Source organism: Vibrio sp. YT-17 (assembly GCF_033337375.1).
In the GTDB taxonomy this organism is placed as follows: Bacteria; Pseudomonadota; Gammaproteobacteria; order Enterobacterales; family Vibrionaceae; genus Vibrio; species Vibrio alginolyticus.
Window position 1 is genome coordinate 1 of record NZ_JAWOQP010000029.1, and the last position, 50,285, is coordinate 50,285.

Annotated in this window: 47 protein-coding genes and 3 tRNA genes; 19 read left to right on the forward strand and 31 right to left on the reverse strand. The window is 44.9% G+C overall.

The features are described 5' to 3' along the window. Window positions 1-507 precede the first annotated feature (507 nt). The 14 genes from R7F67_RS20950 to R7F67_RS21015 form a co-directional block, all read right to left on the reverse strand. On the reverse strand, window positions 508-1,662 hold the full coding sequence (locus R7F67_RS20950; protein WP_064369047.1) for a flagellin: 1,155 nt from the start codon (window positions 1,660-1,662) through the stop codon (window positions 508-510). A 427-nt stretch (window positions 1,663-2,089) separates the two neighbouring features. After that, window positions 2,090-3,283 carry a flagellar hook-associated protein FlgL gene (flgL, locus tag R7F67_RS20955; protein ID WP_005382037.1) on the reverse strand — a complete coding sequence of 398 codons (1,194 nt, stop codon included), beginning with the start codon at window positions 3,281-3,283 and terminating at the stop codon, window positions 2,090-2,092. A 13-nt stretch (window positions 3,284-3,296) separates the two neighbouring features. Further along, window positions 3,297-5,237 (reverse strand): flagellar hook-associated protein FlgK, encoded by a 1,941-nt coding sequence (gene flgK / locus R7F67_RS20960; protein WP_085570131.1) that lies wholly within the window; start codon window positions 5,235-5,237, stop codon window positions 3,297-3,299. A 160-nt stretch (window positions 5,238-5,397) separates the two neighbouring features. Beyond that, window positions 5,398-6,324, reverse strand: a complete 927-nt coding sequence (flgJ, locus tag R7F67_RS20965) for a flagellar assembly peptidoglycan hydrolase FlgJ (RefSeq protein WP_031779079.1) — start codon at window positions 6,322-6,324, stop codon at window positions 5,398-5,400. 16 nt (window positions 6,325-6,340) lie between these two features. After that, a complete protein-coding gene (locus R7F67_RS20970; RefSeq protein ID WP_005393118.1) occupies window positions 6,341-7,432 on the reverse strand; it encodes a flagellar basal body P-ring protein FlgI in 1,092 nt (363 codons plus the stop codon). 43 nt (window positions 7,433-7,475) lie between these two features. Then, a complete protein-coding gene (gene flgH / locus R7F67_RS20975; protein ID WP_005382033.1) occupies window positions 7,476-8,255 on the reverse strand; it encodes a flagellar basal body L-ring protein FlgH in 780 nt (259 codons plus the stop codon). Between the two features lie 30 nt (window positions 8,256-8,285). Then, window positions 8,286-9,074: a flagellar basal-body rod protein FlgG gene (gene flgG, locus R7F67_RS20980; RefSeq protein WP_005382032.1), complete on the reverse strand. Its 789-nt coding sequence runs from the start codon at window positions 9,072-9,074 to the stop codon at window positions 8,286-8,288. 18 nt (window positions 9,075-9,092) lie between these two features. Beyond that, window positions 9,093-9,842, reverse strand: a complete 750-nt coding sequence (gene flgF, locus R7F67_RS20985; protein WP_005382031.1) for a flagellar basal-body rod protein FlgF — start codon at window positions 9,840-9,842, stop codon at window positions 9,093-9,095. A gap of 330 nt (window positions 9,843-10,172) precedes the next feature. Further along, window positions 10,173-11,486: a flagellar hook protein FlgE gene (flgE, locus tag R7F67_RS20990; protein WP_005382030.1), complete on the reverse strand. Its 1,314-nt coding sequence runs from the start codon at window positions 11,484-11,486 to the stop codon at window positions 10,173-10,175. 30 nt (window positions 11,487-11,516) lie between these two features. Further along, entirely contained in the window at window positions 11,517-12,227 is a 711-nt protein-coding gene (gene flgD, locus R7F67_RS20995; RefSeq protein WP_005382029.1) for a flagellar hook assembly protein FlgD, read from the reverse strand. 17 nt (window positions 12,228-12,244) lie between these two features. Then, window positions 12,245-12,658, reverse strand: coding sequence for a flagellar basal body rod protein FlgC (flgC, locus tag R7F67_RS21000; RefSeq protein ID WP_005382028.1), 414 nt, complete (start codon window positions 12,656-12,658; stop codon window positions 12,245-12,247). A 5-nt stretch (window positions 12,659-12,663) separates the two neighbouring features. After that, entirely contained in the window at window positions 12,664-13,059 is a 396-nt protein-coding gene (gene flgB, locus R7F67_RS21005) for a flagellar basal body rod protein FlgB (protein WP_005382026.1), read from the reverse strand. Window positions 13,060-13,362: 303 nt separating this feature from the next. Further along, window positions 13,363-14,190, reverse strand: coding sequence for a CheR family methyltransferase (locus R7F67_RS21010; RefSeq protein ID WP_005382024.1), 828 nt, complete (start codon window positions 14,188-14,190; stop codon window positions 13,363-13,365). Window positions 14,191-14,201: 11 nt separating this feature from the next. Next, complete coding sequence (locus R7F67_RS21015; protein ID WP_005382022.1) at window positions 14,202-15,128, reverse strand: chemotaxis protein CheV; 927 nt, start codon at window positions 15,126-15,128, stop codon at window positions 14,202-14,204. Between the two features lie 76 nt (window positions 15,129-15,204). Here R7F67_RS21015 and flgA point away from each other — a divergent pair, with 76 nt between their 5' ends. From flgA to R7F67_RS21030, 3 genes are all read left to right on the forward strand, one after another. Then, window positions 15,205-15,951, forward strand: coding sequence for a flagellar basal body P-ring formation chaperone FlgA (gene flgA, locus R7F67_RS21020; protein ID WP_005382020.1), 747 nt, complete (start codon window positions 15,205-15,207; stop codon window positions 15,949-15,951). A gap of 116 nt (window positions 15,952-16,067) precedes the next feature. Then, window positions 16,068-16,382, forward strand: a complete 315-nt coding sequence (gene flgM, locus R7F67_RS21025; RefSeq protein WP_005382018.1) for a flagellar biosynthesis anti-sigma factor FlgM — start codon at window positions 16,068-16,070, stop codon at window positions 16,380-16,382. Window positions 16,383-16,409: 27 nt separating this feature from the next. After that, a complete protein-coding gene (locus R7F67_RS21030) occupies window positions 16,410-16,835 on the forward strand; it encodes a flagella synthesis protein FlgN (protein ID WP_005382015.1) in 426 nt (141 codons plus the stop codon). 102 nt (window positions 16,836-16,937) lie between these two features. Here R7F67_RS21030 and flgP read toward each other — a convergent pair whose 3' ends face one another. Together flgP and R7F67_RS21040 are read right to left on the reverse strand one after the other, a co-directional pair. Continuing rightward, on the reverse strand, window positions 16,938-17,369 hold the full coding sequence (flgP, locus tag R7F67_RS21035; protein WP_005382014.1) for a flagellar assembly lipoprotein FlgP: 432 nt from the start codon (window positions 17,367-17,369) through the stop codon (window positions 16,938-16,940). A 9-nt stretch (window positions 17,370-17,378) separates the two neighbouring features. Continuing rightward, a complete protein-coding gene (locus tag R7F67_RS21040) occupies window positions 17,379-18,017 on the reverse strand; it encodes a FlgO family outer membrane protein (protein ID WP_005382013.1) in 639 nt (212 codons plus the stop codon). Window positions 18,018-18,186: 169 nt separating this feature from the next. Between R7F67_RS21040 and R7F67_RS21045 the strand changes: the two genes are divergently transcribed. The 3 genes from R7F67_RS21045 (at window position 18,187) to R7F67_RS21055 (ending at window position 20,358) form a co-directional block, all read left to right on the forward strand. Next, the gene (locus tag R7F67_RS21045; protein ID WP_025768949.1) at window positions 18,187-19,320 is read left to right on the forward strand and encodes a flagellar assembly protein FlgT; all 1,134 of its coding nucleotides are present in this window, start codon (window positions 18,187-18,189) and stop codon (window positions 19,318-19,320) included. A 175-nt stretch (window positions 19,321-19,495) separates the two neighbouring features. After that, window positions 19,496-19,572, forward strand: a tRNA-Arg gene (locus R7F67_RS21050). A gap of 279 nt (window positions 19,573-19,851) precedes the next feature. After that, window positions 19,852-20,358, forward strand: coding sequence for a hypothetical protein (locus R7F67_RS21055; RefSeq protein ID WP_005382011.1), 507 nt, complete (start codon window positions 19,852-19,854; stop codon window positions 20,356-20,358). Between the two features lie 115 nt (window positions 20,359-20,473). On the opposite strand, the gene R7F67_RS21060 is transcribed toward R7F67_RS21055, so the two are convergent. From R7F67_RS21060 to chiP, 4 genes are all read right to left on the reverse strand, one after another. Next, window positions 20,474-21,436, reverse strand: a complete 963-nt coding sequence (locus tag R7F67_RS21060; RefSeq protein WP_005382010.1) for an OmpA family protein — start codon at window positions 21,434-21,436, stop codon at window positions 20,474-20,476. Window positions 21,437-22,077: 641 nt separating this feature from the next. Beyond that, entirely contained in the window at window positions 22,078-23,505 is a 1,428-nt protein-coding gene (gene gltX / locus R7F67_RS21065; RefSeq protein ID WP_005384075.1) for a glutamate--tRNA ligase, read from the reverse strand. Window positions 23,506-23,682: 177 nt separating this feature from the next. Further along, the gene (locus R7F67_RS21070) at window positions 23,683-24,279 is read right to left on the reverse strand and encodes a DUF2057 domain-containing protein (protein WP_005382008.1); all 597 of its coding nucleotides are present in this window, start codon (window positions 24,277-24,279) and stop codon (window positions 23,683-23,685) included. A gap of 123 nt (window positions 24,280-24,402) precedes the next feature. Beyond that, window positions 24,403-25,524 (reverse strand): chitoporin, encoded by a 1,122-nt coding sequence (gene chiP / locus R7F67_RS21075; protein WP_005382007.1) that lies wholly within the window; start codon window positions 25,522-25,524, stop codon window positions 24,403-24,405. A gap of 478 nt (window positions 25,525-26,002) precedes the next feature. Between chiP and R7F67_RS21080 the strand changes: the two genes are divergently transcribed. Together R7F67_RS21080 and R7F67_RS21085 are read left to right on the forward strand one after the other, a co-directional pair. Further along, window positions 26,003-28,699: a copper-translocating P-type ATPase gene (locus R7F67_RS21080; RefSeq protein WP_318057329.1), complete on the forward strand. Its 2,697-nt coding sequence runs from the start codon at window positions 26,003-26,005 to the stop codon at window positions 28,697-28,699. 21 nt (window positions 28,700-28,720) lie between these two features. Continuing rightward, window positions 28,721-29,170 carry a DUF411 domain-containing protein gene (locus R7F67_RS21085; protein ID WP_005382005.1) on the forward strand — a complete coding sequence of 150 codons (450 nt, stop codon included), beginning with the start codon at window positions 28,721-28,723 and terminating at the stop codon, window positions 29,168-29,170. 65 nt (window positions 29,171-29,235) lie between these two features. On the opposite strand, the gene R7F67_RS21090 is transcribed toward R7F67_RS21085, so the two are convergent. Together R7F67_RS21090 and R7F67_RS21095 are read right to left on the reverse strand one after the other, a co-directional pair. After that, window positions 29,236-29,928, reverse strand: a complete 693-nt coding sequence (locus R7F67_RS21090; RefSeq protein WP_005382004.1) for an oligogalacturonate-specific porin KdgM family protein — start codon at window positions 29,926-29,928, stop codon at window positions 29,236-29,238. Between the two features lie 439 nt (window positions 29,929-30,367). Beyond that, window positions 30,368-33,019: a beta-N-acetylhexosaminidase gene (locus R7F67_RS21095; protein ID WP_318057330.1), complete on the reverse strand. Its 2,652-nt coding sequence runs from the start codon at window positions 33,017-33,019 to the stop codon at window positions 30,368-30,370. Window positions 33,020-33,513: 494 nt separating this feature from the next. Between R7F67_RS21095 and R7F67_RS21100 the strand changes: the two genes are divergently transcribed. Together R7F67_RS21100 and R7F67_RS21105 are read left to right on the forward strand one after the other, a co-directional pair. Continuing rightward, entirely contained in the window at window positions 33,514-34,386 is an 873-nt protein-coding gene (locus R7F67_RS21100) for a TraB/GumN family protein (protein ID WP_005382001.1), read from the forward strand. Window positions 34,387-34,535: 149 nt separating this feature from the next. Beyond that, on the forward strand, window positions 34,536-34,919 hold the full coding sequence (locus tag R7F67_RS21105; protein WP_005384085.1) for a hypothetical protein: 384 nt from the start codon (window positions 34,536-34,538) through the stop codon (window positions 34,917-34,919). A 185-nt stretch (window positions 34,920-35,104) separates the two neighbouring features. Here R7F67_RS21105 and R7F67_RS21110 read toward each other — a convergent pair. Beyond that, window positions 35,105-35,181 (reverse strand) — tRNA-Pro (locus R7F67_RS21110). Window positions 35,182-35,440: 259 nt separating this feature from the next. Between R7F67_RS21110 and R7F67_RS21115 the strand changes: the two genes are divergently transcribed. From R7F67_RS21115 to rluF, 3 genes are all read left to right on the forward strand, one after another. Further along, on the forward strand, window positions 35,441-35,581 hold the full coding sequence (locus tag R7F67_RS21115) for a DUF3149 domain-containing protein (RefSeq protein WP_005382236.1): 141 nt from the start codon (window positions 35,441-35,443) through the stop codon (window positions 35,579-35,581). Window positions 35,582-35,713: 132 nt separating this feature from the next. Then, window positions 35,714-36,295, forward strand: a complete 582-nt coding sequence (gene smrA, locus R7F67_RS21120) for a DNA endonuclease SmrA (RefSeq protein WP_005382233.1) — start codon at window positions 35,714-35,716, stop codon at window positions 36,293-36,295. A gap of 94 nt (window positions 36,296-36,389) precedes the next feature. Further along, on the forward strand, window positions 36,390-37,547 hold the full coding sequence (rluF, locus tag R7F67_RS21125) for a 23S rRNA pseudouridine(2604) synthase RluF (protein ID WP_054575474.1): 1,158 nt from the start codon (window positions 36,390-36,392) through the stop codon (window positions 37,545-37,547). A gap of 64 nt (window positions 37,548-37,611) precedes the next feature. Here the strand turns inward: rluF and ybaK are convergent, their stop codons facing one another. The 8 genes from ybaK to hemA form a co-directional block, all read right to left on the reverse strand. Then, window positions 37,612-38,085: a Cys-tRNA(Pro) deacylase gene (gene ybaK / locus R7F67_RS21130; protein ID WP_318057331.1), complete on the reverse strand. Its 474-nt coding sequence runs from the start codon at window positions 38,083-38,085 to the stop codon at window positions 37,612-37,614. A 102-nt stretch (window positions 38,086-38,187) separates the two neighbouring features. Then, window positions 38,188-39,870 carry a bifunctional UDP-sugar hydrolase/5'-nucleotidase UshA gene (gene ushA, locus R7F67_RS21135; protein ID WP_318057332.1) on the reverse strand — a complete coding sequence of 561 codons (1,683 nt, stop codon included), beginning with the start codon at window positions 39,868-39,870 and terminating at the stop codon, window positions 38,188-38,190. A gap of 219 nt (window positions 39,871-40,089) precedes the next feature. Beyond that, window positions 40,090-40,941, reverse strand: coding sequence for a 3-deoxy-8-phosphooctulonate synthase (gene kdsA, locus R7F67_RS21140; protein WP_005384095.1), 852 nt, complete (start codon window positions 40,939-40,941; stop codon window positions 40,090-40,092). Between the two features lie 53 nt (window positions 40,942-40,994). Then, a complete protein-coding gene (locus tag R7F67_RS21145; RefSeq protein ID WP_005384098.1) occupies window positions 40,995-41,804 on the reverse strand; it encodes a SirB1 family protein in 810 nt (269 codons plus the stop codon). Between the two features lie 6 nt (window positions 41,805-41,810). Continuing rightward, window positions 41,811-42,194, reverse strand: a complete 384-nt coding sequence (locus R7F67_RS21150; protein WP_005382225.1) for a SirB2 family protein — start codon at window positions 42,192-42,194, stop codon at window positions 41,811-41,813. Between the two features lie 40 nt (window positions 42,195-42,234). After that, window positions 42,235-43,089, reverse strand: coding sequence for a peptide chain release factor N(5)-glutamine methyltransferase (gene prmC / locus R7F67_RS21155; RefSeq protein ID WP_017634841.1), 855 nt, complete (start codon window positions 43,087-43,089; stop codon window positions 42,235-42,237). Window positions 43,090-43,092: 3 nt separating this feature from the next. Beyond that, complete coding sequence (gene prfA, locus R7F67_RS21160; protein WP_005382222.1) at window positions 43,093-44,181, reverse strand: peptide chain release factor 1; 1,089 nt, start codon at window positions 44,179-44,181, stop codon at window positions 43,093-43,095. 29 nt (window positions 44,182-44,210) lie between these two features. Continuing rightward, window positions 44,211-45,467: a glutamyl-tRNA reductase gene (gene hemA, locus R7F67_RS21165; RefSeq protein ID WP_005384104.1), complete on the reverse strand. Its 1,257-nt coding sequence runs from the start codon at window positions 45,465-45,467 to the stop codon at window positions 44,211-44,213. A gap of 134 nt (window positions 45,468-45,601) precedes the next feature. On the opposite strand from hemA, the gene lolB reads away from it, so the two are divergent. From lolB to R7F67_RS21195, 6 genes are all read left to right on the forward strand, one after another. Next, window positions 45,602-46,240 carry a lipoprotein insertase outer membrane protein LolB gene (gene lolB, locus R7F67_RS21170; protein WP_226084100.1) on the forward strand — a complete coding sequence of 213 codons (639 nt, stop codon included), beginning with the start codon at window positions 45,602-45,604 and terminating at the stop codon, window positions 46,238-46,240. Next, window positions 46,237-47,109 (forward strand): 4-(cytidine 5'-diphospho)-2-C-methyl-D-erythritol kinase, encoded by an 873-nt coding sequence (gene ispE / locus R7F67_RS21175; protein WP_021034139.1) that lies wholly within the window; start codon window positions 46,237-46,239, stop codon window positions 47,107-47,109. The genes lolB and ispE overlap by 4 nt, the downstream gene beginning before the upstream one ends. 27 nt (window positions 47,110-47,136) lie before the next feature. Next, on the forward strand, window positions 47,137-48,081 hold the full coding sequence (locus R7F67_RS21180; protein WP_005393176.1) for a ribose-phosphate pyrophosphokinase: 945 nt from the start codon (window positions 47,137-47,139) through the stop codon (window positions 48,079-48,081). A 151-nt stretch (window positions 48,082-48,232) separates the two neighbouring features. Then, window positions 48,233-48,823 (forward strand): aminoacyl-tRNA hydrolase, encoded by a 591-nt coding sequence (pth, locus tag R7F67_RS21185; RefSeq protein WP_005384112.1) that lies wholly within the window; start codon window positions 48,233-48,235, stop codon window positions 48,821-48,823. Between the two features lie 10 nt (window positions 48,824-48,833). Continuing rightward, entirely contained in the window at window positions 48,834-49,925 is a 1,092-nt protein-coding gene (gene ychF, locus R7F67_RS21190) for a redox-regulated ATPase YchF (protein ID WP_005393178.1), read from the forward strand. A 284-nt stretch (window positions 49,926-50,209) separates the two neighbouring features. Continuing rightward, window positions 50,210-50,283: transfer RNA gene (locus R7F67_RS21195), tRNA-Met, on the forward strand. The last annotated feature ends 2 nt before the right edge of the window (window positions 50,284-50,285 follow it).

The following is a 50,285-nucleotide window of genomic DNA, read 5'->3' on the forward strand; positions in this document are numbered from 1 at the left end:
TGGTGATTTCTCCAATTGATTTTCCGGTGTAGCGGTTTCCGACGTCTCGGAAAACCAAGTAGTTCTCTCAAAGTTACCTCTATTAACGACACCAAATTCAGAAGCTTTAGAAAAAAGTTTAAAAAAATAACATTGCGAGATTTAGCTAATAAAATTGAAGAAAAGTAAGAAAAAGTGCTCAAGTTTCCACAAATCGAGCCGAGAGGGCTAAACTGTATAGAAAACCAGTAAAAGGAAACAATTAAAGGTAAGTTCGCAGACGATAGACGTGAAGATTAGAAAAGAAAAAGCCCCTTTTCCTTTGAGAGAACTGGGGCTAGGTTGGTCGCCAGAGCCTATGTGGAGATCAAGAGAAATGAACACATTTCCGGCATACCGAGTGCAACTTTACATTGAAAATGATTGGCAGGTGAGAGATGAGAGAGCCGCTCATTCTATTGTAAAGCTGCTTGCCAAAAGCCTGCATTCCCATCCACGTCTGAATGTATTGAGTACAGGCTAAGTAAACTACTGCAATAGTGACATTGCAGAGTTTGGCAACTGTTTCGCTTGAGCAAGAATCGATGTACCTGCTTGTTGCAAAATTTGTGCTTTGGTCATTTGCGTGGTTTCTTTCGCAAAATCTGTATCTTTAATTCGGCTGTTCGATGCGTCAACGTTTTCTTGGATGTTTGCCAAGTTGTTGATGCTGTGACTCAGACGGTTTTGCTTCGCACCTAAGTCTGCACGTTGCGAGTCTACGTATTTCAGTGCCGAATCCAGCACAGAAATCGCGTTTTGAGAACCTTGTACCGTGGTCATATCAATATCTTGTACTGACGTTCTGATAGGTTCATCACTCAGGCCAAGCTCAGATGCTAATCCACCAGAAATAGAAATCTCACCCTGAACGTTTGGATGCGCGACAAAAACTTGCAACTTGCCATCTTCACTTACAGACGCATTAATCATATCAGACTGACCATTAATGTAAGTGGCAAGCTCTTCGATGTCGTCGCCCACTTTGGCATTAATGTTGATTTCTAGATCATCAACATTGCCGTCTTCGTCTTCACCCATACCTGGTAGCGTGATCTTCAAGTCAGATTTAGCTGGGTCAACGCTCCAGTTTTTATCTTTACCGTTCTCAGATAAGAAGGTCACACCGCCCATGCGAGTATCGTCCGCACGAATGCTGGTGAGTCCCATGATCATGGCTTCACCTGAGCTCGCACCAATCTGGAATGCCGCTTCACCGAATGAGCCGTTCAATAGACGACGACCACCAAATGAAGTGGTTTCTGCAATACGGTTTAGCTCGTCAATCAATGCCATTGACTCTTCGTTGATCGCCTGACGCTCAGCTGGAGAGTTAGTACCGTTCGATGATTGAATCGCAAGGTCACGCATTCGTTGCATGACAGAGGTTGCCTCATTCATCGCACCTTCAGCGGTTTGTGCAATCGAGATACCATCGTTCGCGTTACGCATTGCCACATCTAGGCCACGAGACTGTGCAGTTAAGCGGTTAGAGATCTGTAGACCTGCCGCATCATCTTTTGCACTGTTAATCTTATGTCCTGAAGATAAGCGCTCCATCGACGTGTTTAATTCATCAGTCGCTTTGTTTAGGTAACGCTGCGCGGTCATCGCGGAGACGTTAGTACTAACTGTTACAGCCATTTTGCTCTCCTGTTGAGTTCGCAAGCTTTTGCGAAGCGGCCAGCTTTACTCTCATTTGGATAAGCACTGACCGTAAAAGTTACTTGCTAAATCTGCCTTAAACGCAGGGTTTAGAATCTCTAAATCTGTTCTGATATTTTCAATACAATTTGTGTGCCAACTTGCGTGAATTATTTAACTACTTTTAAAAGAATCAAATAAACAATAAGTTAGCTTTATCATTAAGCTATTTCCGGTTTGTCAGCCTCATCTTAGCCCAAGGGTATTGAACGCTGCCCTGTTGCCGCCCGACTTGCCTCCCGCATCATTGCCGCTTTGGGTAAAATCGTGCCGCATGACATCTCAGACTCTCAGGTTACGTCGACTTATCGCGCTTAAGGCTTTGCACATAAGGCATCAAAATCAGACAATGTGTATGAGTGTCATACTAGATGTAGTTAAACAACGTTAGATCTTTGGTCTTACCGAATGCTTGTTGCGATGCCTGTAACGCTCGCGAGTTTTCACTGAACTCGATCACGGCTTTGGAGTAATCCAAGTCCTCAAAGTTGCTCTTCGCTTTTGCCAGAGACAAATTAAAGTCTTCATGATTTTGCTCTTGGATATCCAGCGTACTCAATCGAGCACCGGCATCTGTACGCGCTTTATTCAAATGGATAAAAGCAGCGTGGAATTCTTCTGTCATTTGGTGCAATTTGGCGGTCGCCGACGTATCCGAAACCGATTTGTCTGACCATGCCATTGCATCCTTGAAGGTATCGAAAATGCTGAACTCTGCCCGCTTTTCGATCTCAATGCTGTCACCAGGCGTAATTTGGCCTTTTACATGCACTTTCAGGCCTTTGTATTCAATCCCTTTCTCTGGAGAAAACTCATCGGCATCCACTACTTTGCCGTTACGCTCTAATTGGTAACCAAATTTGCCGTTATTCATATCGACAAATGTCACGCGATACGCCGCATCATCCTTAGCGTCAACGTTAGTAGCTTTGTTTAGCAACAGCTCAGAGCCATTTTGTAGATCGTAATTCGGCTGATAGTCGCCAAATGGGTTTGGTATCTCCATAAACAGCTTGCTGCCAGGATCGTTCATTGGCATCTCAAGCATGCTAGAAACTTTCATTTTGCGCTGATAATCGTCCCCAGCGTATTGCACGCTACCATCTTTATCGCGATAAAATGGTTGGCTTTTTGGCTTAGTGCCAGCAAACACGTAGTTACCAGATTCATCTTGCGAGTTCACCAAGTTAAGGAAGTTGTTCGCAATCTCTTCTAGCTCACGCTTCTTTGCTTGTCGGTCTTCAGCAGAAAAGGCACCGTTAATCATCTCCATCGTTAAGCGCTTCGACTCGTCGGCAAAATTCTCCGCATTGGCGATATTAACTTCGTGGTTTTCTAGACGATTACGCACCAACACTATCGAGCTAAGATATTGTTGTAGCTGTTCTTGTTGCTGACTAATGTTTTGGATGTAATGCGCAGCGAGGGGGTCGTCACTAGGTTTCAGTAACTTTTTCCCTGAAGCAAGTTGCTCTTGGTTGTGGTGAACCTTATTCTCTTGACGACGCAGATCATTTTGTACGGACTGATAGTTATGGAAACTAGAAATTCGGGTTAGCACTTATCTCTTCTCCTTACCTCAGTTGTAAAATGGTATTGAAGGTATCATTCGCCGCTTGCATCACACGTGATGAAGCCATGTACGCTTGTTGAAACTTCATCATGTTGGCCGCTTCTTCATCGAGGTTAACGCCAGAAATAGAAGCAACGCGCTCTTGCGCCGCTTCATGCTCTAAACGAGCGACGGAGGCTAAACGGTTTGCTGTAGAAGATTTCAGTCCAACTTCAGTATTGAGGTTATGATAAACATCGATCAAGGTACTGGATTTTCCATCCATCATCTTGTCTGTTTGGATCTTCTGCATTTTTCTCAAGTTGCCGTTACCACCTTCAGAAGGCACCAAGTTTGCGGTGAATTTATCATTCATCAGTGCGCCTTCGCTCAACTCAAACACGGTTGCATCGCCGTTTTTATACAGCGGATGGCTTTTCGGCACTGAGATTTCAATCATCGGGTTATCTTTATCTAACGGGTATGAGTATTTGTCCGATAGTAAATTACCCTTGTTATCCGTGATCTTTAACCACGGCTTATCATGCTTCTCGTCGGCTGGTTGTACGGTAACCTCAAACTCTTTAACATCCCCCGCCTCACGAATTTTAAACTTGGCGTTACCTTGGGCAAAAGTGGTTGAGGCTTCATAACTTTGTGCGGCAATAGCTTTTGCGTCATTGGTTTCCATCTTTATGATGGCTGCACCACTTCTCGTTGGGCGGAGCAATACGCGCTCACCGGCGCCAAGGCCTTCACCAATTTGCACTTTCATACCATCCAGAACAAACGACGAATCCGAACGGTCGATGTTCAACGACATTTGCTCACCTTTCGGTGTTGTCACGCTGTATTGGTCGCCATCAAAACGCAGCGAATATTCACCACCTTTGATCGCGGAAATGTCCTCGATGTAAACCGCAACATCAGCTTGTGAGTCAGGCGCAGCAAAAACTCGAGATTTTGCCACCAGCTCAGAGTTCACGTCGGTAAATACGTCTTTACCTATCTTGCCGTTGAGATCCAGACCTTGAGATTGCAGCTGATTAATTTTGTAGGAAAAGCCCGTCGCTAAACGGCCCATTTCATCTTGCAGTTGTGGGATGTGTTTGTCGCGCATTTCAAGTAAAGCGCCGATTTTGCCATCCATATCATCAGACTTGATCGCTTTAATGCCATTCCCTTCCACCATTGCTAATCGTCTTTGATGAACATCCGGATAGCCATCGATCATTTTGAGCTGACTTGCTTCCGTGCCAGAAACAAGAGTGTGTCCATTGCCGATATGAACATTAAACCCTTCCGCATTTTTGCGTGGGGTTACGGTAACTTTGGTGTACTCTGACAGCTCAGTAACCAGCTTTTCATGCTGATCCATCAGGTCATTATGTGGACCGGGGGTACGCATCATCAGTCGATGAATATCTCGAATTTCCAACGCAAGTTGGTTAACGCGCTCAATACCCATATCCAATTTTTTATTGGTGACATCAGATTGCAGTCGAACGGTTTCGTGGAAATCATTTAAGGTATCAGAGAAGATTTTCGCCTTTTCCAATACCACTTTTCGTGCCCCTAAATCGTTCGGGGTATCTGCCATGGTTTTTACCGCATCGAACCACTCATTCAGGTTCTCAGGAATTTTCTTCGATGCCACTGAACTCAACATGCTAGAGAGCATATCAAGATTGTCTTGGGTATCCGTTTTGTTGGCATTGTTGGTCGACGACAGGTTCAGTTCATTCACGGCAAACTGATCCCACGAGCGGCGAACATTTTCCACATGCACACCCATGCCGTAGGTAGAACCACCAAACATGCGCGGATCATTCGTGCCTTGGATAACAGACTGACGGCTATAACCCTCTGTATTAACATTAGAAATGTTATGACCAGTGGTGTTTAATTGTCTCTGAGCAGTAAGCACACTTTGAGTACCTACATTCAGAAGATCTGACGCCATACGTGCCCCCAAAAACGAAATATAAATCGGCAAAACCGATCACCTAGACACGTTAAAAGCAAAAGATGTGCCAAGTGATAGAAAGGCGTAGATATTCAGATAAAGTGAAGGCTTGCACTATGGCAAGCCTTCGAGAACGTCATAAATTGGCGCAGAGACATTACATACTTTCGATTTTATCCTTCACCTGCAGGACTTTATCTGCGTAGTTCGGATCGGTCGCGTAACCCGCACTGTGGATACCGCGAATAAACGACTCTGAATTCCCGCGTTGCTGCAATGCTGTCTCGTAACGTGGGTTGTCATTCAAAAATCGTACAAAGTCATTAAAGCTGTCTTCGTAACTTGAGTAGGAGCGAAACGCCGCCGTCTCTTTCACTGGCGTGTTATCGTGGAACTCTAAAGTTTGCGTCGTCACTTTGTCACCCTGCCAGCTTCGATCTGCTTTGATATTAAATAAGTTGTTGCTGCTGCCACGCGCGTTCTTCACGACCTTTTGTCCCCACCCCGTTTCCAAAGCGGCTTGCGCAAGTAGCAAAGATGGCTCGACACCTAGGGCTTTCGCAGCTTTCTCCGCGTATGGCTTCATCGAGTTAACAAAGGATTCTGGTGAATCGAATCGAGTGGGTTCATTGCTTGGTCGAGATAGTTGACCAGATTCAATCAAGCGCTGTTCAATCTCGCGCGCTTTTTTCGGGTCAACACGACGATATTCCGCAGCATTGTTTGCCGCATCACGCATAGCCGTTTCTTTTTTGTCGTTCCCTTGCCCAGCCGTTAATTGCTTAACAATCATATCGGCCAGTCCCATTGAACCAGACGAACTCAATTCACTCGCCATCTGTTCATCCAACATTTGTCGGTAGAACTTCTCGTTTTGGCTGTTCATCATGTTGGACTCAAAGCCCTCATTGGCTTCACGCATGGATTTCAACATCATGGAGGTGAAGATCGATTCGAACTGACGAGCAGCCGCATGCAATGCTTCTTGCTCGCCATCTTTTCCCTCTTTCACTGCTTTTTGACGCAGAGTATCCAGAGAACTGATGTCATGGATAAAACCAATGTCGTTAGGATTGTTCATTATACCTACCTCCTAACCATTAAATGATGATCAACTGGCCTTCAATGGCACCAGCTTGCTTCAATGCTTGTAAAATTGCCATCAAGTCCGAAGGCGCAGCCCCGACTTGGTTCACGGCACGGACCAAATCATCCAACGTTAAGCCTGGTTCGAACTTAAACATTTTTCCTTGCTCTTCGCTGACTTCGATATCCGAGTCTGGTACGACAACGGTTTGCCCACCAGAAAAGCCGTTAGGTTGGCTAACATTCAGGTTTTCTTTGATCGCAACCGTCATGCCGCCGTGCGTTACTGCTGCTGGTTTAAGACGCACATGCTTACCAACTACGATGGTGCCCGTGCGAGAGTTAACGATGATTTTGGCTGCACCATCTGCTGGGTCGAACTCTAGGTTTTCGATTGCCGATAAGAACGCAACACGCTGGCTGACGTCACGAGGAGCACGCACGCGCACTGATGTCGCGTCAACAGCGCTCGCCATTTGTGGGCCAAGGAAGTTGTTTACAGCATCCGCCATACGTTGAGCCGTTGTGAAGTCTGACTCAAGCAAGTTGAACGTGATGTAATCACCACGACCAAATGGGTTTGGAATTTCTCGCTCTACTGTCGCACCACTAGAGATAAGACCAACGGTTGGATTGTTACCTACGATTTTAGAACCGTCAGCGCCTTCAGCACTGAAGCCGCTCACCACTAAGTTACCTTGAGCAACCGCGTAAACTTGACCGTCGAGACCTTTGAGGAACGTTTGTAGTAGCGTACCACCACGCAAACTTTTAGCACTTCCGATGGAAGAGACAGTCACGTCCACTTGCTGACCCGGTTTAGAGAAAGGCGGCAACTCTGCCGTAACCATGACTGCGGCAACGTTTTTAATTTTTGGCTTTGTGCCCGGCGGCATCTGAATGCCGAAGTTTTGCAGCATGGCGGCGAAACTTTGCTCTGTAAACGGGTTCGCTTCACCCGTACCAGGTAAGCCTGAAACCAAACCATAACCCACGAGTTGGTTGCTTCGTACACCTGCCACTTGCGCGACGTCTTTGATACGTGCGGCTTGGGCTACGGTAGAAAACAGAGCAACGCTCATCAGTACTAAAAGGAGTTTTTTCATGCTTACTTATCTCTTGCAGTCAAATTGCCGTCAGCACGGCGTGTTATAGCGCTACATTAAAGAATCGTGCCAAGAAGCCTGGCTCTTGCATATCTTGTTGCAAACCAGTCCCTGAGTATTGAATTCTTGCGTTAGAAACACGATTTGATGCAATGGTGTTGTCGAAATTAATATCATCCGGACGAATAGTGCCACTTAAACGTATGTACTCATCACCTGTATTTAGCGTCATCCACTTCTCACCGCGGATCACGAGGTTGCCGTTTGCCAGTACTTCAATCACCTCAACAGTGATGTAACCACTGATGCTGTTGCTCTGCTTTGCAGAAGAGTCACCTGCAAATGAGTTGGAGTTGTTTAAGTCATAAGAGAAATTATATTTTCCGCCAATTTGCAGCTCTTCTCCGCCAACTTGAAGCGGGTCCATTTGCGCTTCATTGGTTTTCGATAAATCGGCATTTGCGCTTTTCGTCGCACTGGTTGTCTCATCCAGTGTTACGGTAATAATGTCGCCAATACCACGTGGTTTAGAATCGTCGTAGAGATCGGTAATGTGCTCGGCGCTAAACAACGAACCTGTTGCAGCAGCATAATGCTCAGGTTTGTTTTTCGGATGAATTGGAGCCCAAGCAGGATCGCCAGCAACCGGATCGCTTCTACCACGTAAAGTATCTACAATACCGCTGCTCTCTTCTTTCGATTTATCGCCTTCTACTGCGTCGACCACAGTGGTTGCTTGTGTCACTTCATCCGTTTCAATCGGTTCCAACATGGCACAGCCCGACATCGTAGCAATCAAAGCGAGTAGGCAAATACGTTTCATCGTGAGCTCCTCAAATCTTGCTCTTAATCGTTACAATTGCTGGTTAACGAAGCTCATCATTTTATCGACTGACGAGATCACTTTTGAGTTCATTTCGTAAACGCGCTGGGCTTCAATCATATTGACCAACTCTTCCGTTACATTCACGTTGGACGCTTCCAGCATGGATTGACGAATTTCACCCAAACCGTCCAAACCAGGAACACCCTCTTGTGGATCGCCACTGGCACCCGTTGGTAAGTAAAGGTTCTGACCAATTGGCTCTAGGCCACCCGGGTTAACAAAGTCTGTAATGGTTAGCTGACCAACGACTTGGTTGTCTTGCTGACCTCGGACGCGAACCGACACTTCACCATCCGTACCGACAGTAATAGAAATCGCATCTTCTGGAATCACAATTTCAGGCTCTACAGGGTAGCCAGAACCCGACGTGACTAACGTGCCTTCACCATTTAGCGTGAACTGACCGTTACGGGTATAACCGATGTTGCCGTCCGGCAATGTCACTTGAAAAAAGCCGTCGCCTTCCACCATCATGTCCAGTGCGTTGGTCGTTGTCTGTGCATTGCCGTGCGTGTGCACTTTTTGCGTCGCAACCACTTTAGAACCCGCACCTAGCATCAAGCCACTTGGCAGTTCCGTGTTCTGAGATGACTGGCCGCCAGGCTGGTTGATGTTCTGATAGAACAAATCTTCGAATACTGCACGGCTCTTTTTGTAGCCGACAGTAGAGGCGTTCGCCAAGTTGTTCGAAATCGTGGCAATGTTGGTTTGTTGGGCGTCTAGACCTGTTTTACTTACCCATAGTGCTGGATGCATAGTGAACCTCTAACTCTGTTAACTCATACGAAGCAGTGAATCTGAAGATTTATCCATTTCTTCAGCTGTGCTCATCATCTTGACTTGCATTTCAAACTGACGTTGTAAGTCAATCAATGCGGTCATTTCACCTACGGCATTCACGTTACTGCCTTCTATCGCTCCCGTCTGGAGACTAACAGTCGCGTCTGCTTCGTAAGGTTGGTTTGGAGTTTTATGGCGAAATAAGCCATTGGTGTCTTTAAACAAGCTTTGGTCATTAGGCTTAACGAGCTTAATGCGATCAACCGCTTGGAATTCTTCTGCCGGGGCACCTTGAGGAAGTACAGAGATGGTGCCATCCCGACCGATTTCAATTTTGGAGAGAGGAATAGGCAAAGTAATCGGCGCATCGTTTTCACCCAGCACCAAATGACCACTTGCGTTGGTAAGCATGCCATTTTGATCGACTTTTAGGTTGCCGTTACGGGTCAACCCTTCTTTCCCTGTGTGATCGAGTACCGATATCCAGCCGCTGCCTTCAATCGTCACATCCAGATCACGCCCTGTTGTAATCACGCTACCTTGAGCAAAGTTATGCCCTGGACGCTCTGTCATGCTGAACACACGTGAAGGATGGCCTTCACCATAAGCCTGCATTGAGCGAGCCTGTGCTAAATCAGCCCGAAATCCGGTCGTGCTTACGTTAGCCAAGTTATTAGCGCGCAATTGTAGTGCCTGCATATTTTGCTTGGCGCCACTCATTGCGAGAAACAGTGCGCGATCCATAAATTACTCCAAAAAATCTCTCTATACACGGAGTAAAAGCAATAGTTATGCCAAAACAAAAATAGACTTATCAATCAATACTTTGAATTAAAAATCAACAATGAAAAGAGGTCAATAGAGGCAGAAAACTGTAACGAGAGGCAAGGTTTTGATCCATACGGCGGCAACAGCGGCAAATCGTAGATCAAAGCATGCTTAGCCTGAGTGAGGTGTATTCAGGCTAAGCATCAGATGAATGTCATGATGAAAATGAACAAAGCGGTAATTACTAAGAAGCAATCACACGCCATTGCTTACTCAAGCAGAGTATCGAATGACCCAGCTAGTGCTCTAGCGGATCTGTAAGATATTCTGTTGTAGTTGGTTGTGTACTTCTAGCGAACGTGAGTTTGCTTGGAAGTTACGCTGAGCAGAGATCAGGTCCACCAACTCCTGCGTCATATCAATGTTTGACTGTTCCAGCATACCGTTATTGATGGTGCCGAAAGAGCCTTTATTTGATTCACCCCAGATCTTGTCACCAGAGAACTGCGTTGAATCCCATTGAGTGCCGCCTTTCTTATCCAGACCTTGCTCGTTTGGAACACGTACGAGAGCAACACGACCCAATGTAACGTTTTCACCGTTTGAGTAAGTCCCCAATACGCTGCCGTTTTCATCGAAGTCAACTTTGGTTAGGAAGCCCGTTGTTGCACCGTCTTCGTCAAACTTAGTCAGTTCGAACGGAGCCGCAAACTGTGTTGCTGAGCCTAAGCCGAAGTTAAGCGTCTGCGCAGGATCGGCACCATTCATATCGACTGGTGTCGTGTTCGTCGCCGGATCGCCCAGAGCCACAGAAGTGATTGGCTGACCATTGTTCAAGCTCGCCAACGTACCATCGTTGTTGAACTTCATGGTATGCCCCACATGACCTGTTGGCGTTTGCGCATCACCAGCCGCAACATTTAAAGGCTTTTCACCTTCTTTATCTGTCACGGTGTAGTAAGTGTTCCATGTATTTGGCTGAGTCTGATCTTTCAAGTAATACGTCGTTAGCTTGTAAGACTGACCCATCGAGTCATAAATTGTCGAAGAGGTTGAACGGTTGTATGTATCAGGGTCTGAAAAATCAAACTGCGTTGGATCTTTCAAATCGCCGTTCGCTGGCAAGTTCACACCCACTTCAATGTTTGCTGTTTGTTTTGGCTTACCAAATTCAGCAGGAATATTGATGGGTTGTGGCTCGTATGAAGAAACCTCACCAGAGCTTGGGTCCACTTGGTAACCTAATAAGAACTCGTCGTTCGCGGTCACCATGTAGTTTTCTTTATTTAAGTGAAATGCACCATTACGTGTCAGTTCATTCTGTTGTGGAGTTAGACGCTCTTTCGCTACAGCGAAAAAACCTGTCCCCGAAACACGCAGATCCATTGGGTTGTTGGTGTAAATGCTTGAGCCTTCATGGAACTGCTGCGCCACTTGGCTTGCTTGCGCACCACCACCCGGCGTGGTTTTTGCGTTAGTAAATAAAGAGTTAGAGTAAACATCAGCAAACTCAGCACGGGACTCTTTAAAGCCGTACGTGTTGGCGTTCGCAATGTTGTTACTGGTGGTGTTCAAATCCAGTTGGGCGGCGGACAAACCGCTTAAAGATACATATGACATTCCAAAATCTCCTAATCTAGCGAGCTATGACTACGCTTTGCCGACTTCCAATACTTCTGCAAGTCGAACTGGCGATTCAAAACCAGCCAGATTGAGTAATACGTTTCCGTCACCTTTGCCAAGCAATACGCTGTTTACGTTGGCATACGTCGATACTGGGAACTCTTGCGACTCCCCTTCAACTAAGCCAGACGCTTTCACTTTGTATTTGCCAGCTGGCAGTGGATTTCCGCTTTCATCTTTACCGTCCCAAAGCACACGCGTGTCGCCGGCTGGTTTCGCCCCTACCTCAAAGGTACGAACCAGTTGGCCAGCTTCATCCTCTACACGAACAAACAGATTATCGATAGATTGTGAAAGCTTAACCATTGCCGCCATTGGTGCGTCGTCCTGCTTCACACCTGCTGCTCCTGGGACCAATACGTCACGCCCTACCAAAGAGGAAGCTTGTAACGCTTGATTTGATGTCATTGACGAATTCAAACTCTCAAACTGAGTGTTCATCTTGCCAATGCCATCAACGGTCGCAAATGAAGCCATTTGCGCAATCATCTGGTCATTACTTACCGGCTTAAAAGGGTCTTGCTGAGACAGTTGCTTCGTGAGCAATGATAAGAAGTCTTCCTGTTTTAGATCCTGCTTACCCGTGCTCTCTTCCGCTTTCTTGTTACTCTCTTGTAGACTTTTAAGCTGGTCGATATAGGACAAGCCGCTTTGACCAACGTTGTTAATTCCGGCCATACGCTACCCCCTTATCCTTATTGACCCATCTGCAGCGTACGCAGCAGCATTTGTTTACTAGAATCAGCGACCTGTACATTAGTTTGGTATGCACGAGAAGCTGAAATCATGTTTGCCATTTCTTCCATTACATTGACGTTAGGCTTGTAGATGTAGCCTTCTTCGTTTGCTAGGGGATGGTCTGGGTTGTACTCCGCATTCAGCGGTTTATCACTTTCTACAATACCCATCACTTTCACTGGCACCGTATCACCGCCACGCATGGCGTTACTTAACTCTGCACCAAACACTGCATGACGCGCTTTGTAAGTGTCTTTCGCAGAGCTGCTGACACTGTCGGCGTTCGCCAAGTTGCTTGAGGTAGTATTCAGACGAACGGATTCAGCGCTCATTGCGGAACCTGTCACATTGAAAACGTTAAATAAGCTCATCTAAATTATTCCCCTTTGATTGCTTTGGTTAAGTTCTTGAATTTGCTGCCTAGAAAGTCGAGTGATGCTTGGTGTCTGATTTGGTTTTGCATAAACAAGTTACGCTCTAAATCCAAGTCTACCGTGTTGCCATCTCCCGTATCTGGTTGCGTAGGAAGACGATATAACTTGTCCCCAACCAACGTTGTAGTGGCAGGAATATGCCGACCATCTGTGCGACTAAGACCAATGCTTGCCCCAGATGTTGCCGCTTGCAATTCCTTCGCAAAGTCTAAACCTCTTGCTTTGTAACCAGGCGTGTTTGCTTGTGCGATATTGGTGGAAATCACCTCTGCATTGCGCTCACGTACGCCCACCGTGTGCTGGTGGATCCCTAGTGCATTGTCAAAAGATATAGCCATGTTTGCCTCTACAATTAAGAACTGACCGTGATTGATAACCAAAAAGCAATTAGCATGCCAAAACCTAAAGCATTACACCAACCTAGTGGTTACCGTGAATTGAAATAGCAATAAGTGAGCCAAAGTAACTGGAATGTCATGTCGTATCACTTTGTTCACTTAATAAAGATACACCGTGTTGAGGGCACAAGGCAAAAACGCGCTTCAACTAATTGAGTGATACATGAAACGCTCGGCGCAGAAAGGTAACAAACAAAAAAGCCTGACACGAAGTCAGGCTTTTCTATCAATGAAGAGATACCGCTATTTAAGCTTGTAAATGATGCCCGGATTACAGCGCACCATTTCAAATTTATCAGTCAGACCAGTTAGCGACTCTGATGCCCCTAACAGCAAGTAGCCACCAGGGTTTAAACTGCTCGCCATTTGGTTAAGCACTTTAGATTTCATTTCTGGAGAAAAGTAAATCAATACGTTACGACAGAAAATGATGTCGAACTTACCCATCAGTGCGTAACTGTCCATCAAGTTTTGTGGACGAAAGTTCACCAAACGCTTGACGTTATCTTTGACTTTCATGCGACCACCGTCCGCATTTTCAAAGAAGGTGCGACGACGTTCTGGTGAAAGCCCGCGACCCAAAGCCAAGTTGTCGTACACCCCTGCACGACACATCTCGAGCATACTTGCCGAAATATCTGTGGCTGTAATGGACACGTTTGGTAACAAGCCCGGCTTGCGCTGTTGCGTTTCCAGGATCGTCATTGCAATAGAATACGGTTCTTGGCCCGATGAACTGGCAGCAGACCAGATCTTAATTGGGCGCTTGCTTGCCGCTACTTCTGGCAATAATTTGTCAGCTAAAACCGTGAACGGATAAGTATCTCGAAACCACAAGGTTTCGTTAGTCGTCATCGCATCCACAGCGGCGACTCGTAATTCTCGATTACGCCCTGTAACAACATCACGTAGCAAATCTGATAACGATGCGAGCTTAAACTTCGTCACTAAAGGACTCAGTCGGCTACGCACGAGGTATTGCTTGCTATCACCTAACACGATGCCACATTGCGATTCTAGAAAACGGCTAAAGTCACGATACTCTTGATCACTGATTGTAATAGCAGTCATTAATGTCTCTTTTATTGTGTTAATGCAGATTTAACCGCGTTACCCAACTCATCTGGGTTAAATTTCGCAATGAAGGTGTTGGCACCTACACGCTCAACCATAGCTTGGTTGAATACACCACTTAATGAAGAATGGAGGATAACATAAAGGTCTTTCAAATCGGCATGTCTGCGAATTTCAGCCGTTAAGGTATAGCCGTCCATTTCTGGCATTTCAATATCGGAAATAACCAACGAAATTTGATCGTAGATATTGCCTTCTTGAGCCATTTCAATCAACTTATTGTACGCTTCTTTGCCGTCTTTGACAGATACGACCTCAAAACCGATGGATGTAATCGCACGCTCTACCTGTTTACGCGCGACCGTCGAGTCATCAGCAATCAGTATGCGGCGTACAATAGGCTTTTCTTGTTCTGCTTGTGCGATTTCTTCGCCAATAGCGGAATCCATCGTTTCATCAACTGGCGCAATTTCTGCCAGGATTTTTTCAACGTCAAGGATTTCAACCAGCTCATTGTCAATGTTTGTCACGGCAGTCAAGTAGTGCGCTTTACCTGCACCGTCTGGCGGTGGCAAAATCGCTTCCCAATGCATATTGATAATACGCTCAACCGATGATACCAAAAATGCTTGGATCGTACGGTTAAATTCTGCAATAACAACAAAACATTTATCTAAATCAGTGGTTGGGCGGCCACCAATTGCCAGGCTCAAATCAATAACGGACACGGTATGGCCGCGGATATGAGCGATACCTTTAACCAGAGGGTGTAGATTTGGCATTGAAGTCAGCTTAGGGCACTGTAGTACTTCTTTCACTTTGAATACGTTAATGCCGTAGCGCTGTCGGCCCATCAGTCGAAAGGTCAATAATTCCAATCGGTTCTGACCGACGAGTTGCGTACGCTGATTCACCGAGTCAAGAATCCCCGTCATATGCTCATCTCCATCTCAAACTTTTTGTTTTTAAATGATACTCTACCACTGGCAAGCACGATACCAGGGAGACAGTATGGCGTATTTCACTTTCACTTCGACACCATTGACTATGACAATATGTAGAGCGCTAATTACAAAGTACGCTAAGTCTATCGGCATTTTGCTCAGTATGTTTAGCTTTTTTGTTCATTCAGCTTCAGATAATCAGATCGAGCAAATAAAAACAGCAGCAGAACAACATATTCTTGCTACGGTTGATCAGCCTGATGGTGGCGAGCTATCTGTTAATGCGGCAGAGATCGACTCGAGAATAAAAGCAACGGATTGCCCTGTTCCGTTAGATACATCTGCCTCTTCCACCAGCAGCACGAGAAGTAACATCAATGTGTTAGTGGAATGCCAACCGGATGACTGGAAAGTCTATGTCCCTGTGAGGATCTCGGTATCAGTACCAATGATCGTCGCTACACGAACACTAGGGAGAGGAGAAATCGTCAGCGCATCGGATGTTACCACTTCCATGATCGAGCTACAGCGCTTTCGTAAAGATGGATTTTCTAGCTACGATCAAGTGGTTGGGGCAAAGCTAAAGCGTAATGTTCGCTTAGGCGATGTCGTAGAGAGAAATGATGTTTGTGTGGTATGCCGAAATGAAAAGGTCATTATCAAAGCGGTGAATTCTGGCATGACGATCACAACGCAAGGCACAGCATTGCAGGATGGTTCAGCTGGCGATCAAGTAAGAGTGAAAAATGATAAGTCGCAACGTATAATAGAAGGCATAGTGACTGACATTGCGGAAATCACTGTTAATTTTTAATACCCACTGGTAGCGTGTTTAAACTGATCAATAAAAATGCAAAAAATGACTAAAGTTATTTTTGCGCTGGTCGATAGTCTGGATACCAGTATTACGATACAAGGCAAAGGTTAAACATGGCAGGTATAGATAATATACGTTCAGGGCAAATGATGACGACAACAAGTCGCGCACCTGCACGTAACGATTCCAATGCTACCAGCACGACAGAATCAAAAAAGGCGCCAGCGCAACAAGACGCAGTATCACTCAGCCAGCAAAGTAAAGCCGTCAGTAAACTCCAGAAGGATATGGCAGCTTCTCCGGCATATGACAGCGCCAAAGTTGCAGCAATCAAAGAAGCTATCACAAACGGTTCATACAAAGTCGATCCTGAAAAATTGGCTGACAACATGATTAAGTTTGAAAACGAATTGCAAGGCAAAAGCTAACTGACTTAGGCCGAAGGTAAGTATTTTATGGCAGCATTAGTCGATCTCGTTAATTTCCAGCTAGAAAATGCTAAGGCACTTTCCGCTGTTTTACGCCAAGAAACACAAGCAATAACGGCGCGTGTCTCTACCGAGATTGAGAACATTGCCAAACAGAAGATGACGCTCATTGATCAGCTCAGAACAACTGATCAGCGAATCGCCTCTCACCCGCACGTCAATCAACTTACTGAAGATGAGCACCTAAGTCAGGTTGTTGCTCAAATCCAATCGATCGTCCTCGACTGTCAACAAGTTAACCAAGTAAATGGCGAATCGCTTAGTCGCGCACAGCTGAGCTTCAATAAACTCAACAACATGCTCCAGCGAACTCATGGCAAAGTTGGCATGACCTACAATGCGGGCGGAAAAACCCACACCATCTCGACGCTTGGCACCAATATAAAAGCTTAAACGTCACTCCTACCCTCAATTCCCGCGCTCACGTAGATATAAAAAAGCGACTCATTGTTACCAATCAGCCGCTCAAAAAGATTATCTGTCTAGTGAAATGGTTTAAAACAAAGTTTGCTGACGCTTCTCAGGCACTTGCTGAACTTCTCCATAATCACGTAGCTTATCCATCTTACGGATATCCAGACGCAGCTCAGTCACATAACTGTCTTCAACAAGATAACTACGCACAACTTCTGCACCACGAATTACACCATCGACGGCACCAGTGGTGCTTTCAATACCCAAACGCTGGTCTTGCAGCTCTGCACGTCCACTAACACGCATGCCATAAACTTGCTCTGCTAGCTCACGATAAGCATCAATTTTTGATGCGCGCATTGCACGTACACGCTTTTCTTCTACTGTGCGGCCTGTTTGCTCACTGACGCTGGCGTAGCCCACCGCCACTAAGATTTCATCTTGACGCATCTGTTGTAATGGCTGACACCCAACCAATATCAGTGTGGCAACAATAAATAATAACTTCTTCATGCTTCTATCCTATGGACGGAGAATCACAGTGTACGGCTGACGAATGGTAGGGTCAGAACGAATCAACACACCATCTTGTGTGCGGATGCTATTTAACGTATCTAAGTCACGCCCAATACGGTCAGCCGGAAGGAAACCTTGCGCTGTCGCTACAACTACACGGCTTTGCATGCCAACCACGCGTGCATTGACAAGCACTCCCCCCTCTTGGCGCAGCATCGTTCCGGTCAATACATACTGAATTTGCTGCTCTTGAGCTAAATCTTGCCAATCACGACTTAAAGCAAAATCGCCCTGTTGCGTCACTTGAATAGAGCCCGTAGTTTTGAAATCAACCACTTTAAACCCTCGGCGCTGAAACTGATGGATAAAACCTTCAGAGACCGAGTTACCTAACCAGTTTGTTGCATCCATATTTTGTAGATCAACAAACGAGGTAATCGCAATCGGTGTCCGCGCTGATACTGCCACATTAGAAACCATCAGGTCTTCTGTCATGCTCTCAATGAAAAAGTCCATCGTATGACGCGGACTATCCATCAGCATGAACTGGCTTCCCGAGTAAGGTTCTTTACCATTGTAAATCGGTGAGTACGCGCACGATGTCAGAAGCGTCATCATCGATGCAGCGACAAGCCACTTTTTCATGGTTTGATTCTCCAGATAATCTTAGGTGATACCGTTCTTTATTAATTCCTTTCCAAGAAAGTGAATATTGGAACAGTCTTTGCTTTTCTTTGTTTGCCTAACGAAGAAAAACCCACCAAACTTCACTGAATTTGTTAAAGCAATATTTATACCCGAACGGTTGTAACCAATGAAAAAAATATTAAACAGTCTGTTTTCAATCACTTTAGTGATGCTTCTGCCTTTTAAGGTAATGGCATCTTGGTATGAAGTCACAGGCGTTGCCACCATCGTTTCTTCAGAAGAGACGGCAAGGCTCCATGCGTTGGAAGACGCGCTGTTCAAAGCCGTCAATTTTTCGGGCGCAGATATTGGCAGTATTAGCAACTTGATGCCGCTATTAGAAGAAAGTCGCAACGAATACCAGTTTACCAATCATGAAGTCCGTTACATTTTGGTGGAGTCTGAACGCAAACGTCGCGGTAAAGTCGAGGTAAAAATCCGCGTTGATATTTATCCATCGGCAACGGGTTGCCACACCGATCAATACAAAAAGACAATGCTGGTCGGCAATATTGAGGTCGCATCACCACAACAAGCAGTGATGGGACAAATTTATCAAGTTGGTGACGATTTTAGCCACGTAGTGAACCGTCAACTTGATCAAACCTCACGCAGCTTTGTGTCTGTTGGTACAACGGACTACTCAATAAGCAGCAACTATCCTGCTCGCACTCAAATGATCGCGCAAGACAATGGCGCACAATACATCATTGGAGGGGTCATTACCGATCTCACTGCAACGGTCGAATCTCAACTATTGCAAGATGACATCATCAATCGTCAGTTTGCGTTAGAAATGAAAGTATTTGATGGTAAAACTGGCCATGAAATCTTCAACAAAGCCTACCGTGAGGTCGCGCGTTGGCCATTTGCTAAGACGAGTCAAGTGGACACTCGTAGTGCACGTTTTTGGGCATCGACCTATGGCGAGATGATGCTTCGCGTTAGTCGCAATATTATGTTGGATCTGGAGTCGGAGCTATCTTGCAAAATTACACTGCCAGAGGTTGTGGCAGTCTTCGGTAATACCGTAACGATGGATCTCGGCCGTATGCACGGCGTAAAAGAGGGAGACAAATTGCAGCTTTGGCACACCGCGTCGTTTATCGACCAAAATGGATTGCCAAGAAACAAAGTCTCGCAAAGCGAAATTACATTAACGGTATCACGCATATACGAACACGAAGCGGAACTGACGATTGATCAGCCAAATTTAGCATCTAGCGTTCAAATTGGCGACGTAATGAACAAGATCCTATAAAAGCAAACATTAAGTCTTGAGATATGCTCACTTTTGAATATCATAGGCAGCGCATCTTATTTGATTATACCAATGACCGTAGCGAATCGTTCAACGTGATGCTGATACAGATCTGGTAGATTGCTAGATTTGAACTCAGTAAAACAGTGCAATGAACTGCAACTATTGGTATTACGCCCCCATGGCACAGCTGGATAGCGCAGTCCCCTCCTAAGGGACAGGTCGTAGGTTCGAATCCTACTGGGGGCGCCATATCATAGCCTTAGCTCCCACTTGAGCTAAGGCTTTTTTGTATCTTCAATTTCAAGCCTCGCACTGCTCCCCCTAGTACACCGTGTTAGATAATCTTCCCAGTAATCAATATGATCGGATCGGGTGTTTCGGTTACGGGATAAACCCTTCTACTGATCTGACTTCTTCCCCTTGAAATCATTTCAACAAGCCCTATTTACAGTTTTGTATTTTATTACTTTAATTATCTATGAGTTTTGCTTACCCTTTTAGCTATTAATAAAATTATTAGTTAGCACTATGTCTAAGAGCAATTTAATAACTAACACTGGACACCGCTTTATTTCTAAAGGCAAGACAGCCTTTAAGATACATATCCATACCCCCGAGGATACGGTACTACACCGCTCGGTAGGATTTGTTCGTATTGGAGAAAAGAAAGGCTTACAAAAAGCCATTAAGCTGAGAAACGAGTTAGGCCGGCAAATGTGGGGCAAATTCTGGCGACGTCTTTTGAAAGACCCTTACCTAATGACTAGGCTTCCACATAGCGTTGAGCCTAAAATCGTTCACAAGCCTAACCCTACTCTTGAAAACCCTGACAACCGAGATACGTGTTACATCGCCAAGTGGCGAGAGTTCAATGATGACGGTGAGTATAAATATAAAACGGTGGTTCGCTCTATTAGTAAGTACGGCAAACTTGCCGCCTACATGCAAACCAAAAAAGCGTTGTTAGAAGCACATAAAGATAACTTGGAGATCCTGACATTTATGGGGCGTTTAAACAGCATTGATCTTAAGTAATACCTGGCCACTTTGAACATTTCAGTCAGTTTTTTGAAGAGAAATAAAAAGCCCCAAAGAGCGAACTCTTTGGGGCTTTCAGCTTCAGTCTTCTATACTACGGTCGAATAGGAGCTTATTGCTGAACTTGGTATTCAAATTCTGGAACAACGACTTCTACGCGACGGTTTTGTTGACGACCTTCACGAGTGTCGTTTGAAGCGATTGGGTTGTTTTCACCTTCGCCACGAGCTTGGATACGTGATGAATCAATACCTTTTTCAACGAGTGCGTTAGCAACAGACTCAGCACGTTTTTCAGAAACTTTTAGGTTGTAAGCTGCTGGACCAGACGTATCTGTGTAACCTACAACTTCAACGTTCGCTTGTGGGTGCTCGTTTAGGAAAGCAACTAGGTTATCAAGTTTTGCAGCGCTCTCTGGTTTTAGAGTTGTGCTGTTTAGATCGAAGCTACCTGTGCCAATTGTTTGAGTTTCGAATGTTTTCGTAACTACAACAGGCTCTTCTACCACTTCTTCTACAACCACTTCTTCAACAACAACTGGCTCTTCTACGATTACTGGCTCATCGTTGCCGCCGAATTTGAAAGAAACACCTAGTGTTGCAGTGTTACCTGTCGCACGAGTTACATCGTTGCTGATGTCAGTCAGTGTTTGGTATTCCGCACGAGCTGTTACGTTTTGGCTTAGGTTGAATTCAAGACCAGCTGCGCCTAGGTAAGAGTAATCATCTTTGCCATCAAACATTACGTAAGCGCCACCCACTTTACCGTAAAGTGCGATGTCTTCAGTGATTGGTAGGCTAAATTTAGGAGCAAGAGTGATTGCTTCTACGTGGCCACCGAAAGAAGTTTGGTTAAAATCACCGATGTTGTCGAAACCCGCTTCTACTGCGAAGTATTTATTCATTTCGTAACCAACAAAAGCGCCAAGAGTAGAATCGTCTTTGTCACAAGCCTGGCCCGCTACACACGCGTCTTCCATCCATGACTTACCCATCTTACCACCAACGTATACTTCTGCTTGTGCTGCTGAAGCCATAAGTAGAGACGCTGAAATTACCGCTGCTAATTTTTTCATTATTGATTCCTCTAAAGAAGTTCTTTTGTTAGATGCCGAAATGCGCCGTCTGACTGACGTTGTATTTCAATTCTTTTTATTCATTCCTTGAGTGAGATACTTAGTCAGCTTCTTTTTATGCACATGCATTTTTTTTATGGAAGCAACTTACGTACATTTCCTGTTCAGTGATACATATCGCCATCTCGGTATCGCTGACGGGATGAACTATAACGCTAAGAAATCGCGAGAAAAATCCCAATTCTGTCAATTTATTGTCATCAAAAATCTCGACAACATGTGATCTTAAGCAAAAAAATCCCCACGCAATCACGACGCAAACGTTTGCTTTATTTTTTGAAACAACATAGCTAAAGCAAAGGTTTTTTCTTAAAAATGAGACAAACAAAATGGAACTTTAAGGAACATGGATAAAAATCAATCAGATATTTGATATATAATCGCTCGTTTTTTATTCATGCCAACGATATTTGGATTAAAAAATCTTATCCATATTGAGGTAAATTACAGGTGAAACCATCTCTTCATTCACCAATATGAGAGAAAGTTTCTCGTTATCTAAATTGAAGATACAAAAAAGCCGCGGTTGCTCACCGCGGCTTTGTGACTATTTATTCAAAAGAACGTTCAGTTCAAAGCAATTATGCGTTTGCTTCACGCTCAGCAATGAACTCAAGCGCCATCTTAATGCGAGCAATACAACGCTCTTTTCCAACCAGCTCCATGACTGCATCGACAGAAGGAGACTGACCGCCTCCTGTTACAGCAACACGTAATGGCATACCGATTTTGCCCATGCCGATTTCCAACTCTTCACATACTGCTGCGATAACGCCATCTTTGATGTTAGCTGTCGTCCACTCAGTTAGTGCTTCCACTTTCGCTAATGCAAGTTCTAGAGGCTCTTTAGCCACGCCACGTAGATGTTTCTTCGCTGCGCCCGCTTCAAACTCAGAGAAATCTTCATAGAAGTAACGGATTTGCTCAGCTAGCTCAACTAGCGTGTTGCAACGCTCACCCACTAGCTTGATCACGTCAGTGATAGCAGGACCATTCGTTACGTCTAGTTTTTGTTGATCTAGATGCCATTGTAGATGCTCAGCAACGTACGCAGGGTCTGAGTTCTTGATGTAGTGGTTGTTCAACCATTGCAGTTTATCAGTGTTAAAAGCAGACGCTGACTTAGATACTGCGTTTAGGCTAAATAGATTGATCATCTCTTCTTGAGAGAAGATTTCTTGGTCACCATGAGACCAACCAAGGCGCACTAGGTAGTTGTTTAGTGCCGCAGGCAGGTAACCCATATCGCGGTATTGCATGACTGATACAGCGCCGTGACGTTTAGACAGTTTCGCGCCGTCATCACCCAGGATCATTGCACAGTGTGCAAATGTAGGTACTGGCGCACCTAGTGCTTCGTAGATGTTGATTTGACGAGGGGTGTTGTTGATGTGGTCTTCGCCACGAACAACGTGAGTGATACCCATGTCCCAGTCATCCACTACTACACAGAAGTTGTAAGTAGGTGAACCGTCAGTACGACGAATGATTAGGTCATCCATTTGATCGTTGCGGATTTCAATGCGACCACGGATTTGATCATCAAATACTACGCTGCCTTCTTTCGGGTTACGGAAACGGATAACACATGGATCGCCATCTTTTGCCGCTTCGTTTGCTGCTTTGATTTTTGGATGGTTAGCATCGTAGCGAGGCATTTCTTTATTTGCTTCTTGCTCTGCACGGATTTCATCTAGCAGCTCTTTAGACGCGTAACATTTGTAAGCTTTGTCTTCAGCAAGAAGCTTATCAACCATTTCGTTGTAACGGTCAAAACGTTGAGTTTGGTAGTAAGGACCTTCATCCCACTCCAAGCCTAGCCATTCCATGCCTTCAAGAATTGCATCAACCGCTTCCTGAGAGTTACGCTCAAGGTCTGTATCTTCGATACGTAGAACGAATTCACCACCTTGGTTTTTAGCGTATAGCCAAGAGTAAAGTGCAGTACGCGCACCACCAACGTGTAGATAGCCAGTTGGGCTAGGAGCAAAACGAGTTTTAACCGTCATTTGAGTTCCTTAGGGGTAATGAGCAACGAGAGATCTCTCGTTGTAATGTCAAGGATAAAAGTGGCGACATTTTACCACCGTAAGTCAATTCTACAATCGGTTTGACAACAGAAATAAAAACGGGGCAGAACCAAAAAGGCACAGCCCTGCTATTTACTGTTAAAGCACGAGACGAAATTACTTCAGGTTACGCATTGCCCATTGCATAAATTCTTGCTGCTCTTCACGGCTCAATTCATTAAACGATGCTTTGATTGTTTTGGTTTCCGCTGGAGAAGACGCAATGCTTGCCTTAGTCGATTCTTTATTCATTGCGTTATTATAGTCGGCAACTTCTCGTTCATAATCACGAAAACCTTGCAAACCACCTTTACGAAGTTGAACCATAGAGAATGCCACTTCTTTTCCGTTTTTGTCTTTCAATACCACTTTAGGATCGAGTTCGAAGGCTCTCGCCTCTTCAATAGTACGGAATGTTTGATAAGTCAGAGAAAGCTCGGTGTCTTTTTCTGCATCAAACTCTAATACCAGCGGCTGCGAATCGAATTTACGGCGCTTTCCATCTTCAAATACGATTTGTCCAACCGTTACCGCTAATTGGTTTTCCCCATCTTTTAACTCGATGCTGTTGTTCTTGGATATCCACTCAGGGTAGACGAACTCGCCGTTGAGAACGCGAGGAACTAATTCAGATTGCAGAGTGAGTTGAGCAGCAAAAGCTGGCGCCGAAAGCATTGCGCAAAGTCCGAGAAGTGTCGTTGTTTTTTTCATCATGGTTTCTCACTTTATACCAATTTAGATAAGCCTCTAAAATTTACAGGCCAGTCATTTCAAAGGCTTATTTGAATAAGTATCAAGATAAAAAGGGCGTTTCCGCCCTTTTAGCTGCTTCTTTAATTAGAAGTAGTATTCAACACCTACAGAGAACTCGTCGTAGTCAGCAGACTTCCAACGTGCTTCTGTTGGTTTATCTAATTGAGACGCACCGTCGCCAAAGTCTAGAGTACGAGCACGTACGTACAGCACTGCCGATGGGTCTACGAAATACATAACTTGTGCTGATAACACATCGTCCGCTGTATCGTTAATTTTCTTACCATCACGCTCTAGATCAAAGTTAGCGGCGTAAGCCAGTTTGTATTGCCAATCACCCGTGGTGTACATGATAGCGGCAGACATTGCATCTTGCTTTTCACTCACACCATTGCTTGCGTCCGCTTCCATGTATTTGTATTGCGCAAAGAAAGAGATCCCGTTATCAAACCAGCCTTGTGCCCCTACCAAGTACGTGTTGTTTTCCCACGTTTGGCTTTCCATCTTGATATTACGGTTACCTTCATATGCCGCATCTAACTGGATAGGACCAATTTTGTAGTGTGCTGCGATACCACCCCAGTAGTCATCCCCTTCACCTAGACCAGCTTTATCACCTGCACCAGCTGCGATATCTAGGGAGAATTTGTCAGCAAACATTGGAGAGTCCCAGCGGATAGTGTTTGATTGACGGTCTTGGTACTTGGCACCACCAATAGCACCACCCCAGTCGTATACATCGCCGAGACCAGGGTTAGATGCTGGCCAGTCAACCAATTCGTACATAGGTGTCAAAACGCGACCCAGACGAATTTGACCCCAAGATGCACTTTCAAAACCGACGAATGTGTCACGTTCACCAAGACCTGCGCCCTCGCCACCAAAGCTAGGGTCTACATAACCGCCTTCGATTTGCCAAATAAAAGTAGGGTCGAAGTTAGCAAATTGTTTTTTACCACGGAAACCGATACGAGATTCGTTGTTTAGCTGCATGCCACCCAAATCATCGTCCGTTGCTTTGCTGCCAGAATCGTAATCGCGGTACGCGGCCTGCATCGCGATGATCCCGTAAACTTCATAAGAAAATGAATCTTTGGTTAGAAACTCTTTTGCTGCGTCACTGTTTGCACCATCAGCAAATGCAGCACCACTGAACATCATGCCGGTAATTGCCGTGGCAAGTAGGCTTTTCTTTAGGTAAGACATTATAAACCCCTATATTTTTAGTTTTTTCCATTTTCAAATTCACTAACTAGGACATGGCAGGAACTTGAAACAGTGTTTGGACGGGGCAAATATGACAAACTTTTTTCGCACTAAAAAACTTTCCCTACAGCAATCTGAGCGACTTCAAAATGAGAAGATCAAAAATAAAATAAATCAATAAAAAACAATTAGTTAACATCAAATATAAAAAATAAAAAACGTTAAAAGTACGTTTTGACACTGAACTGACATTGAGAGCATCTAAAAAACGTGAGCGACTTCATTCATCTTTTAGGTGTTTTAACGGAACTTTATATTCAAAGAGAAAAAACCTTGAGATCACTCGCAAGTAAAATGACCGTGCACTTGTGGGATTCGAGAGATTTTGACGAAATTGTTGTGAGTAGCAAATGGGTATTGACCTTACCCTTGCAGGAAGGTTTAAGCTCATAGCATCACTACTATTGAGGTGCAGATTATGTATCAGTTAGTTATACCTTTATCAGGGCTCAACTGCATGGGCTGTGCGAGAAAAGTTGAGAATGCTTTACATGCGAATCACGATGTGGAGATCCTCAATTTGTCCCCGACGCAAGTAGAGGTCAAAACCGAGTCTTCTCTTAAAGAGCTCGTCTCGTCGATTGAATCTCTTGGTTACCAAGCAGGAAATCACTACGAGCTAAACCTTTCAGGCTTAAGCTGTGGCGGTTGCGTCAAAAAACTTTCATCTTTATTAGAATCTAATCAAGACGTTATTTCTTTTGAGGCTTCAACAACGCACTTAGAGATTCGTACCCTCCTCTCCGAGCAACAAGTGATCGACTTAATAGCAACACTCGGCTATACCGCCAACCTTGATTCTGTTGAAGTAGAGAACGAAAGCTCACCAGAGACCGAACAGGTAGAAAAGCAAAGCAATATTAAAGATACGCAGGTGCCACCAGCGAGTATTCAATTGCAAATGCTGATTCAAGGCATGACGTGTGCGAGTTGCGTCTCTTCAGTAGAGAAAGCACTTACTAACGTAGAAGGCGTTGAGAAGGCACAGGTCAACCTTGCAGAACAAAGCGCACTAGTATTCGCAAGCCAAGACTCTGATGACCTCCTTAACGCAATTGTTGAATCGGTAAAACACGCCGGTTACCAAGCAGAGATCCTACAAGACGCCGCAACCCAGCAAGAAAAGCAAGCACAGCAACAACGTCAGCAACAAAAACGCTTTAAACTGGATGCTATTGCTGGCCTTGTCGTCGGTGCCCCTTTAATGATTTGGGGCGTTGCTGGCGGCAATATGATGATTCGCAACACCAACGACCAATTAGCTTGGGGCGCGATCGGTATCGTATGTTTACTCCTTCTTGCCACAGCAGGGAAACACTTCTTCAGTAACGCTTGGTTAGCAGCTACTCACAAGCGCGCCACCATGGACACGTTAGTCGCGCTCGGTACTGGCGCAGCGTGGTTCTATTCGATGCTTGTGGTGATTTTCCCAGACTGGTTCCCTCTTGCTTCACGCCACGTGTACTTTGAAGCGAGTGCAATGATCATCGGCTTAATTTCTCTTGGGCACTATATAGAAGCAAAAGCCAAAGCAAACACAACACGCTCATTGCAAGCTCTGATTAACTTGCAACCTCAGCAAGCTACGGTAATTACGGAACAAGGCGATCAACAAATCGCGGTTGAGCAAATCACGCTAGGCATGAAACTGCGTATCAAACCAGGCGAGAAAGTGCCTGTTGATGGTGTTGTGATTCAAGGTGAATCATACATTGATGAGTCGATGCTCACTGGTGAACCAGTACCAGTGTTAAAAGCGCAAGAGGCTCAAGTGTCTGCTGGGACATTAAATACCGATGGTGGATTAGTCATTGAGGCAACGGGCATTGGCGCAAATACCATGCTGGCTCGTATCATCCGCATGGTGCGCACAGCGCAAAGCAGTAAGCCAGCCATCGCGAAACTGGCAGACCAGATTTCATCGGTGTTTGTCCCTGTCGTTGTTGGCATAGCAATACTGGCCGCGCTCGTTTGGTTTGCCGTTGGCCCAGAGCCAAAAGCGAGTTATATGCTGGTGGTCACCACAACCGTCCTGATCATCGCATGCCCTTGCGCTCTAGGCTTAGCAACCCCACTTTCTGTCACGGTGGGAGTGGGTAAAGCCGCAGAGCTCGGCATTCTGATCAAAGACGCCGACGCCCTGCAATTGGCAAGCAAAGTCGACACGGTTGTGTTCGACAAAACTGGCACGCTTACCCAAGGTAAACCTAGCGTTCAGCAAGTGTTTACTCACGCCACCAGCCAAGAAGATCTATTGGCTTTAGCGTATGCGGCAGAGCGTCAGTCTGAGCACCCACTGGCAAAAGCGGTATGTGATTACGCCAAACGACACGACGCAAAAGACGTCTCATTAGACAAGTTTGAGAACGTTCGCGGGCGCGGCATTTTGGCGACGTATCAAGATAAACCGCTGCTCATTGGTTCGCTTCAATTTATGCAAGCAGAGAACGTCGAGACTAGCGCACTAAAACCTGCCATCGATGAATGCGCAAAAAATGCGTGGACTCCGGTAGCTGTGGCATTGAACGGCGAACTGATCGGTCTGATCGCCATTGCCGACCCGATCAAATCAGATGCGAAACAAGCGCTCTCTGCATTAAAATCGCAAGGCATCAAAACGGTAATGCTGACGGGCGATAACCAACACGTTGCCAATGCTATCGGCCAAGAACTTGGTATTGATGAAGTGATTGCCCAAGTAATGCCAGATGAGAAAGCTCAGCACATTGAGCAACTTCAATCTCAAGGACATGTCGTGGCAATGGTGGGGGATGGCATTAACGACGCCCCTGCTCTTGCCTTAGCCAACCTTGGTATTGCCATGGGTAGCGGCAGTGATGTCGCCATTGAAAGTTCGCAAATGACCATCCTGAACACGTCACCAATGGCGGTAGTACATGCGATTGAACTCTCTCGCGCTACACTTAAGAACATGAAGCAAAACCTATTTGGAGCCTTTGTTTACAACTCGTTGGGTATTCCAGTTGCCGCTGGTGTGCTTTATCCAGCGTTTGGATTTTTGCTCAGTCCTGTTGTCGCAGGAGCGGCAATGGCACTGTCTTCAATTACTGTCGTTAGTAATGCAAATCGACTACGACTGTTTTCAGTAAAATAACCACTTCTTTTTGAGGGTATTATGAAGTTGAAACTATTGACCTTTGCAATGCTTGCGACCGTGTCCGCCAACGTATTGGCAGCCGATGTCATTAACCATAAATCACCATACTGTGGCTGTTGTGGAGAATGGACAAAACACATGGAAGAGAACGGCTTTACGGTCGAAGAAAAATTGCACGATGACATGAACGCCATCAAACGCGATCTAGGCATCAAGAATGAACAGCTTTACTCTTGCCACACGGCAGAGATCAACGGCTATCTGTTCGAAGGTCACATTCCAGCCGAAGACATTAAAGCGTTTTTGAAAAATCCACCACGTAACGCAAAAGGCCTATCAGTACCGGGCATGCCAATGGGCTCCCCTGGTATGGAATATGGCGACAAAAAAGACAGCTACACCGTTTACGCCTTTAACGAAAAAGGCCAAGTGTTCGAATATAGCCACCACGAAGGCAACGACCAATAAAAACAAAGCCCAGCGAGATAAACCGCTGGGCTTTTTCTTAATGGACAGTTAAGACAAATATAAAATTAGAAGCCGTAAGAGGCACCAAATACAAAAGCGTTATTCACTAGGCTGTCACCACTCGCGTTTTCTGCACCGTGTGCTTGACTACGGAACTCAAAGTAAGGTTGAACACCTTTACGAGTCCACGTTGCACGAAGCTCGTGGTCCATGGTTTCCGCTTCAATCATGTAGACGTTGTTGTAGCTTAGCGTCACATCCTCATTCATCACGTAACCGATGCGGTTGTCCATGCGGTAATCTGTATCCGCATCTGCGTCTGTCGCATCAATGTGCGCACGAGTACGGTTACTTAAGGAGATGCCGTTATCGAAGTTGTAACCGATCTTAACCAATGGACGGTACTGTACATTCTCGCCAGCAGAGAACAGGTGTTGGTAACCAGCGGCAACCCATAAATGATCGGTAATATTAAATGACTGCTCACCACCCACAGTGATTGCTGGTGTTGTGTTACCTGCGCCACCGTTTTCTGTTTCCAGTTTACCCAACTGAATACCATCAAATTCGGTGTAAACCGTAAAGCCGCCGAATTGGTTATCAAAAGTATGACCAGCTTCCAGTGTAGACGTAACGTCCGAACCATGAATTCGACCATCATCGTGGAATTGAACATTACCTGTTACGTAAGAAGAACCAGCAAAAGCGCTAGAAGCGAAAGCGAGAGAAAGAGCACTCAGTGCAAAAATGTTTTTCATAATTACTGCCTTTATTTATTCACGTTATGCGATAGTTTTAGAGGGCATCTCTTCCCTTTTATCGCAAACTTTGGAATGTGCCTCCTTGGCGTTCGCAATATTGTTTCAATTAATTCGCGATGGAAAATAAAACATTTTAAAAAGTGATCTTGTTCAAACCGACGCTCAACAACCCTGATAAAAACATGGAAAATACAGTCACTTATCGTATTTTTATAAAATTATTCAAAAAATAGAAGTGTGATCGTAAACAGATAATTTATTGATATTTAGCAGATTAAGTCGATCCAGTTCACAATAACCTTGACCATTACAACCCAAAACTTATTTATCAATGAAAAATAATCAGACATCGATCACGCTTAATTTCCTCAAAAAATAAAGAAAGCCCCAACATGATGTTGAGGCTTTGCCAAAAAATTAACTTACAAGAATTGAGTTATTTCACGCTGGTCACTCGACTTGCTTTCTCACCGGTTGCTGACACGGAACGGATAAACACTTCACCTTTCACATTTGGACGAGCATTATCTGCGTAAGTTAGCCAGTTCTTGCCGTCTAGAGAGTATTGAAGCGTCACCCCTGGGAACTGAACGTTCATTGCTAGCTTGCCATCTTCTACTTTCGCACCTGGTACAGGCAGGCGGTAGTCGATACCTGATTTTTCTAGCTTAGCCAGTTCACGTTGGCCAAGTACGTTCGCAAAGCGGTTGTAGTCTTGGTTTAGCGCGACTTTGTCTACTAGGTTAGAGTTTTGCGAGTATTCAACACCCACTTTGTAGTCGTTTTCCCAATCAGCACGGTGCCATGCACGCTCAGCGGCTGCTAGTACGCGAGGGAATACCATGTACTCGTATTGCTCGTCGTTACGTACTGTCTCAGACCACAGCTGTGCTGATAGACCATAGAAAGGTTTCGCTTCGATTGCACCTTTACCAGTGAAGCCGTTACCATCGCGGTCTACAGAGGTTTCTGCGTTCTGAGGCATGTTCTCTGGTGCAAAACCAAACATCTTACGAGTATCTGTTGCACGCGTCGCCCAGTAGTAACCACGCTCTTTCGGGTCCACTTCGTACGGCATGTCCATGTATACGTAGTCTGGGTTAGAAACGATAACGTCGTAACCTTTCTTAGACCATTCGTACACTGATGATGTGCCACCCCAGTAAAGAACGTCCCAGAAGTTAACACGCGTGTTTTCTGTTGCGAACGCTTTCTCACCTTGACTGTACTTAAGGCCATCTTGCCAAGCTTGGAAGTTTGGAATGCCTTTCTCTGCCACCATCTTCGACACTTCTTCTGCAAAGTGGCTTGGTAGATGAGCAAAATCGCTTACCGTACCGTCTGCAATTAGCGTCTGACATTGTGGTGACTGTGCGAATGGCTTGTCTTGCTTAGACAAATCAATGTTACCCTTCCAGCTTACTTTGTCTTCTGCGTTGATGTCTTGCAGACCAGCGCCTAACTTGATGTTCTTCGCTTCATCACCACCGAAGTGCCATGTTGTTAGCGGCGTACCCGCTTCTTGGTGCATTGCTGCTACTTCTGAAATCACTTTATCAACAAAACGAGTGGAAGATTCCATACATGGGTTGATGAAGCTTTGCTTGTTGTAGAACTGAACCGTCGTTACGTTCGATGTATCTTGAGGGTCCATCAGGCGGTACTCGTTCGCTTCGGCTTCTTTGCCTTCTTCCATTAGACGGTCGTAACGTGCTTCCATTGATATCACTGCGGCACGTGCGTGCGCTGGCATATCGATTTCAGGAATCACTTCGATGTTACGCGCTTTCGCGTACTTCAAGATGTCCACGTAGTCTGCTTTGCTGAAGAAGCCAGAGCCAAAGTTGTCTGTCGTTGCGCCTGAGCCAAGCTGAGGCAGTAAACAGCTTTTCTCTTCCAAATCGAAACAACGGTTAGCACCCACTTCAGTCAGCTCAGGCAGACCCGGGATTTCTAAACGCCAGCCTTCATCATCCGTTAGGTGAAGGTGTAGTTTGTTCATCTTGTACGCGGCCATTTGGTCAAGCGTTGCAAGAATCGCGTCTTTAGAGTGGAAGTTACGAGCCACGTCCACCATCACACCACGGTAATCAAAACGCGGCGCATCTTTAATAGACAGTTGTGGTAGAGAATCAGCATTTTGGCTATCTACCAGGCCAAAGATAGATTGTACTGCGTAGAAAGCACCTGCTTGGTCAAACGCTTTAATCGCAATACCGTCGCCTTTGATGCTCATTTCGTAAGCACCAGATTTTGCCAATTCACCGGTGAAGTCTGCAGGAACAACAGTGATGCTTACAGGAAGAGCACCACGAACATCCACACCTACCACTTCTGCACGACCTTGAATTGCTGCGTATTGAGCCGCATCGAATGCGTCTTTAGGCAGCGCAATACCCGCCGCGATATCTACCGTACCTTTACCTGCTTCAACAGACATTGGCGTTGGTAGTAACGTGATTGATACGTCTTGTTTTGCTAGATCTTCGTTCTTCTCGAAACGAGACACAGCGCTCGCAAATACGTTGTTGTCATCTGGCGTACGTTTTAGGTTGTTACCCTCAAAGCCAGTCACGAAAGATGCAATGTCTTCTGTGTTAAGAGAAGCGATCATCTTAGGCTCTGCATTTGGTGCAGCAACGAAAGCGCCTGGCATGAAGTCAGTTTCAAATAGCTGCCAGTATTCAGCAACAAGAGGAAGCACAACCTCTTCACCCGCAGCAAAACCATCAAACTTATCTGTTGGTTCTAGTTTGTATAGATCACCCGTTACGCGAGAGATTTTAAACTGTTCGTTTTCAACATCCAGAATCAGACGAATGCTATGGAAGTAAATAGCCCAATCTTTTGAGTCAACCGCTTCACCTTGGTTAACCAGCGTCATGTTTACCTTGTTACAAGACGCCCACTCAGCCCCTAAGTCCTGACAAGCAAGACCTTCGTTTGCACCGTGGTTAGTCAACACTTGGTATTGAATATCAAGATTATTAGCCAACGAATTTACAACTTGTTGTTCAGAGCTTTGCAGCGCAGAGCAACCTGCTAATGTAGTGATAACAGAAACAGCAATCAGACTAGGTTTAAACATCTTACTTCCCCAAAAAAGTCAGTGGTTCAAAACGACAATGATAAAAATCTCGGCCCCTCAAATGCGAGGTACCTAACCGTTACATTCAACATACAACCTGTTATTTCTAAGCGTAAAATAAATAGAAATAGGAAGTGATCCAGCTCAAAAAATGACACTCAGCAAAAACAATAAAAATCTAATTTTCATGGAGTTACAATACACGTCAAAATCGAACAACTTGTTTTGACGAGTTTGCTGCGATCTAGGTCACTTATATTCATGAGTTACGACTGATTTTGTAAGATTTGGATCACGCCTAATTATTTTGTGAACCATTAGTAAGCGAATTACCTATTTACCTTTCGTGAAGTGACTCTCATTTATTCGTCGTCAAAACTCGTCAATATTTTTAGAAATGACGATTTTGTCGAATACCCCACTGGAGAAATTGCACTTAACCTCACGCTATTTTGCGTATAAAGTTTAAAGGTATCTTATCTGAGGACCATTCTATGTTTCGTCTCTTGACGCTCATATCATCTCTACTTGTTACTTTGACTCCTTTTTCCTCTTATGCAGAGCCACAGCATTGGTTAGCGAAAAAAGGGGAAACCGAACTTATGATTATTGGCTCGGTACATGTGGGGGATAAAACGATGTACCCACTCCCTAGAACGGTCATCCAGCATTTAAGCCAAAGCGCAGGGTTGATTATTGAAGCAGACGTCAGGAATTCTGAAGGCTTGGTTTACCCACAAACAACCATTCTTTCTAAAGATGTTTTAGACAGAGCTCAACGTCGCCACTTAATTGAAATTGCCCAAGATTTAGGTTTGCCAGAAACTCAACTCCTAAATTCCCCACCTTGGATGGCGGCATTCACCATCCAACTCGCTTTAGTCAACAAACTGGGGTATGTCTCTGATAAAGGGGTCGACATGCACTTAATAGGACTCGCTGATAAAAAGCAAATCCCGGTCATTCCACTGGAGTCCGTGCAATTCCAAATCGATTTAATCGCAGGTCAATCAGAAGGCGGTAAAGAGATACTTCTCTCATCAATTGAAGAATATGATGGCGGAGAAGAGTTGGTTCAATGCTTGATAGAGAGTTGGAAGAGTGGTGATGGTAGCATGTTGGTCGAAGCCTCTTTGACCGATCATACAACAGAAGAGTTTAACCAAGCCTTTTTATACGAGCGTAATCGAGATTGGGCTAAAAAACTCGACACTGGCAGTGTTCTACCTCAGCAATCGGGTCGTTACACCGTTGTTGTTGGTGGCTTGCATTTAGTAGGTAAAGATAACCTGATTGAACTGCTTAAAAATCGGGGATTTAACATCAAACCACTGGGTAAGACGCGCCAAGCAAATTGTGATATCTAGTGATTGTTTGAAAAATGCCATTTAAATACAATTATTTAAATACAACCATTTAAAATTCATTCAAACTTTCTTATAAAGCCGTTAAGCTAAGTGGATACAAAACAACTCATATGAAATTTAAATATGTCTTCCTATACACGATTGGAATTATGCTCACTTCTTCGCTGTCTTATGCTAAACCGCCATGCAACGTAGAAGCTTTTCAAGCTATTGATATAACTCCGGAAGTAAAAGGCGGTGTTTTAGATAAAGAGAGTGGTCAATTTCTTATTACCGAAAAACCAATGATGCGTTGCGCGAACATCACGTTTTCAACAGCCCACACTCGAAATCGCGTTGCACATATGATGAACCAAGGCTTTGAAGCGGTTTACTATGATGGAAATACAAGCAAATCTCACTCAGTAACGTTTGATGAAGACGATTTAAAAGCGGGTTACGTCAAGATTGGGCCAAATCACCCAAAGACCGCTTATGTCTGTTTCACTACTTCTGAAACTCCTATCAATACTATCTCGTGTGACATCAAGTAATAAATTTACTCGCTCTAAAAAATGAAAAGGCCCTACATTTCTGTAGAGCCTTCCTCTCAATACGTGTCGGTGAAGAGCCATGTTCTAACTTCAAGCGAACCCCATTTGGTTCGATACTATTGAAGTCTAAAATTACTAGCACTAAAAACGACGAAAGCCTGCTCATTGAGCAGGCTTTCTAAAAGTGGTCGGTGAAGAGGGATTCGAACCCCCGACCCTCTGGTCCCAAACCAGATGCGCTACCAAGCTGCGCTATTCACCGAGATGTTTAACTGAGGAATTGTCCCCGTCAACGAATGCGTATATTACGGATTCTGAACTGTGGCGCAAGTGCTTTTTACAAAAAAACCTTAGGTCTTAATTCGTTTGATGAATAACTGAACACTAGCACGTAAAATGTGACTGATAACTCACAACAAAATACAGTTTATTAACCTTAGCAACATAATTGATCCAGATCAGTGTGCAACAAGACACCGCCATTTAGTTTATTCCTGTCGGGAACATCTTGGAGGAAACGTATGGACTTTTGGCTTGATCTCCTATTTGGTAATGCAGTGGGTCTATCGTCAATGATAGTAATTTTTGGGGCAATTGGTCTGATGTTATTTTACGGCGGTTTCTTCATATACAAGATCATGAACGACAAATCTCCTCACTAGATCTCGCTTAGCTCTAGAAACGCTTTGCACCGGAGTCGGTTACTTGCCTACTCCGGTTTTTTATTTGATCTCAATGCACCACTCATTGATATAATCCTATTATTCTTCCCTGTTCTTAATGAGATTACTGCTATGTCTCACGACGACGATTTTGATCTATTTCAACAGATGATGGGCGATGTAAAGCCAATCACTCAAGACACCACCGAACACAAAAAAGTACACCAAGTAACAGAAGCACAGCTCGCAAAACGCGAAGCAGCAATCTGGTTAACGGAAGATGACCCAGAATACCTATCACTTGATCACGCTGAAATGCTCAAGCCAGAGGACTTTGTTGAGTTCAAACGTGATGGTGTACAGGACGGGGTTTACCGCAAACTTCGCCTTGGTAAGTATCCAATCCAAGCTCGCTTGGATTTGCACCGTAAAACATTGAAAGAAGCACGTGATGAAGTCGTGACGTTTTTAAAGCAATGCCTATCAATGGACATTAGAACGGTCGTTATCGTCCATGGTCGAGGAGAACGCTCAAATCCACCTGCAATGATGAAAAGCTTTGTTAGCAGTTGGCTACGACAAATAAAGGAAGTCCAATGCGTCCATAGTGCGCAACGCTTTCACGGTGGAACTGGAGCCGTTTACGTCCTACTTAGAAAAAGTGCGGAAAAGAAATTAGAAACCCGCGAACGTCACCAAAAACGGTTAGGCTAAATTTCACCCTAATGCTAGAATGCCCGCCCTTATTCTTCCTTCCCCTTAAAGGAAGGGAGCTTCATTCGCCGTTGTGAAACGTTAGGAGACAAAAATGTCACAAGACAACGCTAAACGATTAAATAAATTCATCAGTGAAACGGGGTTTTGCTCACGCCGTGAAGCAGACAGACTGATTGAGCAAGGCCGTGTCACCATTAATGGCAACAAACCTGAAATGGGGACAAAAGTGCTACCTGGTGATGATGTTTGTGTGGATGGTAAGCCAGTGGCAGCAAAAGAGAAGCCGATTTATATCGCTCTCAATAAACCAACAGGCATCACCTGTACAACTGAGAGAGACGTCCCTGGAAACATCGTTGATTTCATCGGCCACCAAAAACGTATCTTTCCGATCGGCCGCTTAGACAAACCCTCTGATGGTCTGATCTTTTTGACCAACGATGGCGACATCGTGAACAAAATCCTTCGCGCAGGCAACAGCCACGAAAAAGAGTACGTCGTACGCGTGGACAAGCCAATTACAGGCGAGTTTCTCAAACAGATGTCGAGTGGCGTTAAGATTCTCGACACAGTCACCCTACCTTGTAAGGTAACGAAAGAAACTAAATTCTCTTTCCGTATTGTGCTCACTCAAGGACTTAACCGTCAGATCCGTCGCATGTGTGAAGCGCTGGGCTATGAAGTATTCAAGCTGCGTCGCGTACGCATCATGAATATCTCTCTTGATGGTATTCCCAATGGGAAATGGCGTTATCTAAGTGACGAAGAAGTGGCAGAGATCCTAGCAATGTGTGAAGGCTCGGTAGGTACAGAAGAAGCATCAAAAACAGACTCTAGAGGTCGCAACATTCGTAAAGCGACCGACGCGAAGCTGTTTGATAGCCGTGAAGAAAACCAAGATTCTACTGCTCGTCGTAACCAGAAGACACGAACTTTCCGCGGTAACAATGCTGATGAATTCCGTCATGCACCAAACTCGAAAAAAGGTCAACAAAAGCGTCGTCAGCGTGATGATGAAGGCGGACGTCCAGCTAAAGAACATTACAAAGCGAAATCACAAGGTGAACGCAGCAGACCGCAAGGCGAGCATGGTAAATCGCACCGTAAACCAGATGCATCGAGCAATACGCATTCAGCAAACAAGCCTCAATCACCGAGTAAGCCTAAGCAGCATTACATGAACCCAAATGCCGCGAAACCAAGTAAACCAGCTAAACGCACTGGTGGTACATTGAGTCTGAAGAAGTAACGCTTCACTGACAGGCAAGATCAAAAAAGGACGCTCATGAGCGTCCTTTTTATTTGTCATGAGTTTACAAACAAAGAGGTGCAAACTGACCGCGAGTTAAGCTCAGCAAATCTCTCGGGGCTAACTCAATTTCTAAACCACGTTTACCAGCACTCACACAGATTGTGTCTTGCTCTAATGCGCTTTCGTGCAAAAAAGTAGGTAAGGCTTTCTTCTGCCCTAGTGGGCTAATTCCACCAACGACATAACCTGTGGTCTTTTGCGCGATTTCCGGATCAGCCATATCGGCCTTTTTGCCCTTCGCTGCTTTCGCTGCCAGTTTTAGGTTCAGCTTTTGATCAACAGGGATAATCGCAACCGCAAGGTTCTTTGGCTCCCCGTTCAAGCAGAACAACAAGGTTTTAAATACTGTTTTCGGATCCTGTCCTAGCACTTCAGCAGCTTCTAAACCATAACTATCGGCTCTAGGATCGTGCTCATATTGATGGATGGTGTGTGGAATTTTTTTCTTTTTCGCAAGACTAATGGCCGGAGTCATCAAGATTCTCCTCATAAAAACAAAAAGCGCAGACTGAATTGGATCTGCGCTTTTAGTTAATGATATCAGCGAGTTTGAGTCAATCGCTTTTTCTCTGTTGGGTTACTGATCAATCGCCGTATCAACTAAATACGTGATTTCACCTGAAGGGGCATACTCATTAACATCAATAGGGCTGTGTGTTTCTAAATAATCCTTCAAAACTTCAGCATCGGTAAAACCTGTATTTACATACCCTGGATGATCGTCGATTTTAGGGTAACCGTCACCACCAGCAGCATTGTAGCTTGGTACGGTAAAGCGGTAATTACCATCTAAGCGAAGTTGCTTATTACCAATAAACACATTGGTTACCTCACCATTATTGATACTCATCGCAATGCCGGCAAACTGTGCATAAGCACCAGAGTCAACAGGCTTAGTTGCAACGACATTTAGATAATCTAATACCTCTTTACCCGTCATATCAACGTAAGAAACCATATTGCCAAATGGCTGAACAGTGAGCACGTCTTTATAAGTAATATCACCCGCAGCAATCGAATCTCGAACACCACCAGAATTCATTACGGCGAAATCTGCTTTCGCACGTTCCATGTGAGCCGTTGCAATTAATCGACCTAAGTTTGTTTGCTGGTAACGAACCACATTGCGGTCACCCTCAAGCTTACCGTTAGATTCTGCAATCTTCACGTTTAGTTTGCCCTGACCTTTTTCTTGATAAGGACGAAGAAACTCAAGCATCGCTTCGTCTTGTTTAATCTCTTCTTGGATCAAGACTCGTTGCGACTGACCATCAACTTTAACTTTCTTTTTCAAGTTTACAGGGATCAGATCGTAGCTCACCATCGAGAGTTCGCCATTACGAAACTCGTAATCGGCGCGTCCCACATATTTCCCCCACTCATGTGCCTGAACAATAAAGGTACCATTTTGTTTATCGGGCTGACATTCATCACCTGGTTTAAAGTTCTTTTTGATAACGTTTGGCCCTTCCATACAAACAGGCTCTTGTGAGTGTCCTCCAACGATCATGTCGAGATCGCCGTCATTCAAATAACGAGCTAACGCCACATCGCCGGGAGCATTGATGCCTCTATTACCATTTTCATAGTGTCCCATATGCGTGACAGCAAAAATCAGATCTGGATACTCTGTCTCTTTCAGTTCTGCAATCAACTTCTTGGCTTCTTCTTTTGGGTCACGGAAGTCAATTTGTTCAATGAATTCAGGGTTGCCAAGTTTCGCTGTGTCTTCGGTTGTAAGGCCAATGACCGCAATTTTAATGCCCTGCTTTTTAAACATCGCGTATGGTTGGAATAAACGCTTGCCAGTATTTTTATCGTAAATATTGGCAGACAACATCGGAAAGTTTGCCCACTCTTGCTGCTTGAATAGCACATCCAATGGATTATCAAACTCATGATTACCTAGAGCCATCGCATCGTAACCAATTTTGCTCATGCCTTTAAAATCCGGCTCGGCATCTTGTAAATCAGACTCAGGTACTCCTGTGTTGATGTCACCACCAGAAAGCAATAACACGCTCCCCCCCTCAGCCTGTATTTCTTCGCGCAAATCATCGATTAACGTTTTACGCGCCGCCATGCCATATTCACCGTATCGATTTTGCCAAAAGCGACCATGATGATCGTTAGTGTGCAATACGGTCAATTTATAGGTTGTATCGGCATTCCATTCTGGTACAGGTTGCGTAGCACACCCAGCTAACGAGGCCAAGATAGCGGCACTCAAAACAGTTTTGATCATCAGACGCTGATTCATTTATTTACCTTTTTCTTATTGGGATTACTGACGCACATTTTAAGCATTGGATCTATTTGAAAACCACGTGCACCCTAACACATTGATTTAATAATTATGATGCATTGTTTAGCAATAACAAATTCATCAGTAACAAGTTTGAGAATTTACAGTTTTTCAGATAAAAAAATAGCCAACATCGGTTGGCTATAGTATTTGTTACCACCAGTCATCTGGCGTTTACTTGATATCGATATCTGCAAAGCTCTTGATCAGATCATCAAGCGATTTCATTTGTGCTAAGAATGGCTCTAACTTGTCTAGAGGCAGTGCAGATGGGCCATCACAACGCGCTTGGTCTGGGTTTGGGTGCGCTTCGATAAATAGACCTGCGATGCCTGTCGCTAGACCCGCTTTAGCAAGCTCAACTGTCTGCTCACGACGGCCGCCAGATGCTGCGCCTGATGGGTCACGCATTTGTAGTGAGTGCGTTACGTCAAAGATGATTGGGCTACCTTTCGAAGCATTTTTCATCACACCAAAACCAAGCATATCAACCACTAAGTTGTCGTAGCCGTGGCAAGAACCGCGCTCACATAGGATGATCTTGTCGTTACCGCATTCTGCGAACTTCTCAACGATGTTACCCACTTGACCAGGGCTCATAAATTGAGGTTTCTTCACGTTGATAACCGCACCTGTTTTAGCCATAGCTTCAACAAGGTCAGTTTGACGAGCTAGGAATGCAGGAAGCTGAATAACGTCTACCACGTCAGCGACAGGTTGAGCTTGTGCTTCAGTGTGAACGTCCGTGATGATCTTTACACCAAAAGTGTCTTTCAGCTCCTGAAAGATTTTCATACCTTCTTCCAGACCTGGACCACGGTATGAATGAACAGAACTGCGGTTTGCTTTGTCAAACGACGCCTTAAATACGTAAGGAATACCAAGTTTTTCCGTTACTTTTACGTAGTGCTCACAGATCTGCATCGCAAGATCACGAGACTCAAGAACGTTCATACCTGCAAATAGGGTGAATGGCTTGTCGTTAGCAACCTGAATGTCGCCGATATTAACGATTTTCTGTTCCATTTTGATTCTCTTTTTCTGTCCACGATACGCCACAGTTCGGCACATCGATAAAATTAGTGAAGTGTGACGTGCGTTTCACTCATCACATTAACTTGTGATTTTAGTAGCTCAGAAGCCGGATCGTCAGGGCATTGGTCAATAAAGTACTGAAAATCTGATACCGCTACTTGAGGGCACTCTAGCTGTTGGAAAATAAAACCACGGTCACGAATTTCGTATGGATCATCTGGCACAAACGTTAGAGCAAGATTCGTACAACGTAATGCCAGCGTATAATGCTCTTCGCGCAACATCGCACTTTTAATCAATGCCAACCAGCGACCAATAATTGTTGGGTTGTCAGCTTCCTCAAAATGTTCAGGCTTTAGCTGAGCTAGCGGTCCTTCCTGGCCAATAAGCCAAGCTTGAAGAATCCTTTCACCTACATACTCACCATTAAATGGATTGATGTAGTCTGGCTTCTTATGCATCCAGTCGACTTTTAACAGGAACTGAGTAGGGAAAGTAACTCCCTTCAACGGGAACCCCAGCTTTTTGCCTAGGTATAACAAAATCGAACCTAAGCTCACAGGAATACCTTTTCTGCGCTCCAACACTTTATCGATGAAGCTGTTGTCCGAAATAAAGTATTCCTGCTCGTCGCCTTTGAATCCCCACTCGTGGAAAAACAGTCGTAGGAATGCATCAAATCGTTGCTCTTCATCGGTTTCATGAACAAGCGTGGCTTCTGCATCTTTGTAAAGACGCTCTAACTCTTGTTTCGCCCAATGTACTTTGGTTTCTGGGTTAATCGCTTTGTTGAGCTCAAGCGCACCTTCCACCAACGGTATATTGTCAAAATCTTCGTCAAAAAACTCTAACATGACGTCTTATCCAAATAACGTAGGGCTCTTAGACACAGCAATGTTTGCAGCCATGACCAACCAACCTAATGCGCCGAAAAAGCCAAATATCTTCAGTAGGTTGTTTTTCGCAAGTTTCAATGAGAAGAATCCAAGCGCAATGTACGCCAGTACGCAGGTGATTTTGTTTGTTAACCACGGTGCGGCATCGGTAAACGGGATGAAACCAGTAATGAAAATAAGCGCGATACCTGACACTAGCAATGCAGTATCAACGATGTGGGGAAACACTTTCAAAAAGCGATTATTTCGCTTCGGTGAGTTCATCATCATTAACACGAATCGGATCGATAGTAGCGTCGCGCTGAGAGCGATCGTCACTAAGTGTATGTGTTTTAGAGCTACGTACATTTTTCTTCTCTTTTTAGTTAGTGTTTGCTGACTTCCATGATTAACTGGCCAGACAACCAAGTGTTACTCGATCGTTACCGCCATAATCTTTTTCCGTAGCGACCTGTTGGTAACCAAAGCCACGCATTATCTCACGCACCGCCTCACCTTGATCATAACCATGTTCAAATGCCAGCCAACCGCCCACTTCAAGATACTGACGAGCAAGATCCGAGATATGACGAATATCAGCTAAGCCATTCTCTTTAGCAACTAATGCAGATTTTGGCTCAAAGCGCACATCACCTTGGGATAAATGTGGATCTTTTTCATCAATATATGGCGGGTTGGAGACAATTAAAGCAAACTTCGTACCTTCTGTAATAGGCTCAAACCAACTGCCTTGAGCAAAGGTCACATTTTTGATGTTTAGCTGCTCAGCATTGTACTCTGCAAGTGCTTTCGCTTCTTGCTTAAGGTCTACGCCCATCACTTGACGCTTTGGCATTTCAGATGCAAGCGCGATGGCGATAGCTCCCGTCCCCGTTCCAAGATCTAAAATAGGCCCAGTTTGCTCGTAGGTCTTATCGAGTGCAACTTCGACCAAACGTTCTGTATCCGGTCTAGGTATCAGGGTAGAAGGAGAAACTTTAAACGGTAAAGACCAAAACTCTCGCTCACCAATAATATAAGCGACGGGTTCACCAGTTAAACGTCGTTCAAGTAGAGCATCAAACTGAGATTTTTGCTCTGCTTCTAACGCTTTTTCTGGCCAGGTCAGCAGGTAAGTTCGTGGTTTGCCAAGGACATGGCAAAGGAGTACAGCTGCATCGAGAGAAGGCGACTCTTTGCCGCCTTCTGCCAGTTTCGCCGTCGCACTTTTCAGTGCTTGCTCAATCGATTGAACTTGGCTCATCGATTAGCCGTTCTCTGCGAGCGCCGCAAGTTGGTCTGCTTGGTGCTCTTGAATCACAGGATCAATCAAGCTCTGCAGGTCACCTTCCATCACTTCGTTCAAACGATAGATGGTCAGGTTGATACGGTGATCAGACACACGACCTTGTGGGTAGTTGTATGTACGAATACGGTCACTACGGTCACCAGAACCTAGAAGGTTACGACGTGTATCAGACACTTCTGCGGCACGACGCTCTTCTTCCGCTTGAACGATACGAGCAGCAAGAACCGCCATTGCTTTCGCTTTGTTCTTGTGCTGTGAACGCTCATCCTGACACTCTACTACCGTACCCGTTGGTAAGTGGGTAATACGAATTGCAGAATCCGTGGTGTTAACGTGCTGACCACCCGCGCCAGATGCACGGAACGTATCGATTTTCAGGTCTGCTGCTTTGATTTCAGGCAGATCCGCTTCAGGGATTTCCGCCATTACTGCTACTGTACAAGCAGAAGTATGCACACGGCCTTGAGATTCAGTTGCAGGAACACGCTGTACACGGTGACCGCCTGACTCAAATTTCAACACGCCGTATGCACCGTCGCCGCTTACTTTCGCGATCATCTCTTTGTAACCACCGTGCTCTGCCTCGTTTGAAGACATGACTTCGATGCGCCAGCCACGCTTTTCTGCGTACTTGCTGTACATACGGAATAGATCACCCGCGAAGATACCCGCTTCGTCGCCACCCGCACCTGCACGAATTTCTAGGAAACAGTTACGATCATCGTTCGGATCTTTTGGCAGAAGAAGAATCTGTAACTCATCAGTAAGACGCTCAATCGTCGCTTTCGCTTCTTTGATTTCTTCTTGCGCCATTTCACGCATTTCTTCGTCGTCTTCGTTTGCCATCTCTTCAGCGGCGACAAGATCTTCTTGTGCTTGTTGATAAGCTTGGAAGCACTTGGTTACTTCTTCTAGCTGAGAGTACTCTCTTGATAGAGCACGGAATTTGTCCTGATTTCCAATTACATCAGGATCACCAAGAAGATGTTGAACTTCTTCGTAACGTTCTACTAGCGTTTCTAGCTTAGTCAGAATAGAGGCTTTCATAGTGTCGTTTTCTTAATAAAAAGCGTGAGTTATAGATCATCCAAGCCAAGTGTTTGGCGGATAATCGTTAATTTTGCTGGTTCGCCTTGCTCAGCTGCACTTTGCAATGCGCGAGTTGGAGCGTGAATCAGTTTGTTGGTGAGTTTATTACTCAGCTCGCGCAGCACTTTCTCCGGATCTGCGCCTGCCGCTAAAGATTGCAAACTTTTGCTCAGTAACTCTTCACGAATTTCGTTGGCTGATTTGCGATAGTCGCGAATACTATCGACGGCTTGCAGTGAACGCAACCATGTCATAAATGCAGCGCTTTCTTCACTAACAATCGCTTCAGCTTGAATCGCTTCGACTTTACGCTGCTCAATGTTGCTGTCGATGATAGATTGCAAGTCATCAACAGAATACAGATATGCGTCGTTCAGTTCACCGACTTCCGACTCCACATCTCGCGGCACCGCAATATCGACCAACAAGATAGGTTGATGCCGGCGCTGCTTTAGAGCCGTTTCGACCATACCTTTGCCAATAATAGGCAATGGGCTCGCCGTTGAGCTAATCACAATATCCGCTTTCGCCAAATGTTCAGGAATTTCGTTCAAACTGATCACTTCTGCGCCAAATTGGTCCGCTAAGCCTTGCGCGCGCTCTTTAGTGCGGTTCGCGACAATCATTTTTGTGCAACCGTTGGACGCTAAATGCTTCGCGACCAATTCAATCGTCTCACCCGCACCAACTAAAAGCACGGTTGAATCTGATAACGACTCAAAAATATGTTTTGCCAGTGTACATGCCGCATAAGCCACGGACACGGCATTACCACCAATATCTGTCTCTGTTCTCACCCGTTTGGCGACTGAGAACGTCTTTTGAAACAGTTTATCAATCGAGGCATCGACAGCTTGATGATCTCGCGAGTCAGAAAATGCTTGCTTTACCTGCCCCAAAATTTGAGGCTCACCCAACACCAGAGAGTCAAGACCGCACGATACGCGCATCAAATGCTTTATTGCAGCTTGTTCTTCATGAACATACAAACTCGGCATTAAATCTTCGCGGCTCACTTGATGAAATTGAGCAAGCCAATCGATCAACTTGTTTCGCGCTCCTTGCTTAACATCGCAGTACAACTCAGTTCGGTTACAGGTTGAAACAATCACACTGCCGTTAACTGCTTCGTGCTCTCTAAGTTGCTCGAGTGCAGGGCCGAGTTTATCCGGACCAAACGCCACCTTCTCTCGCAAGTCGACAGACGCTGTATTGTGATTAATTCCAATAGCAAGCAAGGACATCTAACGTGGTATCTCTGGGATAGGTTATAAAATAGGTCCAGAATTTTACTGTAAGCACGCATTTATTGAAAGGGTAAGCCGGATTTGTTTTCCTAAGTGCGACTTTTCAATGCTATAGTTGTGAGCGATTCCCGATGAAACTGATTAATAAGCTATCAAACATGACGTTACGCTCCTTTATTCTTTTTTTCTTGTCGAGCTTACTGCTCGCTGGTTGTTCGTCCGTTCCTGAAAGTGTTACCAGCGTTGAATGGCAAGCTCATGAGCAGCGACTCGAAACCATCCGAGATTTTCAAGCAACGGGGAAACTTGGTTATATTGGCCCAGACCAAAGACAAAATTTAAACTTCTACTGGAAACATTCTTCAGCACTAAGCCAGTTGCGTTTAACAACGATTCTCGGACAAACGGCATTAAAGCTCACCATCACCCCACAAGGCGCCACAGTAGAAACTTACGACGATCAGGTCCTTTCTTCTCGCAGTGCTAACCAGCTGATTTACCGTCTTACAGGGTTAATGATGCCCGTCGATCACATGCCTGACTGGCTATTAGGTCTACCGACCGATGCCGACAAATTCCAACTGTCTCCAACCAATACACTGCAAGCGTTAAACAAACAAATTGGTTTAAATGATTGGAGTATTGCTTATCAACGATATGGCGACGTTCAATGGCATGAACAGTCTCTCCCTCTGCCAAATAAGCTGAAACTCACCACAGCTGATGTCAAAATAAATCTAGTGATCACAAAATGGAACATCACCCAATGATTGAACTTTCAACACGCTGGCCATCACCAGCGAAATTGAATCTCTTTCTATATATCAACGGCCGTACAGAGAATGGCTACCACGAGTTACAAACCTTATTCCAATTCGTCGATCACGGCGATGAGCTCACCATTCAAGCGAACCATTCTGGTGATATTACGATTTCTCCAGACATAGAAGGTGTGCCCCTTCAAGACAATTTAATTTGGAAAGCAGCAACCGCGCTTCAAACTTACTCAAACTGCCCTTTTGGCGCGCATATTGAGCTACAGAAAGTGCTGCCTATGGGTGGAGGCATTGGTGGGGGCTCATCGAATGCAGCTACAGCATTAGTGGCACTGAATTACTTATGGCAACTGAATCTAACTGACGACGAACTGGCTGAAATTGGTTTAAAACTGGGCGCAGACGTGCCCGTATTTGTGCGCGGATTTGCAGCTTTTGCTGAAGGTGTTGGTGAAAAACTCTCTCCTGCTTATCCCGAAGAAAAGTGGTATTTAGTCGTCAGACCGAATGTATCTATCGCAACCGTCGACGTTTTTTGTCATCCAGATTTGACGCGAAACACCCCAAAACGAGATCTAGAAACACTTTTAAATACGCCAAGCGTAAACGATTGCGAAAAAATTGTACGAATGCTCTACCCAGAGGTTGATAAGCAACTTTCTTGGCTGCTACAATACGCGCCGTCAAGATTGACGGGGACAGGATCTTGCGTTTTTGCTGAATTTTCGAGCAAATCTGAAGCAGAAACTATCCTTGCACAACTCTCTGATAAAGTCTCGGCATTTGTCGCTCAAGGGCGCAATATTTCGCCATTAAAAGAGACTTTGGCTGAATACCAATCAGCCTCACACCGACCTATTTAAACTGGACGCAAACCCGAGGTTTCCACCGTGCCTGATATGAAGCTATTTGCTGGTAACGCAACACCTGAACTAGCCCAACGTATTGCTGATCGTCTTTACATCTCTCTTGGTGATGCATCTGTTTCTCGCTTTTCTGATGGCGAAGTTGCAGTTCAAATCAATGAGAATGTTCGTGGTAGCGATGTTTTCATCATTCAATCCACTTGTGCACCGACTAACGACAACCTAATGGAATTGGTTGTTATGATTGATGCAATGCGCCGTGCTTCAGCAGGCCGTATCACTGCAGTTATCCCTTACTTCGGCTACGCTCGCCAAGACCGTCGTGTACGTTCTGCGCGTGTGCCAATTACTGCAAAAGTTGTTGCTGATTTCCTATCTAACGTTGGTGTTGACCGCGTTCTAACTATCGACCTACACGCAGAGCAAATTCAAGGCTTCTTCGATGTACCTGTAGACAACATCTTCGGCACGCCAGTGCTACTTGAAGATATGCAGGCTCGCGGTCTAGATAACCCTGTAGTGGTATCTCCTGACCTAGGTGGCGTTGTTCGTGCTCGTGCAACAGCAAAAGCACTAGGCGACATCGACATCGCAATCGTAGATAAGCGTCGTCCACGTGCAAACGTTTCTGAAGTAATGAACCTAATCGGTGATGTTGAAGGTCGTGACTGTGTGATCGTTGATGACATGATCGACACAGGTGGCACACTATGTAAAGCAGCTGAAGCACTAAAAGAGCGCGGTGCTAAGCGTGTATTCGCTTACGCTACTCACGCAGTATTCTCAGGCAACGCTGCGGATAACATCAAGAACTCAGTTCTTGACCAAGTTATCGTAACTGACTCTATCTCTCTGTCTAAAGAGATGGCTGCAACAGGTAAAGTGACAACACTAAGCCTATCTCGCATGCTAGCTGAAGCGATTCGTCGTATCAGCAACGAAGAGTCAATCTCTGCAATGTTCAACTAATACGAACATTTCAGTTACACTGATTTCAAAAGCACCCCTCTTTGGGGTGTTTTTTTATTTGTACTGATAACTAGAAAATCCCTTGGTCGCCCACCGCGAGTTTTCTGTGCTATCATACTGCGCTTTTTGAGATTCCAGAGAGATCCTAACCTTGAGTCAACAAATCAAACTTCTTGTTGGTCTTGCTAATCCAGGACCAGAATACGCCAGAACTCGTCACAATGCGGGCGCTTGGGTTGTAGAAGAATTAGCACGCGTTCACAACGTTACACTGAAGAACGAACCAAAGTTTTTTGGTCTAACAGGACGCATTATGGTCAATGGCCAGGATCTCCGTTTGCTTATCCCAACCACCTTCATGAATCTATCAGGTAAATCGATCGCAGCGCTTGCGAAATTTTATCAAATTAAACCTGAAGAGATCATGGTTGCTCATGACGAGCTAGACTTACCGCCAGGTGTCGCTAAGTTTAAAAAAGGTGGGGGTCACGGTGGACACAACGGTCTGCGTGACACCATTAGCAAACTGGGCAATAACAAAGATTTTTATCGTCTTCGTATTGGCATTGGTCATCCGGGACACAAAGATAAAGTGGCGGGTTTTGTATTAGGTAAAGCGCCAGCTAAAGAGCAAGAGCTTTTAGATGCAGCAGCTGATGAGGCTGTTCGTTGTCTAGATATCCTGATTAAGGATGGCCTATCTAAAGCACAAAATCGCCTCCACACGTTCAAAGCTGAATAAGGTTACTATCATGGGTTTTAAATGTGGCATCGTTGGTCTACCTAACGTAGGTAAATCAACTCTGTTCAACGCACTAACTAAAGCGGGTATCGAAGCAGCAAACTTCCCGTTCTGTACCATTGAACCAAACACTGGTGTGGTTCCTGTGCCAGATCTACGTCTAGACGCACTAGCTAAGATCGTTAACCCACAGAGAGTTCTTCCAACGACGATGGAGTTCGTGGACATCGCTGGTCTTGTTGCTGGTGCATCACGTGGTGAAGGTTTAGGTAACAAATTCCTAGCTAACATCCGTGAAACAGACGCGATTGGCCACGTTGTACGCTGTTTTGAAAACGAAAACATTGTTCACGTTTCAGGTAAAGTTTCACCTATCGAAGATATCGAAGTGATCAACCTTGAACTTGCAATGGCTGACCTTGATTCTTGTGAGCGAGCGATTCAACGTAACGCGAAGAAGGCAAAAGGCGGCGATAAAGACGCAAAATTTGAACTAACCGTACTAGAAAAACTGTTACCAGTACTAACTGAAGGCGGCATGGCACGCACAGTTGAGCTATCTAAAGAAGAGTTAGCAGCAATCGGCTACCTAAACTTCCTAACACTGAAGCCAACTATGTACATTGCAAACGTAAACGAAGATGGCTTCGAAAATAACCCATATCTAGATGCGGTTCGTGAGTTCGCAGAAAAAGAAAACAATGTCGTTGTACCTGTATGTGCAGCTATCGAATCTGAACTATCTGAACTAGAAGATGAAGATCGCGAAGAATTCCTAGCAGATATGGGGATCGAAGAGCCGGGCCTGAACCGTGTAATTCGCTCTGGTTACGAACTACTGACTCTACACACCTACTTCACAGCAGGTGTTAAAGAAGTACGTGCTTGGACAATCCCTGTTGGTGCAACTGCGCCTCAGGCGGCAGGTAAGATCCACACTGACTTCGAGAAAGGCTTTATTCGTGCAGAAGTAGTTGGTTACGACGATTTCATCCAATTCAATGGTGAAAATGGCGCAAAAGACGCAGGTAAATGGCGTCTAGAAGGTAAAGACTACATCGTAAAAGATGGCGATGTTGTACACTTCCGCTTCAATGTTTAATTAAATGAATGAATTCTAAACACTTCATTTACACTAAAAGCCAGCTGTTAAGCTGGCTTTTTTAATACCTTAAGTAAATGAACAAAAATAAATTACGCAACTGCAAGCTAATTTATTTCCAGTTTTAGATCATAAACACGCCTCTTTGTTTAAAAAGGAAGCGAACGAGGTTTTTTCCGAAATTTATTAAAAAAAACTGTTGACGGATCTCACTCAACTTCGCATAATGCGCGCCGTTCCCAACGACAAGGCAACAAAGCGTTGAGAACAAAAAATATGGTTTTGGCTACGTAGCTCAGCTGGTTAGAGCACATCACTCATAATGATGGGGTCACAGGTTCGAATCCCGTCGTAGCCACC

Coding starts and splice junctions, on each gene's coding strand:
- R7F67_RS20950 (WP_064369047.1), bottom strand. CDS start 1,662: ATGGCTGTAACAGTTAGTACTAACGTCTCCGCGATGACCGCGCAGCGT.
- flgK (WP_085570131.1), bottom strand. CDS start 5,237: ATGGCGTCAGATCTTCTGAATGTAGGTACTCAAAGTGTGCTTACTGCT.
- R7F67_RS20970 (WP_005393118.1), bottom strand. CDS start 7,432: ATGAAAAAACTCCTTTTAGTACTGATGAGCGTTGCTCTGTTTTCTACC.
- flgH (WP_005382033.1), bottom strand. CDS start 8,255: ATGAAACGTATTTGCCTACTCGCTTTGATTGCTACGATGTCGGGCTGT.
- flgG (WP_005382032.1), bottom strand. CDS start 9,074: ATGCATCCAGCACTATGGGTAAGTAAAACAGGTCTAGACGCCCAACAA.
- flgF (WP_005382031.1), bottom strand. CDS start 9,842: ATGGATCGCGCACTGTTTCTCGCAATGAGTGGCGCCAAGCAAAATATG.
- flgE (WP_005382030.1), bottom strand. CDS start 11,486: ATGTCATATGTATCTTTAAGCGGTTTGTCCGCCGCCCAACTGGATTTG.
- flgD (WP_005382029.1), bottom strand. CDS start 12,227: ATGGCCGGAATTAACAACGTTGGTCAAAGCGGCTTGTCCTATATCGAC.
- flgC (WP_005382028.1), bottom strand. CDS start 12,658: ATGAGCTTATTTAACGTTTTCAATGTGACAGGTTCCGCAATGAGCGCT.
- flgB (WP_005382026.1), bottom strand. CDS start 13,059: ATGGCTATATCTTTTGACAATGCACTAGGGATCCACCAGCACACGGTG.
- R7F67_RS21010 (WP_005382024.1), bottom strand. CDS start 14,190: ATGACTGCTATTACAATCAGTGATCAAGAGTATCGTGACTTTAGCCGT.
- R7F67_RS21015 (WP_005382022.1), bottom strand. CDS start 15,128: ATGACGGGGATTCTTGACTCGGTGAATCAGCGTACGCAACTCGTCGGT.
- flgA (WP_005382020.1), top strand. CDS start 15,205: ATGGCGTATTTCACTTTCACTTCGACACCATTGACTATGACAATATGT.
- flgM (WP_005382018.1), top strand. CDS start 16,068: ATGGCAGGTATAGATAATATACGTTCAGGGCAAATGATGACGACAACA.
- R7F67_RS21030 (WP_005382015.1), top strand. CDS start 16,410: ATGGCAGCATTAGTCGATCTCGTTAATTTCCAGCTAGAAAATGCTAAG.
- flgP (WP_005382014.1), bottom strand. CDS start 17,369: ATGAAGAAGTTATTATTTATTGTTGCCACACTGATATTGGTTGGGTGT.
- R7F67_RS21040 (WP_005382013.1), bottom strand. CDS start 18,017: ATGAAAAAGTGGCTTGTCGCTGCATCGATGATGACGCTTCTGACATCG.
- R7F67_RS21045 (WP_025768949.1), top strand. CDS start 18,187: ATGAAAAAAATATTAAACAGTCTGTTTTCAATCACTTTAGTGATGCTT.
- R7F67_RS21055 (WP_005382011.1), top strand. CDS start 19,852: ATGTCTAAGAGCAATTTAATAACTAACACTGGACACCGCTTTATTTCT.
- R7F67_RS21060 (WP_005382010.1), bottom strand. CDS start 21,436: ATGAAAAAATTAGCAGCGGTAATTTCAGCGTCTCTACTTATGGCTTCA.
- gltX (WP_005384075.1), bottom strand. CDS start 23,505: ATGACGGTTAAAACTCGTTTTGCTCCTAGCCCAACTGGCTATCTACAC.
- R7F67_RS21070 (WP_005382008.1), bottom strand. CDS start 24,279: ATGATGAAAAAAACAACGACACTTCTCGGACTTTGCGCAATGCTTTCG.
- chiP (WP_005382007.1), bottom strand. CDS start 25,524: ATGTCTTACCTAAAGAAAAGCCTACTTGCCACGGCAATTACCGGCATG.
- R7F67_RS21080 (WP_318057329.1), top strand. CDS start 26,003: ATGTATCAGTTAGTTATACCTTTATCAGGGCTCAACTGCATGGGCTGT.
- R7F67_RS21085 (WP_005382005.1), top strand. CDS start 28,721: ATGAAGTTGAAACTATTGACCTTTGCAATGCTTGCGACCGTGTCCGCC.
- R7F67_RS21090 (WP_005382004.1), bottom strand. CDS start 29,928: ATGAAAAACATTTTTGCACTGAGTGCTCTTTCTCTCGCTTTCGCTTCT.
- R7F67_RS21095 (WP_318057330.1), bottom strand. CDS start 33,019: ATGTTTAAACCTAGTCTGATTGCTGTTTCTGTTATCACTACATTAGCA.
- R7F67_RS21100 (WP_005382001.1), top strand. CDS start 33,514: ATGTTTCGTCTCTTGACGCTCATATCATCTCTACTTGTTACTTTGACT.
- R7F67_RS21105 (WP_005384085.1), top strand. CDS start 34,536: ATGCTCACTTCTTCGCTGTCTTATGCTAAACCGCCATGCAACGTAGAA.
- R7F67_RS21115 (WP_005382236.1), top strand. CDS start 35,441: ATGGACTTTTGGCTTGATCTCCTATTTGGTAATGCAGTGGGTCTATCG.
- smrA (WP_005382233.1), top strand. CDS start 35,714: ATGTCTCACGACGACGATTTTGATCTATTTCAACAGATGATGGGCGAT.
- rluF (WP_054575474.1), top strand. CDS start 36,390: ATGTCACAAGACAACGCTAAACGATTAAATAAATTCATCAGTGAAACG.
- ybaK (WP_318057331.1), bottom strand. CDS start 38,085: ATGACTCCGGCCATTAGTCTTGCGAAAAAGAAAAAAATTCCACACACC.
- ushA (WP_318057332.1), bottom strand. CDS start 39,870: ATGAATCAGCGTCTGATGATCAAAACTGTTTTGAGTGCCGCTATCTTG.
- kdsA (WP_005384095.1), bottom strand. CDS start 40,941: ATGGAACAGAAAATCGTTAATATCGGCGACATTCAGGTTGCTAACGAC.
- R7F67_RS21145 (WP_005384098.1), bottom strand. CDS start 41,804: ATGTTAGAGTTTTTTGACGAAGATTTTGACAATATACCGTTGGTGGAA.
- R7F67_RS21150 (WP_005382225.1), bottom strand. CDS start 42,194: ATGTACGTAGCTCTAAAACACATACACTTAGTGACGATCGCTCTCAGC.
- prmC (WP_017634841.1), bottom strand. CDS start 43,089: ATGAGCCAAGTTCAATCGATTGAGCAAGCACTGAAAAGTGCGACGGCG.
- prfA (WP_005382222.1), bottom strand. CDS start 44,181: ATGAAAGCCTCTATTCTGACTAAGCTAGAAACGCTAGTAGAACGTTAC.
- hemA (WP_005384104.1), bottom strand. CDS start 45,467: ATGTCCTTGCTTGCTATTGGAATTAATCACAATACAGCGTCTGTCGAC.
- lolB (WP_226084100.1), top strand. CDS start 45,602: ATGAAACTGATTAATAAGCTATCAAACATGACGTTACGCTCCTTTATT.
- ispE (WP_021034139.1), top strand. CDS start 46,237: ATGATTGAACTTTCAACACGCTGGCCATCACCAGCGAAATTGAATCTC.
- ychF (WP_005393178.1), top strand. CDS start 48,834: ATGGGTTTTAAATGTGGCATCGTTGGTCTACCTAACGTAGGTAAATCA.